This is a genomic window from Ensifer sp. R1-3 (assembly GCF_056739175.1).
Genome location: NZ_CP096515.1, coordinates 1,244,050 through 1,299,869 on the forward strand (window position 1 = coordinate 1,244,050; position 55,820 = coordinate 1,299,869).

A 55,820-nucleotide genomic window follows, 5' to 3' on the forward strand; every position below is an offset into this window, starting at 1 on the left:
CTATCCGAAGAGCCAGTTGATATCGTTCCAGGCCGCAAAAACCGTCAGCATGAGCACCATGGCAAAGCCTATGCGGAATGCGAGATCCTGTGCGGCAGGACCGACGGGCCTGCCGCGCAACGCTTCGACCGCATAGAACATCAGATGGCCGCCATCAAGCACCGGCACGGGCATTAGGTTGAGCAATCCAATGGAAACCGAAAGCACGGCCGCGAAATTCAGCACCTCGGCAATGCCGAGTTTCGCCATCTGACCGGACATCTGGGCGATACGGATCGGCCCGCCGACCTGATCGGCGCTCATCCGGCCGACAAAGAGATTCGAAAGATAGTCGAGCGTGCCCGTTACGATCCGCCAGCTCTGCAGTGCCCCTTGCCCCACCGCTTCGAGAGGTCCGTAGGTCTCGACCCGGAAATTGCCGGCCTCCTGGTTCGTTCCGATGCCGATCTTGCCCTCTTCCATCTTGTTGCCGAGCGGGTCGACGGATTCGGTACGTTGGGGCACCATCGGCAGGTCGATCGCAGCGCCCTCGCGCTCGATCCGAACGGTGATCGGCAGCTCGGGACGGACGCTAACATAGCGGCGCACGTCGTCGAAGGTGGCGATCGGCTTTCCGTCGATCGAAAGCAGCCGGTCTCCCGGCAGAACACCCGCCTTTTCCGCGGCACTGTCCGGCGCCACGAAAGCGACGACGGGATCGGCGACGGCACGGCCGTAAATGGAAAACAGGACTGCGAAGATCGCAATCGCCAGAAGAAAATTCGCGATGGGACCGGCCGCGACCGTCGCCGCGCGTTTCCATAGCTTTGCGCCCAGGAATGTACGGCCCCGTTCTTCCGGCGCGATCGTCTCCAGCCGCCGGTAGTCGGGCGTGCTCGCCGCATCCTCGTCGCCGAAGAACTTCACGTAGCCGCCAAGCGGGACCGCGCAGAATTTCCAGCGGGTGCCGTGGCGATCGGTCCAGCCGAAGAGCTCGGGTCCGAAGCCGACGGAAAAGGCCAGGATGCGGATGCCCGACCAGCGCCCCACCAGGTAGTGTCCCATCTCGTGAACGAAGACCAGCAACGTCAGGAGGAACAGGAAGGTGGGGATCGTGTACTGGAGATTGTCAAGCAGTAGGCTCATAGTCATTCCTAACGCGTCCGCTGCCACGTCCGCCAGTTCAAATTGCAAGGTCGGGGCCGTGCCGCCATGGTTCGCACCGCCGCATGATAGTCCCGCTTCGAGCCCGATATAAGGTCTAGGACCTGTGGACACTTATGGATAGGGATTTGACGGCCCATATTGCGAGGGACTTTCGTGGAAAATCCGGCGCCGCAGGCCGTCCGCCTGCAAGCCGGATTTTTCGCGACAAGGCACCGCAATATGGGCTGCCCGAAGGGTTTTGCACAAATCGCCCACTGCCGGCGGCTTTTCCCTTGCAAAGGGGGCAACCCTTTGCTGCGGAAAAATCCTTGGCATTGACCGATTTGTGCAAAATCAAACCCCTATCCATAAGTGTCCACAGGTCCTACACCGGCAGTCTTCAAAGACCCAGCAGAATCGCGCCGAAGGCGACTTCCCGGCCGCCCGCCAGCAGGAACTGCCCAAGCACCAGAGCCAGTGCGGCAATGCAGGCGAATATCAGCCCGTCCACCCGGTCCATGACGCCGCCGTGGCCCGGGACCAGTCTGCTCGAATCCTTGACGCCGAAGCGGCGCTTGACGAAGGACTCGAACAGATCGCCTATCTGGCTTGCGACGGACAGGACCAGCGCGATGACGGGGATGCGCAGGTCCTCGAGCGAAAAGTGAGCCATGAAAACGGCGACACCCGCAAGAACGCCGAAAGTCGCCCCGCCGATCGCGCCCGACCAGGTCTTGCCCGGCGAGATTGCCGGCGCCAGCTTCGGCCCGCCGATCGCCCGCCCCGTGAAGTAGGCGAAAATATCCGTTGCCCATACGACGGCGAACACGAACAGCATCGCCATCAGCCCGAGATAGTCCGCTCCGCGGATCGCCGCGAGGGAAATGCTCGTCAGGCCCGCATAGACGATCCCGCCCGGCAGCCACCAGCTGGTTCCCTTCATCAGTACCCAAAGCGCTACCGCGAGCACACAGAGGGCAAGTCCCGGCAGGCTGATATGCAGATAATCGAGGAGGACGAGACCGGCGATCACCACCTGCGCCAGCCAGCCGAGGGCATTGCCCTGAAAGTCCCGCTCGGGGAGCTTGGTGATGGTGGACCACTCGTAATAGACGAGCAGGCCGATCGCGACGGAGAGAAGCTGGAAGGCGAAGCCGCCGATCCAGGTTGCAGCAAGAACCACCGCAGCCAGAACCAACCCGGAGGCGATACGAAGTTTGAGTTCGGCCTGCATCAGGAGCCGACCGCCAGAGTCGGTTGGGTCAGTCCGCCGAATCGGCGCTCGCGGCAGGCATATTGTTCGATCGCCGCGAAGAATGTCTCGCGCGTGAAATCCGGCCAGAGGTCCGAAATGAACAGCAATTCGGAGTAGGCCCCCTGCCAAAGGAGAAAGTTGGAGAGACGCTCCTCGCCGCTCGTCCGGATGATGAGATCGGGATCGGGAATGCCCGCCGTATCGATCGTCGAGGATATCCGTTCCGCGGTAATCTCTTCCGGCCGCAGACGACCGGCAGCCACGTCCCCCGCCAGGCGGCGCATGGCTCTCGCCAGCTCGTCTCTGGCGCCGTAATTGAACGCGATGACCACCGTGATGCCGGTGTTTGCGATCGTCGTCTCCTCCGCTTCGATGAGCAGAGGCAGGATATCGCCGCTCAGGTTCGAACGGTCGCCGATCACCCGGATGCGGACGTTCTCACGGTGGAGATCGGCGAGATCCCGTCGGATGAAAGCCTTGAGCAGGCCCATGAGGTCGCTGACCTCGTTTTCCGGCCGGTTCCAGTTCTCCGACGAGAATGCGAACAGCGTCAGGTAACGGATGCCGATCTCCGCCGCCGTCCTTACCGCCCCGCGGACCGCCTCGACGCCCTTGCGGTGGCCCATGGTACGGGGCAGTCCACGCGCATTCGCCCAACGACCGTTGCCGTCCATGATGATGGCGACGTGAGCCGGTACGTTTGCGGGATTGAATTCTTGCATGGGTTGTCCGAACAAAGAGACTCACCTATCCGCAGGTCAGACCTGCATGATTTCCTTTTCCTTCTCCGCGAGCAAGCGGTCGATTTCGGAAATTACGTCATCGGTCATTTTTTGGACCCGCTCGGACTGAGCACGGCTCTCGTCCTGGCCGATCTCGCCGTCCTTTTCGGCTTTTTTCAGGTCGTCCATACCGTCACGGCGAACGTGGCGGACGGCAACCTTGCTTTTTTCGGCATAGTCGTGCGCGACCTTGACCAGCGATTTGCGGCGCTCCTCGTTCAGTTCCGGCAGCGGAATGCGCAGGTTCTGCCCGTCGACGATCGGGTTGAGCCCCAGATTGGACTCCCGGATCGCCCGCTCCACGGCACCGACCATGGACTTGTCCCACACCGAAACCGAAAGCATCCGCGACTCCGGGACCGTGATGTTTGCCACCTGGTTCAGCGGCATGCGCGAACCGTAGGCTTCGACGGTCACCGGATCGAGTACGTTCGCCGAAGCGCGACCGGTCCGCAGCGACGCGATGTCGTGCTTGAAAGCAGCGATCGCCCCGTCCATCCGACGCTTGAGTTCCTTCAGATCCACACCTTCACTCATGGTTCAAGACTCCCGTTCCTATCAGCGGCCCTTGCGGGCCCCAGCAGCTTGTCAATTATCGGTCACGATGGTGGCACGGCCGCCACCCGTCAATATCTCCGTGAAGCCGCCCTTCTCGTGGATGGAGAAGACGACGATCGGAATGGCATTCTCCCGCGCAAGCGCCACGGCGGCAACATCCATGACCGCGAGGCCCTTTTCGAGAATCTCGCTATGGGTCAGGCGGTCGAAACGGGTGGCCGAGGGGTCCTTCTTCGGATCCGCGGAATAGATCCCGTCGACCTGTGTTCCCTTGAAGATCGCCTCGGCGCCCATCTCCGCCGCACGAAGCGCCGCAGCCGAATCCGTCGTGAAGAACGGATTGCCCGTGCCGCCGGCGAAGATCACGACACGGCCGAGCGAAAGATGATAGAGCGTCGCGCGCTGCGAGAAACTCTCGCAGATTTCCGGCATGGCGATGGCCGACAGGACGACGGTGTCGATATCGAGCTTGCGCAGCGACGTCGCCAGCGCAAGCGCGTTGATGACCGTCGCCAGCATTCCCATGTGGTCGCCGGTTACGCGGTCGCCGCCCTTGGACGCGACAGCGACACCGCGGAAGATGTTGCCGCCGCCGACGACGACGCCGACTTCGACACCCATCGCTCTCGCTTCCGCGATATCGGAGGCAATTCGGTCGGCTACGGCAACATCGATGCCGAACCCTTGGCTTCCCATAAGCGCTTCACCGGAGGCCTTGAGAAGAACGCGCTTGTAGATTGGCTTGGCCGACATTGTCACTCCTGAAATAGATCGGCGCGCGTGTGCAGGCATCTGGCGCACACCGGCGTAAAGGCAAAATCCGCTGCGTGGTATCAACCGCTCCGGCGGGTCCTACGCATCGACTGGAGCCGGATACACGAAGGGCACCGCGTTGTCACGCGATGCCCCCACGTTTTCCCATTCGGGGTGAAGAAATCAACCCTTCGCGGCGGCTGCCACTTCAGCCGCGAAGTCGCTCTCTTCCTTTTCGACGCCTTCGCCGAGCAGGAGACGAGCAATGCCGGCGACTTCGATCGGCGCGCCGACGGACTTTTCCGCTTCCTTGATCGCGGCTTCCACCGTCTGGTCAGGGTTCATGACGAAAGCCTGCGACAGAAGGGCGACTTCCTCGAAGAACTTGCGCATGCGGCCATCGACCATCTTCTCGATGATGTTGTCCGGCTTGCCGGAAGCGCGCGACTGCTCGATGAAAACGTTGCGCTCGCGCTCGGCGACCGCCGGGTCGATTTCGCTCGAACGGACGGCGAGCGGGTTGGTCGCGGCGACGTGCATGGCAACCTGCCGGCCGATCGCGTTCAGAGCTTCCTTGTCGCCGGTCGACTTCAACGCGACGAGCACGCCGAGCTTGCCGATACCTTCGCCTGCGGCATTGTGTACATAGGTCGCGACGACGCCGTCCTCGACCTCGAGCAGTGCCGAGCGGCGCAGCGTCATGTTCTCGCCGATCGTGGCAATGGCGTCCTTAATCGTGTCTTCAACGGACTTGCCTGTCGCCGGATAGGTCGCCTTGGAAACGGCTGCAACGCTGCCGTCGGTGCCAAGCGCGACGTTGGCGACGCCGCGGACGAGCTCCTGGAAGGCATCGTTGCGGGCAACGAAGTCGGTTTCCGAATTGATTTCGACGACGACGGCCTTGGTGCCGGAGCTGGCAATGCCGATGAGGCCTTCGGCAGCAGTGCGGCCGGACTTCTTGTCAGCCTTGGCGATGCCCTTGGCGCGCAGCCAGTCGATGGCGGCTTCCATGTCGCCATTGGTCTCGGCAAGCGCCTTCTTGCAGTCCATCATGCCTGCGCCGGTCTTTTCGCGCAGCTCCTTCACCATTGCGGCGGTAACAGTCATCTTTGTGCCTCTTGTCTGTTTGCTGGCGCGCCGACCGGGATTGGCGCAGTGCCAGAAGGGTTTGGCAGGAAATGGCCTTTCTGTGTGACATCGTGATGAAGCCACTTTAGCGATGTTCGCGGGCCCACCGCGCGCGATCGGCCGGGCCATTTCCGGCTGATAAAGAACAAGGCCGTTCAGATTCTACATCACAAACGGCCTCGTCCCGATATTTCATGCGTACGGCAGCGCTTCGTCTGCCGGTCGGGCCGATCAGGCTTCGGACGCTTCCTCGAGAGCCGGCTCGACCGGAACCTCTTCGGATGCGCCGAGATCGCGGCCAGAGGCGCCCTGCTGACGGGCAATACCGTCAATGGCGGCGCGGGCGATGAGATCGCAGTAAAGGGCGATAGCGCGCGATGCGTCGTCGTTGCCCGGGATCGCGTAATCGATCTGGTCCGGATCGCAATTGGAGTCGATGACGGCAACCACCGGAATGCCAAGACGCTTGGCTTCGTCGATGGCGATCGATTCCTTGTTGGTGTCGATGATGAACATCAGATCCGGGGTACCGCCCATATCGCGGATGCCGCCGAGTGCGCGGTTGAGCTTCTCGCGCTCGCGCTCGAGGTTCAGGCGCTCCTTCTTCGTGAAGCCGGAAGCTTCCGAAGTCAAGATCTCATCGAGCTTGCGCAGGCGCTGGATCGAGTTGGAGATCGTCTTCCAGTTCGTCATCATGCCGCCGAGCCAGCGGGCATTGACGTAGTACTGGGCGGAACGCTTCGCTGCGTCCGCGATGATCTCGGAAGCCTGGCGCTTGGTGCCGACGAAAAGCACGCGGCCGCCGCTGGCGACGGTGTCGCTGACGACCTGAAGGGCGCGCGACAGCATCGGAACGGTCTGGGCGAGATCGATGATGTGAACGTTGTTACGGTCGCCGAAGATGTACGGCTTCATCTTCGGGTTCCAGCGGTGTGTCTGGTGGCCGAAGTGCACGCCCGCCTCGAGAAGCTGGCGCATAGTGAAATCAGGCAATGCCATGCCTTTGTCTCCTTTTCCGGTTGAACCTCCGCAAGGCGTCGAGCGCACCGCAATGCGCCCACCGGCGGAACGATCCGGATTTCTCCCGGAAAATCCCATGCCTTACGTGTGGAATGGCCAGCCCCTTAGCGGCAACCGCCCGAGAAATCAAGCCTTGATGTCGTTTTGGAGTCGTTTGCCGGCGCTTACTTGCACTCTTCGGTGTTGAAGACCTCGAGCTTGGCGAGTTTTCCGCTCAGGACGAAGTCTCCGTAGTCCATGGTGAGATCCCGCGTCACGCCGTTCTCGTAGAGCTTGAACGCCATGCGATAGACGGGCAGCGCGTCGCCGTTCGCTTCGTCGTTGAAATAGGTGATCGTCACCGGCCAATAGTTCTCGCCAGCAAGCTTTCCGGCCTTGCCGACATCCGCGTCGTCAGGAGCGGGCTTGCGCGGCTTGCCCACGAAGGTCGAGGTGATCAGCGTCTTGTCGCCCGAATCGGAACCATCGAAGATACGCGCCTCGAAAAAGCTCTCTCCTTTTTTCGCACGTTCGATCACTTCGAGCATGTGCTCGGTCGGAAACCGGCTGGCCGCAAGCGCCACCTGGCGCTTGTCCGGAGCGGTCAGCTCGACCTTGACGCCCGATTTATCGTCATGCGCGCTTCCGCGCACCTCCTTGTCCAGCTTCTCGTCGGTGAAGGAGCGGGTGAGGAAACGAAAATTGCCGTTCTTCATGTCCTCATAGGTGGTGGTCTGCTGATCGGTGAGGCGAACCTCCTCGCCCGTATCGACCTGGGTGACGAAGCGGAAGCTGACGGTATAGCCTTCGCAGGAGGAGCCGTTGAACTCATAGACCATGCGGCCATACATGCCGGAGATGCCGGACCGCTCGGAGGCGTCCTTCAGCTCCAGATCGTAGACGGCGCGATGGGGAACGAGGGCACTCGCCTGTGCAGCGCCCGCCGTCATGACCACGACACAGACGCTTCCCAGAGTGACCAGACCGAAGCCTTTACGAAACATCCGTTTCCTCCTGTTGGACTCGCCGCCAATGCGATAAACAAGCTTTCGGCAGAAACAAGGCAGATCGGTTCTGGTCCACGCCTGTCACGATCTGCTTTGCATGCCGGATTTTAGCACAAAAGACAACAACGGAGCCTTTCCATGTCCGCAGAGATCGAAACCCGCCTCACCGAACTCGGCATCGTCCTTCCGCAGGCAGTTGCGCCTGTCGCGAACTACGTGCCTTACGTCGTCTCCGGGTCGATGCTCTACATTTCCGGACAGCTGCCGATGGAAAACGGCAAGGTCGCCGTCACCGGCCATGTCGGCAAGGATGTCGATGTCGCCGGCGCGCAAAGAGCCGCCGAACTCTGCGCGATCAACATCCTGGCACAGGCCAAGGCGGCTCTTGGCGATCTCGGCCGTATCCGCCGCCTCGTCAAGATCAACGGCTTCGTCGCTTCCACGCCGGACTTCGTCGAACAGCACCTGGTGATCAACGGTGCCTCCAACCTGCTTGCCAATGCGCTGGGCGAGGCCGGCAAGCACGCTCGTGCGGCTGTCGGCATGGCTTCCCTTCCCTTCAACGCGGCTGTCGAGATCGACGCCGTGATCGAAATCGCGTGATCAGGGACGTCCAATGAAGGATCTTTCCTGGCTCAAGGCCCAGCCGATCGCCCATCGCGGCTTCCATGACATGAATCGCGAAGTCTGGGAGAACACGCTCTCGGCCTTCGCCCGCGCGGCCGAAGCCGGTTTCGCGATCGAATGCGATCTTCAATTTGCGGCCGACAGCGTTCCGGTCGTTTTCCACGACCACGACCTGCAGCGTCTCTGCGGGATCAGAGGCGACGTGCGGGCGAAAACGTCCGCCGAGCTCGGGCTGTTGTCCATCGGCGGCACCAGGGACAAGGTGCCGACGCTCAAGCAGATGCTGCGCCTCGTCGCCGGCCGGGTCCCGCTCATCATTGAACTCAAGGGGCGGAAGGGCGACGACGAGGGCTTTGCCGCGGCCGTGCTCGAGACGCTGGAAGGTTATGACGGCCACGTTGCGCTGATGAGCTTCGACCATTGGCTGCTCAGGGACCTGAAGGAGCTGGACGCGCCCTACCCCCTCGGCCTGACTGCCGAAGGCTCCAATCCGGAGACCTTCTTCGTGCACGAGGAGGCGATGCATCTCGGGCTCGACTTCATTTCGTACCATTACGGCCACCTTCCAAATCCTTTCACGGAAAAGGAGCGCGCGCTCGGCCGCACGCTCATCACCTGGACGGTGCGGGACAGACAGGCTCAGGAGCACACATTCGCCAATGCCGACCAAATGACCTTCGAGGGTTTCGATCCGCGGGAGATCATGATTTCGTAGGCGCATGACAGACGCGATCACCATCCGCATAGAGCATTCGTTCACGTCGATACCGCCGGCGAGCTGGGACAGGCTTGCCGGCGCCTCGAAGGGGCATGCCGGCACGCCCTACAACCCCTTCGTCTCCCATGCCTACCTTTCCGCACTGGAAGAATCCGGATCGGCAACGGCGGAAACGGGATGGCTCGGGCAGCATCTCCTGATGGAGGACGCGGACGGTTCCCTGCGGGGAGCGCTTGTCTGCTACGTCAAGAGCCACAGCCAGGGGGAGTATGTTTTCGACCATGGATGGGCGGATGCCTTCGAGCGTGCCGGCGGCCGCTACTACCCGAAGCTGCAATGTTCCGTGCCCTTCACGCCGGCAACAGGGCCGCGGCTGCTCGCGGCCGAGGGAAGCGACCGACAAACGGTCGGCAATGCGCTCGCGGCCGGTCTCAAGGAACTCACGCGCCGCCACGGTCTTTCCTCGGCCCACGTGACCTTCGTCCCGGTTGACGAGATGGCGGCCTTGGAGCGGGCGGGCTTCCTGCACCGTATGGACCAGCAGTTCCATTTCATCAATCAGGGCTATGGATCGCATGACGACTTTCTCGCCACGCTTGCCTCGCGAAAGCGCAAGGCACTGAAGAGAGAGCGCCGCGCAGCCGTCGAAAACGGCATAACCATCGACTGGCTGACCGGCAGCGACCTCACGGAAGAGATCTGGGACCAGTTCTTCGCCTTCTACATGGACACCGGCGGACGCAAATGGGGCCGCCCCTATCTGACCCGCGCCTTCTACTCACTCATCGGCGAGCGCATGGCCGACGACATATTGCTGGTCATGGCCAAGCGCGGCGGGCGCTACATCGCGGGTGCGATCAATTTCATCGGCGGCGATGCGCTGTATGGCCGGCACTGGGGCTGTATCGAGGACCACCCCTTCCTGCATTTCGAAGTCTGTTACCATCAGGCGATCGATTACGCGATCGCGAAGGGATTGAAACGCGTCGAGGCCGGCGCGCAGGGCGAGCACAAGCTCGCGCGGGGCTACATGCCGGTGACCACCCATTCCGCTCATTTCATCAGCCATCCGGGGCTTGCGCGCGCCGTAGCCGATTATCTGGAACGGGAGCGCCGGGATGTGGAAGAAACCGGCGAGTTTCTTGCGGAGCACGGGCCTTTCCGCAAAGGTGAGCGCCAGGACGACTGAGACACCGCGAACGCGTGCCAGGAAAAGGAAACGACATGAGTGCATATGACACAAACAATATCTTCGCCAAGATATTGCGCGGCGAGATACCCTCGCATCGCGTCTACGAGGACGAAGCCACGGTCGCCTTCATGGATGTGATGCCGCAGGCCGAGGGCCATGTCCTGGTGTTGCCGAAGGCCCCGTCACGCAACATTCTCGACGCCGACCCGGCCACCCTCACCAGCCTGATCGCAACTGTCCAGAAGATCGCCGTCGCCGCCAAGACCGCTTTCGACGCCGACGGCGTCACCATCATGCAATTCAACGAGGCACCGGCCGGACAGTCCGTCTTCCATCTCCACTTCCACGTCATCCCCCGCCGCGAGGGCGTTCCGTTGAAGCCGCATTCCGGCAAGATGGAAGACGGGGAGGTGCTGGCCGCAAACGCAGAGAAGATCCGCCGGGCGCTTTAAGGCCTGTTGAGATTGGGGATTCCCGCGGCGGCTTGTTTGATTTCCTCATCGCTGTGCTCGTCACAGGGATGAGGATGTTGGGGAGGCCCAGACATCGCTTCAGCCCCGTAGAGATCGGGCTGTTTGCTATGTGCTCACCTGAAATCGCGGAGACGATGTGCCGGCAGAGAAAGACTCAGGCAAAGATCCTCATCTAATAAGATAGCCTTGATTCAAACGTTTATGGCAATCTGTCATATCAATGCTTTAAGTCGTCAAAACCCCAGCCACCAAAGACCCGCGGCCAGGGCGGCGATTGCCGTTGCAATGCCGGCGGCGGGCTTCTGGCGGGCGGCGAAAAACACGATCGCGCCTATCACGACGGAGCCCAGCCGAAGCCACAGTGGCGACTGCGCAAGAACGCCGGTCGGGTAAAGAATAAGCTTTGCGATGACCGCTGCGACCAGTGCCGTCGCCACCGCCCTCACCCAGTTCAGCGCCTCCGAATCGTCGCGCAGACGATTGCCGGCGAGGACCCCTAGCCATCGCCAGATATCGGTCGCGAGCCAGCCGGCTATCCCGATGAACGCATAGGCCCACCATCCGTCCATCCAGGTCACGCGCTCGTCTCCCGCCGCGCGCGCCATAGGCGCTCGCCCGCCCAGGCCAGCGTTCCGCCGCCAAGGCCGGCGAGCAGGATGTCGAACTCGGGTGCGATCCAGTAGCAGAGCGGCCCCGCGACGAGCCCGATGGCGAGGGCCGCGTAGACGACCGGATGGCGCGCGGAATTCCAGATCGAGGCGAGGAAATAGACCGGCGTCAGAAAGAAGAGACATCCGGCGACGATCGGCGGGAAATCGGCGACGAGGCGATAGACGATCCCGACCAGCGCCATATTCGTGGCGACCAGCGTGATGCCGAAGCCGGCGAAGAAGGTCGCGCGGTGCTGGCGCGGAACCGAATGCACGCGCTCCATCGCGAAGACCCAGGCGGTGATGGCGATGAAATGCGAAAGCACGAGAAGCAGCCATGTCGGCGTCTTCGGCGTGCGCAGCTCGGGAACGAGTGCGGCGACCATCGGCATCAAGCGCACCGACGAAAGCGTGACCGCCAGGAACGCCGTCGCAAGACTCGCGCCGCTGAGGATCGAACTCACGAGAATGACCTTTGCCGGCAGGGCCCAGACGATGCCGGTCATGAACACGACCTGCGCCGGCGGGATCCCGGCCTGAACCGTCAGCGAGCAGAAGCCCACGAAGGAAAGCATGAGGATTATGGCCGGAAGGCTGAATATCCCGCGCGCACCCGCCAGAAACCAGCCCAGAGGCGATCGCTCCTCTTCGATACGGTTTGTGGAATCCACCCGCTATGCTCCACGCTCACAAGAAAGTGCCGGGTAACTCACCCGGCACCGTCACGTCCAGTCGCGATCGCGTTATTTCTTGCGCGGCACCTTCGGAACCGTCCGCCCCCTGAGGGGAGCCGCGCCGGAGCTGCCGCCGCTCTTGTTCGAGGACTTGGCGGTCGTCTTCTTCGACTTGGCTTTCGCGCCCTCTTCGGCTGCGGCTACGCTTTCCTTTTCGGCAGCCTTCTTGGGTTTCGCGCCCTTGCCGGCCGGACGCGAGACTTCGGCCTTGGGCTTGATCGGAGCAGTTTCCGGCACGGCTTCGAGCATGAGCCCCTTCGTGCCATCTTCCTTGTTGCCGATCGTCACCTTGACGACACCGCCCTTCTTGAGCTTGCCGAAGAGGATCTCGTCCGCGAGGGGCTTCTTGATGTTTTCCTGGATGACGCGTGCCAGCGGCCGTGCACCCATCTTCTCATCATAGCCCCTCTCTGCAAGCCAGGCGATCGCATCAGGCGCAAGGTCGAAGGTGACATTGCGCTCCGCAAGCTGCGTTTCGAGCTGCATGACGAACTTCTGCACGACCTTGTGGATGACCGGGGTCGGCAGAGAGTTGAACGGAATGACGGAGTCCAGACGGTTGCGGAACTCCGGCGTGAAGAGGCGATTCAGCGCCTCCACGTCCTCGCCGGTTCGCTTGGAGGAACCGAAGCCGATCGCCGCCCGAGCCATGTCGGACGCGCCGGCATTGGTCGTCATGATCAGGATGACATTCCGGAAATCGATCTTCTTGCCGTTATGGTCGGTCAGCGAACCGTGATCCATGACCTGCAAGAGGATGTTGAAGAGATCCGGATGCGCCTTTTCGATTTCGTCGAGAAGCAGCACGCAATGCGGATGCTGGTCGACGCCATCGGTCAGGAGTCCGCCCTGATCGAAACCGACATAGCCGGGAGGCGCGCCGATCAGTCGGGAGACCGTGTGGCGTTCCATATATTCCGACATGTCGAAGCGCAGCAGCTCGACGCCGAGCGAGGTGGCGAGTTGCTTCGCCACTTCCGTCTTGCCGACGCCGGTCGGGCCGGAAAAGACGTAGCAGCCGATCGGCTTGTTGGGCTCGCGAAGGCCTGCGCGCGCCAGCTTGATCGACGAGGCGAGCGCCTCGATCGCCAGATCCTGGCCATAAACGACGGAACGCAGTTCCTGCTCGAGATTGGCGAGCACGGCTTCGTCGTCCTTGGACACGGTCTTCGGCGGGATGCGTGCCATCGTTGCGACGGTCGCTTCGATCTCCCTTTCGGTGATCAGCTTGCGGCGTTTGCTGACGGGCAAAAGCATCTGAGCGGCACCGGACTCGTCGATGACGTCGATCGCCTTGTCCGGCAGCTTCCGGTCATTGATATAGCGTGCCGAAAGCTCCACCGCCGCCTTGATGGCATCGTTGGTGTATTTCAGCTGGTGGTAGTCCTCGAAATACGGCTTGAGGCCCTTCATGATCTCGATCGTGTCCGCGATCGTCGGCTCGTTGACGTCGATCTTCTGGAAGCGGCGAACGAGAGCCCGGTCCTTTTCGAAGAACTGGCGGTACTCCTTATAGGTGGTCGAGCCGATGCAGCGGATCGCGCCGGAAGAAAGCGCGGGCTTCAAGAGGTTCGACGCGTCCATGGCGCCGCCCGACGTGGCCCCGGCACCGATGACCGTGTGGATCTCGTCGATGAACAGCACTGCACCGGGATAGTCTTCGAGTTCCTTGACCACCTGCTTCAGGCGTTCCTCGAAGTCGCCGCGATAGCGGGTCCCGGCCAGCAGGGTTCCCATGTCGAGCGCGAAGATCGTGGCGTCCTGCAACGCCTCGGGCACCTTCTTCTCGATGATGCGCTTGGCAAGGCCCTCGGCGATTGCCGTCTTGCCGACGCCAGGATCGCCCACGTAAAGCGGGTTGTTCTTGGATCTGCGGCAAAGCACCTGAATGGTCCGGTTGACTTCGGCGTGACGCCCGATCAGAGGATCGATCTTGCCGGACTTGGCCTTTTCGTTGAGGTTCACGCAATAGGCCGTGAGCGCATCCTGCTGCTTCTTCGGGCCGGCCTCCTCGCTCTCGCGCGAAGCCTTCTGTTCGGAGTCCTGGTCTTCCGCACCGCGCACCGGCCGCGCCTCGGAGCTCCCCGGCCGCTTGCCTATGCCGTGCGAAATGAAATTGACTGCATCATACCGTGTCATCTCCTGCTCCTGCAGGAAATAGGCAGCATGGCTCTCGCGCTCGGCGAAGATCGCCACGAGCACGTTGGCGCCCGTCACCTCCTCGCGGCCCGAAGACTGCACATGGATGACGGCTCGCTGGATCACGCGCTGAAAGCCGGCCGTCGGCTTGGAGTCCTCGTCGTAACCGGTGACGAGGTTCGACAATTCGTTGTCGACGTAATCGGTCACGGTCTTGCGAAGCGTGTCGAGATTGACGTTGCACGCGCCCATCACAGCCGCCGCATCGGCATCATCGATCAATGCCAGCAGCAGGTGCTCGAGCGTCGCATATTCGTGATGGCGCTCGTTGGCAAAAGTCAGTGCCTGATGCAGCGCCTTTTCGAGGCTGGGCGAAAATGTTGGCACGTTAGTTCCTCATTTCTTTTCCATGACGCATTGCAACGGATGTTGATGCTGCCTGGCGAAATCCATCACCTGCGTCACCTTGGTTTCGGCGACCTCGTAGGTGAAGACGCCGCATTCTCCAACGCCGTGGTTGTGGACATGTAGCATTATGACGGTCGCCTCTTCGCGGTTCTTCTGAAAGAAGCGTTCGAGGATGTGAATGACGAATTCCATCGGTGTGTAATCGTCATTCAAAAGCAGAACGCGGTACAAACTCGGCTTCTTGGTCTTCGGCTTGGTGCGCGTGATGACGGACGTGCCACGACTGGGGCCGCCTCCGTCTCCTTCGCTTCCCTGCTGCATCCGGACCGGCATGGCGATCATTCTTGTTCATTCCTTTACAGCCGCGGATCCATTCGCATTCGGCCACGACATGCTTGCCTTTATCTAATGGTTCGTTCTTGGATTTTAAGACCGAACCCACGCACTGCAAACATATTCGCACGGCGAAACACAAGATTGATCAAATTTCTTCGGCGGCGGTGGCAACTTTCACGGGTTGCGGCGGGATCAATGAGCCGCGGCGCACGAACAGACGAAGGCCGGCCGCGGCATCCGCGACCGGCCTGTTCTGCAATAGCGATGAGGCTGATGGTCAGGCGGCGGCGGCTGTTTTGACCGCAGCGGCCGCCTTGGCAACCGGTGCCTCGTACGGCTTGTAGGCGTCCTTGGCGAGGTCGGCATACATCTCACCGATCTTCGTCGCCTCGGTGAAGAAGCCTTCGTAGCTTGCCTTCAGATAATTCGTCTGAAGCTCGAACGCTGCTTCGAGGCTTTTGACGCTGGTAAGCTTTTCGAGATGAGCAACGCTATCCTCGAAGGACTTCTTCGAATAATCGGCCGCTTCGGTCGCAATAGCCTGGAAGCCTTTGGTCATGGCGGAGTAGCTCTTCACGGCCACGTCGAGGGCTTCCTTGCTCTTCTTGTTCGCATCGTCGAAGTTAAACATCGGGTGTCTCCTTGTGACGGCTCGGCTAGGAACTCGGTTTAGTCTATGTGCACTGCACAAAAAGTCAAGTTCAGTGTGCAATGCAATAAAACACAGTTCTTGCAACGACTTGATGAAGACCGGACGCCTCCGGACAAATTCTTCGAAAAGTATGATTTAACAGCAGAAAACCCGGCCTGATTGCTCAGAACCGGGTCTTGCAACGCGCGATTACCACCGATCCCGGTGGGATCGAGGGCTCTCAGAGATCGATGTCGAGGATCGCCATCGAGAAATTATAGGAGAGCTCGCCGTCCTCTTCGTCCCGGAAGACGACACCGAGAAATTCGTCGCCGAGATAGACTTCAGCGGATTCGTCCTTCTTCGGGCGAGCCTTGACGACCATGGACTGGTTGAACGTGCGCTTAAGATAGGCCTCAAGCTTGCGGATTTCTTCGGGCTTCAAAACTCTTCTCCGTAGCCGATTGATTTGCCGCGCTTGTTGCACGGGCCATTGCCAGGTGTAAACCCATCAGAGCGCCAAGCGTTCGCCGAGAGGCGAAGAAATGCTCGCAACGCCTTGAATTGCTGCACTGATTTTTCGCGGCGTCGATGCCCGGCACAGCCGGGTTTCAGGCGCCTTGATCAGATATCGAACGACGCCAGGATCTGGTCCATTTGACGCGACGGCTCGGAACAGCCGGCCTCGCCGACAACCTTCGCCGGCACCCCGGCAACCGTCGATTTGGGAGGGACCGCCTTCAGCACGACGGAACCGGCGGCCACGCGCGAGCAGTGGCCGATGTGGATGTTGCCGAGAATCTTTGCGCCGGCGCCGATCAGCACGCCGTTGCCGATCTTCGGATGACGGTCGCTGCCTTCCTTGCCGGTGCCGCCAAGCGTCACGCCATGCAAGATAGATACGTTGTCGCCGATGACCGCGGTTTCGCCGACGACGAGCCCCGTTGCATGATCGAGGAAGATGCCGCGCCCGATGCGGGCGGCCGGGTTGATGTCGGTTTGGAAAACACTGGAGGAGCGGCTCTGGAGATAGAGCGCAAAGTCTTTCCGGCCGCGGTTCCACAGCCAGTGAGCCAGACGGTGCGTCTGTATGGCATGGAAGCCCTTGAAATAAAGCACGGGCTCCATGAAGCGCGTGCAGGCCGGGTCGCGGTCGTAGACCGCCTGTATATCGACGCGCAGGACGGCGCCCCATTCGGGCCAGTCCTCGAGCATTTCGGCGAAGGTCTGGTGCAGGAGGCTCGCCTGTAGGTCGGGATGGTCCAGCCTCTCGCAGATCCGGTAGATGACGCAATCTTCCAGGGAATGCTGATTGACCACCGTCGAATAGAGAAAGGCCGCCAGCATCGGGTCGCGCTCGGCCGCCAGACGCGCCTCCTCACGCAGGCTATCCCAGATCGGATCGATCGCTTCGAGCGATTCCGTATGACGAAGTTCTGTCTTGGCGACCATGGTCGCTCTCCTTCCTGGGCGGTCCCTCAGCGGGGTCGTCTTTGGCTTGCCTGTTTAGGACGGGTCGTTGTTCCGGCATATATAGGCCAATTCCCGGTCGACATAAATGGCCTGACCGGAATTCACCTCTCGTTACAGCGCCGCGCGTCTTATCAGACGCGCAAAGGCCGCTGTGGCACTTTGATCTGCTGCAGGTTTTTGTCCTTTAATCGGATAGGATTAAAGGACACATGCAGTAGTGGCACGGACGGGAGCAACTCGAGGAAAAGTGCGCAGGGTTTTCCGTCCGGACTGGCCTCACCCAACCCCGGCAAGGAACTCCAGAACCGCCTTCTTGAACACCCGGTCGCCGACCGCCAGCATGTGGTCGCGCCCGGGAATGTCGAGTGCCACGGCATGCTGCATCAGCGCGGCGAGCTCCTCAGCCGATCCGGCGATGTCATCCTTTGTCCCGACGCCGATCAGCACCGGCACGTCTATGCGGCCTACCTCGTCTGCGGTAAGCAGGTCCCGCGATGTCGATATGCATGCGGCCAGCGCCTGACGATCGCTTTTCGTCTGGTCTGCGAAGGCGCGGAACGTCCGGCCGCGCTCGTGCGTAACGTCCTCCAAAGAAGGTGCAAGCAGCGCGTCGGCGATCGGATCCCACTCCCCCACCCCCGTGATCATGCCTATCCCGAGACCGCCGAATACCAGCGAACGGACGCGATCCGGGTGCTGCAAGGCCAGGAATGCCGAGATCCGCGCGCCCATCGAATAACCCATGACATGCGCTTCGCCGATGCCGAGATGCACCAGAAGTGCCGCCGCATCCCCCGCCATCTGCGGCGGGTGATAGAGCGAGGGATCATGGGGCTTGCTGCTTTGCCCGTGCCCGCGATTGTCGAGCGCGATGACGCGGTATCCGGCGTCGCCGAGCGTCTTCAGCCATCCGGGAAAAACCCAATTGACATTGGCGCTCGATGCAAAGCCGTGAATGAGCAGGATCGGGTCGCCCGAGGGGTCACCTTCGTCGAAATAGGCGATTTCCAGTCCGTCGTGCGTGAAGCGGGAAAATGGCGGAGGGTTCAAGTCCATCTGGTTTTCCTGGTATTGTCCTGTCGGCGCGGACGTTAGTTGGTAAAGCAACGCCCGGAAACCCCAACCGCTCCAAAAACCATAGGGCGCGGCATGTTTGCCGCTACACATTTTCGCCAAAGCTCACTATGGTGCCGGCAAAATCGACACCCCAATCGACACCTAAGACTTGCATATATCGGAGTACGACATGGCCGGCCACAGCATCCCCCATTTTCAGAACGACGGCGGGCACCGGGTCATCGAGATCGGCGTCAAGGAATTCATGTGCACGGGTGCTTCCGTCCCGTTCGACCACCCTCACATCTTCGTCGACATGGGCGACGAGAACGAGAAAGTCTGTTCCTATTGCTCGACCCTCTACCGCTACAATCCTTCCCTGAAGGCGACGGAAACGATCCCTCCGGGCTGCCTTTTCACGACTAAAGCCGCCTGATCCTGCGCAGGCGACGGCGCGATATCCATGCAAAAGGCTGATCCGGTCGCGATCGTCGGTGCCGGCATCGCCGGGCTGACGGCTGCGCTCTGCCTTGCACGGAAGGGGTTCCGGACGGATATCTTCGAGCAGGCCGATGCATTGGAGGAAGCCGGTGCCGGGCTTCAGCTTTCGCCGAATGCATCGCGCATCCTCATCGAACTCGGGTTGCTGCCCGCTCTCGAACGCGTCTGGAATGAACCGGAAGCGATCTCGCTTACCGACGGCCGCTCGCTGCGGCCGCTTGCCAGCGTGCCTGCCGGCGCACGCGCCCGCGAGCGCTGGGGGGCGCCGTATGGCGTCCTGCATCGCGCCAGCCTGCAAACGATCCTTCTGGATGCCGTCCGGGCCGAGCCGCTCTGCCGCCTTCATCTGGGGAGGCGAATCGCGGACGATCCGCGAACAGTCATCACCGAGGCGAGCAAGCGCTCACCGGCCGCGATCATCGGCGCGGACGGGATCTGGTCGCGGATTCGCTCCTCCGTTGCCGGCGCCGGCACCGTCCGTTTTTCGGGCAATGTCGCCTGGCGCTTCACGCTGCCACGCACCCGGGTGCCCGCCTGCCTGTCGCAAGATCGCGTCACCGCCTTCCTCGCGCCGAAGGCCCATCTCGTCGCCTATCCGATCCGGAAGATCGACGGCTTCAACTTCGTTGCGATCGTTGCCGGAAGGGCGTCGGGCGAAACCTGGGAGGGGCGCGAATCCGGCGATCGCCGGCGCGAGTTCGAGGCGGCCTTCAGGGATTGGCATCCCGACCTGCGCTCGTTGCTCGGTCACGCCGGCTCGGCGACCTACTGGCCGCTCTGCACGGTTGAAGACGGGGCTTGGCACAATGGACGCGACACCATCCTCATCGGCGATGCTGCCCACGCCCTGACGCCATTTGCAGCCCAGGGCGCGGCGATGGCCATCGAGGACGCCCGGGAACTCGCCCGCTGTATGGCCGATTCTCCCGACCTTCCCTCCGCCTTCGCACGCTATGAAGACGCACGCAGGGTGCGGATCGGCCGCGTTCGCAAGCGCGCCGCCTTCAACAGCTTCGCCTACCACGCAGCAGGTCCGGTGCGGATCGCGCGCAATCTCGTTCTTTCTTTCAGAAAACCCGAAGCGCTCGCAGCCGATTTCGACTGGCTTTACGGCTACGGCGCTTAGTTGGCGCAGGATGAGGGAAGCGTATTTCCGCCTCCCTATCGCTTCGGTCAGACCTCAGACGGCGTTTGCCGCGGCGAGGCCCGCCTCGATATCCCGGCGGATGTCCGGTACATCCTCGAGTCCGATCTGCAGCCGGATGACCGGCCCTTCGGACGGTGCCTTCGCCACCTTGCGATCGGAGAGGTTCACGTGAACGGCGAGGCTTTCGAAGCCGCCCCAGGAGTAGCCGAGCCCGAACAGCGAGAGCGCATCCAGGAAGGCATGCGCCTTTGCCTTGCCGTCTTCCGGTTCCGCCTTGAGCACGAAGGAGAATATCCCGCTCGCGCCGCCGAAGTCGCGCTTCCACAATTCGTGTCCGGGAAAGCTCGGCAGTGCCGGATGAAGCACGCGCGCCACCTCGTCTCGGCCCTCCAGCCATTCAGCGATCGCGAGCGCGCTTGCCTGATGACGCTCCAGGCGAACGCCCATCGTGCGCAGGCCGCGCAGGATCTGATAGCTGTCGTCCGGCGAAACGCAGACGCCGAGCGTAACCATCGCCTCGCTGAGTGCCGGCCAATGGGCCGCATTGGCGGAAACGGTTCCGAGAAGAACGTCCGAGTGACCGGAGGGGTACTTGGTCGCCGCATGGATCGAAACGTCGACGCCGTGGTCGAGGGGCCGGAAATAGACCGGCGTCGCCCAGGTATTGTCCATAGTCACGATACAGCCGTGCCGGTGCGCCGCGGCGGCGATTGCCGGAATATCCTGCATCTCGAACGTATTCGAGCCCGGGGCTTCCGTATGCACCAGCCGCGTGTTCGGCCTGATCAGGTTTTCGATGCCGGCGCCGATCGTCGGGTCATAATATTCGACCGTGACGCCGAGCCTGGAGAGCATCGTGTCGCAGAAGTGGCGGGTGGGGAAATAGACCGAATCGACAATGAGCACATGGTCGCCCGAGGAGAGATAGGCGAGGAACGGCACCGTGACCGCAGCGAGCCCGGAGGGAACGAGGATCGTGCCCGCTGCGCCCTCCAACTCGTTCACGGCCTCGCAGAGCGCGTCGGTCGTCGGTGTGCCGCGCGTCCCATAGGTATATTTCTGCGCCCGCGTCTCCATCGTCCTCGCATTCGGGAACAGCACGGTGGAGGCGTGAACCACCGGCGGATTGACGAAGCCATGGAAGTCGGAGGGGTTGTTGCCGGTGTGCGCGAGACGGGTATTGATCCCCTGCTCCGCTCGCCCGATCTTGTTGTCTGCCATTGAAACATCCGCTGTTGATTTTCGCTGCCGACTCATCGAACGGGCCACCGGCCGGGTCAAGGAAAAATTCAAGCCGGCCGCCCGTGAATCACGAAGATGCGCAACTGACGGTTTTTTATTCATGACGGGCAATTCTGTCGCGAGACCTGCCTAAACTTCTGGCGAGCTTCACGTTTTTCACATTGAAGATCATAAAATCGGCAACGTCTCTTGACCCTTCCAGATTTTGAGCATGAGATAGTTTGTACTCAGGCCAGGAGGGTGGCCGAGGCTGCACGCGCCAAGAGAGCGCAACCGTGCAGACGCGAAAAACGACAACCGAAAAGGTTAAAAAAAATGGCAAGAAGAATTCTGACAGCTCTCGTTGGCGCTGCTGTCGTGGGGATTGGCACACATGCGGCATCCGCCGCTACGCTTGACGACGTGAAGGCCAAGGGCTTCGTCCAGTGCGGCGTGAATACCGGCCTCGCCGGTTTCGCAGCCCCTGACGCCTCGGGCAATTGGAGCGGATTCGACGTCGACTATTGCAAGGCGATTGCGGCCGCGATCTTCGGCGACGGCAGCAAGGTCAAGTATACGCCGCTCTCCGCCAAGGAGCGCTTTCCGGCGCTGCAGTCCGGCGAAGTCGACGTGCTCGCACGCAACACGACCTGGTCGATCAACCGCGACACGGCGCTTGGCTTCAACTTCCGTCCGGTCAACTACTACGACGGCCAGGGCTTCATGGTTCGCAAGGAACTCGACGTGAAGTCCGCCCTCGAGCTTTCCGGCGCCGCCGTCTGCGTTCAGACCGGCACGACGACCGAGCTCAACCTCGCCGACTACTTCAAGGCGAACAATCTGCAGTACAACCCGGTCGTCTTCGAGAAACTCGAGGAAGTGAACGCTGCCTACGACGCCGGCCGTTGCGATGTCTATACGACCGACCAGTCCGGCCTCTATTCGCTGCGCCTCACCCTCTCGAAGCCCGATGACCACATCGTTCTGCCGGAGATCATCTCCAAGGAGCCGCTCGCACCGGCGGTCCGCCAGGGTGACGATCAGTGGTTCGACATCGTCAGCTGGGTCCATTACGCCCTGGTCCAGGCCGAAGAGTTCGGCGTAACCCAGGCCAATCTCGAAGAAATGAAGAAGTCGACGAACCCCGACGTTCAACGCTTCCTGGGCGTCGAGGCCGACAGCAAGATCGGCACGGACCTCGGCCTCACCAACGAATGGGCGGTCAATATCGTCAAGGCAGTCGGAAACTACGGCGAAGTGTTCGACCGCAACATCGGCGCAGGCAGCCCGCTGAAGATCGAGCGCGGCCTCAACGCTCTCTGGAACAAGGGCGGTCTCCAATACGCACCGCCGGTCCGCTGATCGGACGCTATGTCGGGGGGACGGCCGCGGCCGTTCCCCCGATCAACGATAAAAACCCGATAAGGGGAACATCCGAAAGGATGGACAAGGGGAAAGAGGCATTGCATGGCCATCGGCGTCACCAACGCGCCTGAACGAAGCAGGTCCTCAGGGTCGATCATCAACGATCCTCAGGTGCGCGGGATATTCTATCAGGCAATCACCATCATCATCCTCGCAGCGCTCATCTACTGGATCGTCGACAACACCGTCGACAACCTGAGACGCGCGAACATCGCATCCGGCTACGATTTCGTTAGAAGCCGCGCCGGCTTCGATGTCGGACAGTCGCTGATTTCATTCACCAGCGATTCCACCTATGGCCGCGCCTTGCTGGTCGGCTTCATCAATACGTTGCTCGTCGCAATTACCGGAATCATCACGGCGACGATCATCGGCTTTATCGTCGGCATCGGACGCCTTTCGCACAACTGGATCATCGCCAAGCTCTCGCTGGCCTATGTCGAAGTGTTCCGCAACATCCCGCCGCTGCTCGTTATATTCTTCTGGTACAGCGGGGTGCTGTCGATATTGCCGCAGGCACGAGATGCGCTTGCCCTGCCCTTTGATATCTTTCTGAGCAATCGCGGCGTCGCCTTTCCGAGGCCGATTGCCGAAGAGGGTGCAGAATACACGCTCCTCGCGTTTGTTATCGCCGTCGCCGCAAGTGTGTTCTTTGCCCGTTACGCGCGCCAGCGGCAGTTGGCGACCGGCGAGCGCCTTCCCGTCCTGTGGACCGTGCTCGGGCTGATCATCGGTCTGCCGCTGGTCACATTTCTCGTGACCGGTGCGCCGATCACCTTCGACATTCCCGTGGCGGGCAAGTTCAACCTTACGGGCGGTTCGGTCGTCGGACCGGAGTTCATGTCGCTGTTCCTCGCGCTTTCCTTCTACACGGCAGCCTTCATCGCCGAAATCGTCCGGGCCGGCATCCGCGGCGTTTCCAAAGGCCAGACGGAGGCGGCACATGCGCTCGGCATACGCCCGGCGTTGACGACGCGCCTCGTGGTCGTGCCGCAGGCGATGCGCATCATCATTCCGCCGCTGACCAGCCAGTATCTCAACCTCACCAAGAACTCCTCGCTGGCGGTTGCCATCGGTTATGCCGATCTCGTTGCCGTCGGCGGCACCATCCTCAACCAGACCGGACAGTCGATCGAGATCGTAAGCATCTGGCTCATCGTCTATCTCAGCCTGAGCCTCGCGACGTCGCTGTTCATGAACTGGTACAACGCCCGAATGGCGCTGGTGGAGAGGTGAGATCATGAGCACGAATCAGGCCTCTTTCGTTCGCGCTTCGATGATCGAAGCTTCGCCTGCCCCGTCGCTGGAAAGCGGTGTCGTCTCCTGGCTGCGGAAAAATCTGTTCGCCACGCCCAAGGACACCGCCCTGACGATCATCAGCTTGCTCATCCTGGCATGGCTGGTGCCGCCCGCAATCCAGTGGCTCTTCATCGATGCCGCCTGGAGCGGCGGCGGCCGCGGCGTCTGCGCCACGCTCTCGCAAGGCGGCTCGCAGCCGGAAGGCTGGAGCGGCGCCTGCTGGGCCTTCGTCAATGCGAAATTCGCCCAGTTTCTTTTTGGCCGCTATCCGCTCGACGAGCGCTGGCGTCCGGCGCTTGTCGGCATCCTCTTCGTGTTGCTCCTGGTGCCGATGCTGATACCGAGAATCCCGTACAAGGGATTGAACGCACTTCTGCTGCTGGTCGCCCTGCCTATCCTTTCGGCGATCCTCCTCCCAGGTGGCTGGTTCGGCCTCACCTATGTCGAAACGCCGCTCTGGGGCGGCCTGATGGTCACCCTGGTCCTGTCCTTTGTCGGAATCGCGGTTTCGCTGCCGCTCGGCATCCTGCTGGCGCTCGGGCGCCGGTCGAACATGCCGGTGATCAAGATGCTCTGCACCGTCTTCATCGAGGTCATCCGCGGCGTTCCATTGATCACGGTGCTTTTCATGGCCAGCGTCATGCTGCCGCTGTTCCTGCCGCAGGGCGTCACCTTCGACAAGTTCCTGCGCGCCCTGATCGGTGTGTCGCTCTTTGCCTCCGCCTACATGGCGGAAGTCGTGCGCGGCGGCCTGCAGGCAATTCCGAAGGGCCAGTATGAGGGCGCCGATTCGCTGGGGCTCAGCTTTTGGCAGAAAATGGGCTTCATCGTCCTGCCGCAGGCCCTGAAGCTGGTCATTCCCGGTATCGTCAACACATTCATAGGCCTGTTCAAGGACACATCGCTCGTGTCCATCATCGGCATGTTCGACCTGCTCGGCATCGTTCGCCTGAACTTCAGCGATACGAACTGGGCCACCGCCGTCACGCCACTGACCGGCCTTATCTTCGCGGGCTTCGTCTTTTGGCTTTTCTGCTTCGGCATGTCGCGCTATTCAGGCTTCATGGAACGCCTGCTCGACAGAAGCCAGCGGTAAAAAAGGGGAAAAAAGAAAATGGCAAATACCGCCACTGCACCGAAATTGGCCGTCTCGACGACGGATGTCGCGATCGAAATCACCAACATGAACAAATGGTACGGTGATTTCCATGTGCTGCGCGACATCAATCTCAGGGTCATGCGCGGCGAGCGCATCGTCGTCGCCGGCCCGTCGGGTTCCGGCAAGTCGACGATGATTCGCTGCATCAATCGGCTCGAGGAGCACCAGAAGGGCAAGATCGTCGTCGACGGCATCGAACTCACCAACGACCTGAAGAAGATCGATGAAGTGCGCCGGGAAGTCGGCATGGTCTTCCAGCACTTCAACCTCTTCCCGCATCTCACGATCCTGGAAAACTGCACGCTGGCGCCGATCTGGGTGCGCAAGATGCCGAAAAAGGAAGCCGAGCAAGTCGCGATGCACTTCCTGGAGCGCGTCAAGATTCCGGAGCAGGCGCTCAAATATCCGGGCCAGCTTTCGGGCGGTCAGCAGCAGCGCGTCGCCATCGCCCGCTCGCTTTGCATGCGGCCGAAAATCCTCCTCTTCGACGAGCCGACCTCTGCGCTAGACCCTGAGATGGTCAAGGAAGTGCTCGACACCATGGTCGGACTCGCCGAAGAAGGCATGACCATGATCTGCGTCACCCACGAAATGGGCTTCGCCCGCCAGGTCGCCAACCGCGTGATCTTCATGGACCAGGGCCAGATCGTCGAACAGAACTCGCCGGCCGAGTTCTTCGACAATCCTCAGCACGAGCGGACCAAGCTGTTCCTCAGCCAGATCCTGCACTGATCCGGAACAGTTCGAAACGACGGCGGCCCGCCTTCATGGCGGGCCGTTTCGTTTTGTGTTCCAAGCCAAAACCTCGCAGAAACCTTCCATTCTAAGGCCCGTTGAGATTCGGGCACCGCCGCGGCCTCGAATTCCTGCCGTCTGCTCGAAAGGAATGGGACAAGCTGGGCGCGACGATCCGGCAGCAGCTTGCAAAGAAGCTGCGTGAGCGTTTGGAGCGCCCCCGCATTCCGAGCGCCGCACTACACGGGATGCCCGACCACTACAAAATCAAACTGAGACAGCTTGGCTATCGTCTCGTCTACCGGGTCGATGACAGCGTTGTCACTGTGCTGGTCGTGGCAGTTGGAAAGCGAGAGCGGGGTGACGTCTACAACTTGATGCGAGCACGCGGGCGTTAGATCGCCGGACCGGGCATCATAGGCCACCTAAACGCTCCAGCCCGCACGCGGCGAGAGGGGGTGACTATGGCAGCCGAGGCGCCCGCCACGAGTCCCTTCGCCCCGCTTGCGGGGAGAAGGTGCCGGCAGGCGGATGAGGGGCGGCCGCAAATCGGCGTAAAATATCTTTAAGAGGACGCTATCGCCGTCGGCGCCATGGATCAGCCGACGAATGCACGTTCGATGACGAACTCTGCCGGCTTGTTGTTGGCGCCTTCCGTCAGGCCGGCGGCTTCGAGGATTTCCTTGGTATCCTTCAGCATCGCGGTGGAACCGCAGATCATTCCGCGGTCGATCTCGGGATCGAGCGGCGGCAGGCCGAGGTCTGCGAAGAACTTGCCGTTGGTCATCAGGTCGGTGATCCGGCCCTTGAAAGGATATTCTTCGCGCGTAACCGTGGCGTAGTGCCGAAGCTTGTCGCCGACGATCTCGTTCAGGAACTCGTGATTGCGGATTTCATCGACAAGATCGAAGCCATATTTCAGCTCCGCCACGTCGCGGCAGGTATGGGTAAGGATGACCTCCTCGAACTTCTCGAAGGTCTCCGGGTCGCGGATGAGGCTCGCAAAGGGCGCGATGCCCGTGCCCGTCGAGAACATATAGAGCCTGCGGCCGGGCACGAGCGCATCCAGCACCAGCGTGCCGGTCGGCTTCTTGCGCATCAATACCTGGTCGCCGGGCTTGATCCCCTGCAGATGCGACGTCAGCGGCCCATCGGGCACTTTGATGGAGAAGAATTCCAGTTCCTCGTCCCAGGCCGGGCTCGCGATCGAATAGGCACGATAAACGGGCTTGTCGCCGACCATCAGTCCGATCATCGCAAATTCGCCCGAGCGGAAGCGGAACTCCTGCGGGCGTGTCATGCGGAAGCGGAAGAGCCGGTCGGTGTAGTGTTCGACGCTCGTCACCGTTTCAGCGAAGACGCCTGCCGGAGCCTGTACCGCGAAATCTTCTTTTTTTGCCGGAGCATTCATCGTGACCACAGTCCTGTAAATGGTGACGCTGTTTATCAACTACAAGCGGATATTCCAACCCATGCCGAATTGAAAGGAAATCCCTTCCAAATATAGTCGCTTTCGAGGATTTCGGCTTGCTTCACACTGTCGCGGCCTGCACCTTTCAAGAGACGCGGCGCCAGCTGTAGGAATTGATGTTGGCGGACGGCTTTGCCGTCGGCTGGTAGTGGTTGGAAATGCCCGGCAGCCGGCCCTCCGAAAGCCGTTTGATCGCCGTGGCGTTGGTTACGGCGAAGCTGTCGACGCCGCAACGCAGCATAAGCGGGATCGGGTCGATCAGCACGTCGCCGACGGCGCGGATTTCGCCCTGGTAGCCGAGCCGCGAACGCAGCAGCGAAGCATGGCTGAAGGACCGGCCGTCGCTGAAAGCCGGAAATGCCACCGCCACCAGCGCGATCCTTTCGAGATACGGCTGAAGACGCATCACGTCGTCTGCGGGGTTGATCAGAACGCCAAGCTCCGAGGCATCGCTCTCCGCAACCGCCGCCAGGAAGCCGTCGATGTTCAGAATCGCCTTCTCGTTCGACCCGGCCTTGGTCTCGTCGGTTTCGATCACCCAGGGATCATCGTTCACGAAGCCGGTTTCTTTCCAGATTTTCGTCATCTTCTGCTGTCCTTGGATCACGCGGCTGCCTGGGCACCGCCGCCATAGAGCGCATCCTTGAAAGGCTGCGGCCCCACCCGGCGATAGGCTTCGAGGAAGGTCTCCGACTTGTCCCGGCGCAAGCCGAGATAGGTATCGACGATCGTCTCCACCGCGTCGGTCACTCTTTCCGGCTCGAAGCCGCGACCGATGATCTCGCCGATCGATGTATGTTCGTCGCCGGAGCCGCCGAGCGTGATCTGATAGAGCTCCGCGCCCTTCTTTTCGACGCCCAGAAGACCGATATGGCCGACGTGATGGTGCCCGCAGGCATTGATGCAGCCGGAGATCTTGATCTTGAGCTCGCCGATTTCGGCCTGCCGCTCGGGCGAGCCGAAACGGTTCGAAATCTCCTGCGCGACCGGAATCGAGCGTGCATTGGCAAGCGCACAGTAGTCGAGCCCCGGACAGGCAATGATGTCGGTGATCAGCCCCGCATTGGCGGTGGCGAGGCCGGCGGCGACCAGGGCGCGATAGACAGGCTCGAGGTCGGCAAGCGCCACATGCGGCAGGATCAGGTTCTGCTCATGGCTGACGCGGATCTCGTCGAAGGCATATTCCTCGGCGATATCGGCGACCGCATCCATCTGTTCATGGCTGGCGTCGCCCGGAATGCCGCCGATCGGCTTCAGAGAGATCGTCACCATGCCGTAGTCGGGATGCTTGTGCGGCTGGACGTTCTGGTGCACCCAGCGGGCAAATTCCGGATCGGCCTTCTTCCAGCGGGCGAGACTGCCCCAGCCCTCCGGCCGGTTCGGCAGTGTCGCGGGCGCAAAATAGGCAGCGATCGCCTGGATATCAGCGTCCGGCAGCTTCAGTTCCGTGTCCTTCAGATTGGCGAATTCGAGCTCCACCTGACGGGCCAGTTCCTCGGCACCGGTTTCATGAACCAGGATCTTGATGCGCGCCTTGTACTTGTTGTCGCGGCGACCATGGAGGTTGTAAACGCGCATGATCGCGGTCGTGTAGGAGAGCAGATCCTCTTCCGGCAGGAAGTCGCGGATCTTCTTGGCAATCAGCGGCGTGCGGCCCTGCCCGCCGCCGACATAGACGGCAAAGCCAAGCTTGCCGTTCTCGTCCTTCTTCAGGTGCAGGCCGATGTCATGCACCTGAATGGCGGCGCGGTCGCGCTCGGCGCCGGTCACGGCGATCTTGAACTTGCGCGGCAGGAACGAGAACTCCGGATGGACGCTCGACCATTGCCTGAGGATTTCGGCATAGGGGCGCGGGTCGGCGACTTCGTCAGCCGCGGCACCGGCGAAATGGTCCGCCGTCACGTTGCGAATGCAGTTGCCGGAGGTCTGCAGCGCGTGCATCTCCACGCTTGCCAGTTCCTGAAGGATATCAGGCGTGTCGGAAAGGCGCGGCCAGTTGTACTGGATGTTCTGGCGGGTCGTGAAATGTCCGTAGCCGCGGTCATATTTGCGGGCGATATGGGCGAGCATCCGCATCTGCCGGCTCGAGAGCGTACCATAGGGAATGGCGACGCGGAGCATATAGGCATGGAGCTGCAGATAGACGCCGTTCATCAGGCGCAGCGGCTTGAACGCATCCTCCGCGAGTTCACCGGACAGTCGCCGCTGGACCTGGTCGCGGAACTGCTCGACGCGTGCGGAAACGAAGGCGTGGTCGAATTCGTCGTAACGATACATGGCTTCTCAGGTCCTCAGGCAGCAACATTCTTCGGGCCCGCAAGCCCGCGGTATCCAGGAGCGTAGGGGATCGACGGCCCTTCGGCACGGATCCGCTCACGCATGCGCAACGGCCGCAGCGTACCGTCTACTTCCTCGACGTCGATAACGTTGACGTCCACCACTTTATTCTCGTCGAACGAGCGCTTTCCGGTCGCCTCCAGGGCCGCGACGGCCTCCGCATGGCGAGCGACGAAGGCATCCTGCAACGACTCCACCCAATTGCCGGAAGCGTCGAGCCAGACGGAGATGCCATCCGCCAGACGGTTTGCCGTCAGAACCTTTTCCACCATCGCGTCGTCCTCAATTCCAGATCTGTTCGGTGCGTTTCGCTGAAACTTTGCCGGCACCGCTATACTTGGTGCGGCCGGCCGCCAGCGGCTCGGACCGCTCGAAATTCGCGCCCGCAACCGCTTCGCCGATGATCACCATGACCGGCCCGTCCAGTTCCGTGCGGGCCTCGAGGTCCGGCAGATCGCGGAGCGTTCCGTGCAGGAGACGGCGCTCGGCACGGCTCGCATTCTCGATCACCGCGACGGTCGTGTCCTGCGGCAGACCGGCCTGCATGAGCCGCGAGGCGACGGAGGCCGCAACGGTGCGGCCCATATAGACGGCAATCGTCGCGCCGGAAACCGCCAGTCGCGCCCAATCGGGAAGAACGCTGCCTGTCAGATCGTGCCCCGTCGTGAAAACCAGCGACGATGCCACGCCGCGCAGCGTCAGCGGCAGTTCGAAATCGGCGGCCGCGGCAAAGGCGGATGTGATCCCCGGCACCACCTCGTAGCTGATGCCGGCTTCACGCAGTGCCGCCATTTCCTCGCCTGCCCGGCCGTAGACCAGAGGGTCGCCGGACTTCAGCCGCACGACGCGCTTGCCTTCGCCGGCAAGCTTCATCAGCAACTGATTGATCTCGTCCTGCGACTTGGTATGGCAGCCCTTGCGCTTGCCGACCGAAAGCCGCTCGGCGTCGCGGCGGCCCATGTCGACGATCGCTTGCGGCACCAGCGCATCATAAACGATGGCGTCCGCTTCCATCATCACGCGCTGCGCCCGGAGCGTCAGCAGGTCTTCGGCGCCCGGTCCGGCGCCGACCAGCCACACATGGCCGGCCACGCCCCCCGCGACATCCAGAAGCTTCGAGGCCTCGCGGCGCGCGGATGCAAGATCGCCGAGCGCTACTTGATCCGCCACAGGGCCCGAGAAGAAGCGGCGCCAGAAGACACGCCGCGCGACGCCGCGCGGCACGAGGCGGTCGACGGCGTCGCGATAGCTCGCAGCCAAAGAGGCAACGATACCCAAGGACGGCGACAACAATTGATCGATCTGCGCGCGGATCATCTGCGCCAGAACCGGCCCTGCCCCTTCGGTGCCGATCGCAACTGCAACGGGCGCCCGGTTGACGAGTGCCGGCGTGAGGAAATCGCAATAATCCGGCTGATCCACGGCATTTGCGGGGATTTTCCGCTCGCGCGCCGCAGTCGCGACAACGCGGTCAAGCGCCGCATTGCCGGTTGCGGCAAAGACGAGGACGGAGCCTTCGACCTGATGAGCCCCAAAGGGTTCGCGCACGGTCTCGATATTGTTGGCATCCAGAAAAGCCTCGAATGCCGGTTCCGGGCGATCCGCATAGGCGACGATGCGCGCCTCGGTATTCAGCAGCAACCGCACCTTGGCGAAGGCCTCGTCCCCATTGCCGAACACCGCCACGCTTTTCTGCGCGACGCGAAAGAATGCCGGAAAGACGGACAATTTCTGCGACATAACGAGGGGACGGCTCCTTTTGCAGGCTGCGGCGAATATCGCCTATAGGCCGCAACATTTGAAGGAACAGAAATTTCAATGCTTTTCCGGCCACGTATTGTTTTGCTCGACAGCCAATCTTTTTGAGCAAATATCTCCGGGACCCTGATCCGCCCGTTGGTTCGGCCATTGCGCCGGTCGGCCGACCTCCGTTAAATGCCGGCTCAAAGCAGGAGACCGAGATATGAAAAAAACCCAACTGGCAGAGCGCCTGCTGACCGTCATCGAAGAGGACATACTGCCGCTCACCGAAAAGGGCGTAGCCGACGGCAACAAGGTGTTCGGCGCCGCTATCCTGCGCAAGTCCGATCTGTCGCTGGTGCTGGCCGAAACCAATAACGAGACCGAGAACCCGCTGTGGCATGGCGAGGTGCACACGCTCAAGCGCTTCTACGAGATGGCCGAGACGCCGGACACGCGCGAGCTGATCTTCCTGTCGACGCATGAGCCCTGCTCCATGTGTCTCTCGGCGATCACCTGGGCAGGTTTCGATAACTTCTACTATTTCTTCAGCCACGAGGATTCGCGCGACAGCTTCGCTATCCCGCATGACCTGAAAATCCTGAAGGAGGTCTTTCGCCTCGAGCCGGGCGGCTACGCCCGGCAAAATGCATTCTGGAAATCGGCATCCATCGCGGCACTGATGCAGGAGGCCGATCCGGAAACGCGGCAGCGGCTCAGCGGCCAGGACGCCCGCATCCGGGCACGCTACGATCGTCTGTCCGATACCTATCAGGCGAGCAAAGACACCAACGCCATACCGCTGAATTGAGCCATGGAAGCTTCCCGCGACATTCAACGCCTGCTCGACATCATGGCCGCGCTCCGCGATCCGGAGACGGGCTGCCCCTGGGATATCGTGCAGACCTTCGAGACGATCCGGCCCTACACGATCGAAGAGGCCTATGAGGTCGCCGACGCGATCGAGCGTCATGATATGGACGACCTGTGCGACGAACTCGGCGACCTTTTGCTGCAGGTGGTCTTTCACGCACGCATGGCCGAGGAGGCCGGCGCGTTTTCCTTCGGTGACGTCGTCGAAGCCATCACGCGCAAGATGATCCGCCGCCATCCGCATGTCTTCGCCCGCTCCGACGCCGACACCGCCGAGGCGGTGAAGCTGCAATGGGAAGAGATCAAGCAGGCCGAGAAGGCCGACCGGCGGCAACGGCGCCTGCAGCGCGGCGTGTCGCAAGAGGAGCATGCTGGCCATCTCGGCTCGATCCAACGCAGCTTCCCGGCGCTGGTCGAGGCGCTGAAGCTGCAGGAACGGGCGGCAAAGGTCGGCTTCGACTGGTCCGAGCCTGAGCCGATCCTCGACAAGGTCGAGGAGGAAATCGGCGAGCTGCGGCAGGCACTTAAAGACGGTGACCTCGGGAAGGTCGCGGACGAGCTCGGCGACCTGATCTTCGTGCTCGTCAATATCGGCCGCCATGTCGGCACCGATCCGGAAATGGCGCTGCGCGGCACCAATACCAAGTTCCGGCGCCGCTTCGGCCACATCGAGAAGGAACTGGAAGCCGGAGGCGAAACGCTCGATGCGGCGTCGCTGGAGCGCATGGAAGAACTCTGGCAGGCGGCGAAGGCTATCGAAAGGCAGCTGACGTAGGCTCGTGCGTTACCCGCTGCGTCTATGCTATTCCTCATCCCTGCCCGTCAAGGAATCCAGCCGGGCGAAATCCTTGGGCTGAAAAGACTCAGCCGCGCCGCAGACGGGGCGCTGCTGGATCCCTGTGACGAGCACAGGGATGAGGGTGGAGCGGGTAAGGTCCCTCGGCGCGTTTCATAAGCCGTGAAGATATTGAGAGATGTCTTCCCATTCGGGGTTCAGTTCCTCTATCAAATTGAGCTTCCACTTCCTCGGCCATTTCTTCATCGTCTTCTCCCGCATGATGGCGGAAGTCAGCAGGTCGAACTCCTCGAACCACACCAACATCTTCACGCCGTATCTGGACGTGAATCCAGGCGTCAGATCGTTCTGATGCTCGAGGAGGCGGCGAGGCAGGTCACGGGTCACGCCCGTATACAGTGTTCCGTTTCGCTTCGATGCCAGAATGTAGACGTAACCTTTCATTGCGTAACAGGTTGAACATTCCCTCGCGTATACGCAAGCGAAAGTTGCAGCGGCCGTGCATACCACAATCCCTCATTCCTGTGCCTGTCACAGGAATCCAGCCAGGCCAAGTCATTGGGCTGGAAAGACTCTTCCGCACCGCAGACGCGGCGCTGCTGGATCCCTGTGACGAGCACAGGGATGAGGGTGGAGCGGGTGCGGTCCTTCGGAATACTTCTCGTAGGCCGTGGGATATTAATGAGATGGCGCGCATGTCCTTCGGGCGAAGGTTACCGTAACGCCCGTGCATCCCGCCTCCCTCATTCCTGTGCTCGTCACAGGAATCCAGCCAGACCAAGTCCTTGGGCTGAAAAGACTCTCCCGCGCCGCAGACGCGGCGCTGCTGGATCCCTGTGACGAGCACAGGGATGAGGGGAGAGATGGTCCCGGTCCCTCGGAATAGTTCTTATAGGTGCGCGGATATCAAAGAGATGGCGCGCAGTCCCCAAACGAGGTTTGCGGCAGCGCCCGTCCCCACCTCCCTCATTCCTGTGCTCGTCACAGGAATCCAGCCAGACCAAGTCATTGGGCTGAAAAGACTCACCCGCGCCGCAGACGCGGCGCTGCTGGATCCCTGTGACGAGCACAGGGATGAGGGGAGAGATGGTCCCGGTCCCTCGGAATAGTTCTTATAGGTGCGCGGATATCAAAGAGATGGCGCGCAGTCCCCAAACGAGGTTGCGGCAGCGCCCGTGCATCCCCGCCTCCCTCATTCCTGTGCCTGTCACAGGAATCCAGCCAGACCAAGTCCTTGGGCTGAAAAGACTCACCCGCGCCGCAGACGCGGCGCTGCTCTCATCCCTGTGACGAGCACAGGGATGAGGGGAGAGAGGGTCCGGTCCCTCGGAATAGTTCTCATAGGTGCGCGGATATCGAGGAGATGGCGCGCAGTCCCCAAACGAGGTTGCGGCAGCGCCCGTGCATCCCCGCCTCCCTCATTCCTGTGCCTGTCACAGGAATCCAGCCAGGCCAAGTCATTGGGCTGGAAAGACTCTCCCGCGCCGCAGACGCGGCGCTGCTGGATCCCTGTGACGAGCACAAGGATGAGGGTGGCGAGGGTGCGGTCCACTCTTATAACCTGTGCGGAAAGTCAGAAAATGGCGCAACACTCCTGGCTGCTACCAATCCTCTTCGACGGCCTTCGGGCCGTTGCCCAGCCGCCTCTCGAGCTCCGTGGCCTCTCCCTCCGTCAGACGCAGGTCCAGGCTCACGCGTCCATCCTCGAGGTCTTCGCGGCCATCGACGATCGCATGCTGGTAGACCCAAGGCAGCAACTGGAGCTGATCGAGACCCAGAACGACGGTGCACTCGGTCATGACGCCGGAAAGACGCCGGCCTATTTCAGTGAGGAGATCGTCGACACCTTCGCCGGTCATGGCCGAAACGGCGACCGTGTTGTCGGCGCTCGCGGCCTTCTTCACCAGCGCTTCGCGCACTTCCGGCTCGACCTTGTCGATCTTGTTCCAGACCTCGACAATGCGCTCGGCACCCTCCTTCTCGTCGATGCCGAGATCGGCCAGGATACGCAGCACGTCGCTTGCCTGGGCCTGATTGTCCGGATCGGACAGGTCGCGCACATGGAGGACCAGGTCGGCCTCGAGTACCTCTTCCAGCGTCGCCCGGAAGGCGGCGACCAGATGCGTCGGCAGATCGGAAATGAAGCCGACGGTGTCGGAGAGGATGACCATACGCCCATGCGGCAGTTTCAGCCGCCTCAGCGTCGGATCCAGCGTCGCGAAGAGCATGTCTTCGGCGAGCACGCCGGCCCCGGTCATCCGGTTGAAGAGCGTCGATTTGCCCGCGTTCGTATAGCCTACGAGCGCGACGATCGGATGCGGCACCTTCTTGCGCTTCGACCGGTGAAGCTGGCGCGTGCGCCGCACCTGCTCCAACTCGCGCTCCAGCTTGACGATCCTGTCCTGCAGCAGCCGGCGGTCGGCCTCGATCTGCGTTTCGCCGGGCCCGCCCATGAAACCCGCGCCGCCACGCTGCCGTTCGAGGTGCGTCCAGCTGCGAACCAGGCGGCCCTTCTGATAATTGAGATGTGCGAGATCGACCTGCAGCGTGCCCTCCCTGGTGGAGGCACGCCGGCCAAAGATTTCCAGAATGAGGCCGGTGCGGTCGATGACCTTGGCGTTCCATTCCTTTTCGAGATTGCGCTGCTGGACAGGCGTCAGCGGGTGATCGACGATCACGAGCCCCGCATCCTTCTCGCTCAGGACGTGACCTATCTCCTCGATCTTGCCGGTGCCGAGCAGCGTGCCCGGTTTTGGCTGGGCGACGGAAACGATCATGCCGTGAACGACGTCCAGGTCGATGGCGAGCGCCAGGCCCGTCGCCTCCTCCAGCCGGCTTTCGTCCGAACGCGTAGCGGGCTGCGCAACGATGTCGGCAGAAGCCTTCCCGGTCTTTTTCAGGATCGGAACGACGACGACGGCACGCGAATCATCGCGGAGCCTCTCGAGCTCCGGAATGATCGACGACGATTTTGAATCACGCTTGGTAATGTTCCTCACATCCCGTCAGGAGGCAGCTTCCTCATTCTCGAACATCTGCAACGGCTGGCCCGGCATGATCGTCGAGATGGCGTGCTTGTAGACGAGCTGAGAATGACCGTCGCGGCGCAACAGCACACAGAAATTGTCAAACGATGTTACGACACCCGTCAGCTTGACGCCGTTGATGAGGAATATGGTCAAAGAAATCTTTTGCTTGCGGACCGTGTTGAGAAAGAGATCCTGCAAGTTTTGAGAACGTTCCGCCATCGCGCCGCTTCTTTCTTATTTGCCGGCGTTCTGGCGCCGGTGCATTTTGTTAATTTTTAAGGTGTCACGTACGATCCCGGCACCTCCGCAGGGTTTGGTATCAAATCACCGTCTTTTCCGCAATGTCGAAAAAGGCCTCGCGAATATTCTGTGCTATGCTTCCTGGATGACCGTTGCCGATCGTCTTTCCGTCGACGGAAACGACGGGAAAGCAGATGCTGGTAGCAGCGGTGATGAAGACCTCCCGCGCTGCGAGCATTTCTTCCACGGAGAAGGCCGTTTCCTCGATCGCAAGGCCCAGCGGCTTGGCCACGTCCATCAGGGTGGTGCGGGTCACGCCGCGCAGAATGCCACTTTCCGCCGGGCGGGTGCGTAACGTCCCTTCGCGGTCCACGATCCATACATTCGTCGCCGCCCCCTCTTTGACCATGCCGTCCACGTCGACGAAGATCGCCTCCTGCGCGCCCGCTTCCTTCGCCTGCTGACGGGCAAGCACATTCGGGAGAAGGCCGACGCTCTTGATATCGACGCGATCCCACCGGTTCTCCGGCACCGTTATCGCCGATATGCCCTCGGCATTCTTCCGGGCGATCGCCCCGGGATCCGTGCGCTTGGCGGTGACGACGATCGACGGCGGCGTGTCCGCATCAGGGAAAACATGATCCCGCCGCGCGACGCCGCGGGTCACCTGCAGATAGAAGAGCCCGTTGCGGACCCTGTTTCGGCGCAGCACCTCCCGGATGACATGGATCAGCGCCGCACGGCTCATCGGCCAGCCTATCCTGAGCTCGCCCAGGGACCGCCCGAGGCGATCGAGGTGACGGGTCAGGTCGATGATGAAGCCGTGCCGCACCTCGCAGACCTCGTAGACGCCGTCGGCAAACTGGTAACCCCGGTCCTCGACGTGAATGGCGGCTTCGGCGTGCCGGACGTAAGTGCCGTTGACATAGGCGATTCTCGGCATGGCTGAGGCCCTCAGAAATATTGAATGCTGACGCGGAAGAGCTGTTCGACATCGCGGACGGTCTCGGCGGCCGCGAGGAGGACCACGCGGTCCTTCGCCTTGATCCGCGTGTTGCCGTCTGGGCACACATAGGCCTTGTCGCGATAGAGCGCGCCGATGCGGATACCCTCCGGCAATTCGAGCTCGCGCAGCGCCTTGCCGACCAGCGGAGAGGTTTCGAGCGCCTCTGCCTCGATCACCTCCGCCATGCCGTTCTGCACCGCGTAGACCGACCGGATGCGGCCCTTTCGCACGTGCTGCAGCACACGCGAGATGGTGACGGCGCGTGGATTGATATAGGCGTCGACGCCGGCGGCGCCGGCGAAGTCCTGATAGGCCGGTTCGTTGATCAGCACGAGGGTCGACTTCGCTCCAAGCCTCCTGGCAAGCATGCTCCCGAGGATGTTGATCTGGTCGTTATTCGTCAGCGCGACGACGAGATCCGCCTCCTGGACATCCGCTTGCGCCAGGATCCGCTGATCCATGGCCGAGCCGTGGAGGACCACCGTGCTGTTGAGCTTGTCGGCGACGAGCACGGCGCGATCCCGGTCGTTTTCGACGAGTTTCACCCGCATGCGCGGCTGCTGTTCCTCGATCGTTCGCGCGACGAAATAGCCGATATTGCCGGCGCCGAGGATGATGATCCGCCGCGCCTCCTGTTCTTCATGGCCGAAGAGCGCCAGCGTGCGGCGGGCATGGTCGCGGTCGCAGACCACATAGGCGAGATCGCCGGTCTTCAACTGGTCGGAGGAATGCGGAACGATCAGCTTACCGTCCCGGAAGATACCGGTCACGGTCGCGTGCAGATCGGGAAAGAGCTCGCTCAATTGCTGCAGCGGCGTGTCGACGACGGGGCAGTCTTCCATACATTCGATCGCAACCATCGCGATCCGATCGTCCGCGAAGCGCACCACGTCGGTGGCGCCGGGAAAGGATATGCGGCGAAGTACGAGCCGCCCTACCTCGATTTCCGGAGAGATCGTCACGTCGATCGGGACGTTCTCGCGCGAAAAGAGGTCGGAATATTCGGGCGCAAGATAGCTCTGCGCGCGGATGCGGGCGACCTTGGTCGGTACGTTGTAAATCGCATGGGCTACTTCGCAGGCGACGATGTTGACCTCATCGTACAGCGTTACCGCGATGAGCATGTCGGCCTGGTCGGCGCCCGCCTTCGCCAGTACATCCGGATGTGCCCCGTGGCCGACGTAACCACGCACGTCCAGCGTCTCGGTTATGTAGGCAATCAGCGCGGCCGACGTGTCGATCACCGAAACGTCGTTATTCTCGCGCGACAGCCGCTCGGCGATGCCGTAACCGACCTGCCCTGCCCCGCATATGATCACCTTCATTGCTATTCCTTACGTATGGGACGGATCTGCCGATGGCTCGTTATGGGTTTCTGATCACACGCCCAACGATTTCAGCTTGCGATGAAGGGCGGAGCGCTCCATTCCGACGAATTCGGCGGTGCGCGAGATATTGCCGCCGAAGCGATTGATCTGGGCGATCAGATAATCGCGTTCGAACATCTCGCGAGCCTCCCGCAGCGGCAGGGTCATGATGTGCTGATCGCCCTGCGCCGAGATCTTCGGCAAGGTGTCCCCAACCTCGTTCGGCAGCATGTCGGCGGTGATCGGCGTATCGGGACCGTCGCTGCGCGCAAGGATCATCAGGCGCTCGATGTTGTTGCGCAGCTGGCGGATATTACCGGGCCAATCGTGCGCCTGCAGCACGGCCAGCGCATCCTCGCCGATCTTGCGCGGACGGATGCCGGCCTGTTCGCTTACCTGTCGCATGAACATGTCGACCAGGAAAGGAATGTCCTCGCGCCGCTCCGCAAGAGCGGGAACGCGCACCGGAATGACGGCGAGCCGGTGATACAGGTCCTCGCGGAACAGGCCTTCGGTGATCATGTTCTCGAGATTGTAGGCGGTCGAGGAGATGATGCGGACATCGACCTTGACGCGCTTGGAGCCGCCGACCCGCTCGAACTGCTGGTCGACGAGGACGCGCAGGATCTTGTTCTGCGTTTCGCGCGGCATTTCGCCGACCTCGTCCAGATAGAGGATGCCCCCGTGGGCCTCCTCGAGTGCACCCGTTCGACGCGGCTGCCCCGTCGTTCCTTCGGTACCGAAAAGCGCGATCTCCATTCTGTCGGGCGTGATCGCAGCCGCATTGAGAGCCACGAAGGGACCGTTGGCACGCGCGGACTTGCGATGGATCATCCGCGCGACGAGTTCTTTGCCGGAGCCGGACGGTCCCTGGATCATGATACGGCTGTTGGTGGGCGCCACTTTCTCGATCATCTGGCGCAGTTGCGACACGGCAACGGAGGTTCCGATCAGTTCCACCGGATCGCCCGACTTCCGTCTCAGCTCTGAGTTTTCGCGCTTGAGCTTGGAATTCTCGAGCGCCCGCTCGGCGATCAGGATCAGCCGGTCGGCCTTGAACGGCTTCTCGATGAAATCATAGGCTCCGCGCTTGATCGCGGAAACGGCGGTTTCGATGTTGCCGTGACCTGAGATCATCACGACCGGCAAATCGGGGTGCCGGTTCTTGATCTCGTCGAGCAGTGCCAGGCCGTCGAGCTTGCTTCCCTGCATCCAGATGTCCAGGAAGATCAGGCGCGGCACACGGTCGTTGATCGCCGCGAGAGCGCTCTCGCTGTCGAAAGCGGTCCGCGTTTCATGGCCCTCGTCCGAAAGGATTCCCGAGACGATCTCGCGAATATCCTCCTCGTCATCCACAACCAGAATATCAGCCGCCATTGGTATTACCCTTATCCTTCAAATTATCTTCGCCCCCGGTCTCGCCGGCGGGCGGCAGAACCACCCGGATCATCGCCCCGGCGCCACCGTCGAAGTCCGGCGGTGCGTCGTGCAGTTCCAGTTGCCCGCCGTGGTCCTCTATGATCTTCTTGACGATAGCGAGGCCGAGACCGGTGCCCTTATCCCGCATCGTCATGTACGGCTCCAGAATTCGGTGCCGGTTCTCGGTCGGAAGCCCCTTGCCGTTGTCGATGACGTCGACCACGAAACGGCCGGTGGTATCATCGCGACGGGATCGGATGACGACTGTGGGCGCGCCTCGTGACGTTCCCGCGGGCACGGCTTCGATCGCCTCCACCGCGTTCTTGACGAGATTGCCGAATGCCTGACCCAGCATGCGGCCGTCGAACTGCCCCTCGAGCGGTTCGTCGCCGAAATCGCGGACGAAGTTGATGTGGCTGTTGCCCATCTCGCGCAGGAATACGGCGTCCTTCAGGATCGCCCGCAGGTCCGACTTCTCCTTCGTCGGCTTCGGCATCCGCGCAAAGGCGGAGAATTCGTCGACCATCCGGCCGATGTCCTCGACCTGGCGCACGATCGTTTCGGTGCACTGGTCGAAGACCGCACGGTCCTCCTGATCGATCTGCTTGCCATAGCGGCGTTTCAGCCTCTCGGCCGAGAGCTGGATCGGCGTCAGCGGGTTCTTGATCTCGTGTGCGATGCGGCGAGCGACGTCCGCCCATGCGGTGGAGCGCTGCGCGATTACCAGATCCGTGATGTCGTCGACGGTGATGACATAGGAGCCATGCGATTCGTCGCCCTCCTCCCGCGTCACCTGAACATTCATCGTGCGCTCGGTGCCGCCGCGCATGATATTGATCTGCTTGCGGTAATCGTTGCGGTAGCGGCTCTCGGCCTCGACCAGAACCGCTTCGATTTCCGGGGCCACGTCGCTGAGATTCGCTCCGATGAGCTCCGGCGCCGCCTTCTTGAGCATCCCTTCCGAAGACGGATTGAAGATGGTGATGCGGCGATCCCTGCCGACGCCGATGACTGCCGCCGTCACGCCGGAGAGCACTGCCTCGATGAAGCGGCGGCGTTGGTCGACCTCGTCCTTCGCCACCAGGATCTGATCCTGCTGGGTCCGAATTTCGCTCACCATCTTGTTGAACGTGCGCGACAGGTTGCCGACGTCGCCGTCGACGGCGCGCACGGGAACGACGACGTCGAGATTGCCGGAAGCGACGCTGTCGGCGGCGCCGATCAGCTGCCGGATCGGCCGGACGATGCGGTCGGCGACCGCAATGGCCGTCCAGATCGCCGCCAGCAGCACGATCAGGGCAAAACCGATGTAAAGGACGCCGAAGGCGATCTGCAGGGAGGTCCGCCCGGCCTCGAGCGTCTTGTATTCCGCAGTGTTCTCTTCCATCAGCCGCATCGATCGCATGACTTCCGGATCGACGTTTCGGACGGTGTAAAGATAGGTGCCCGGAATGTTTTCGAGCGGAATGACGGCTCCCACCAGATTGGTCACGCCCGGGGGGATAAGCGTCGGCTGACCGGCAATGGTGCTTTTCAGTGCGTCCTGCGGGATCGCCGGCAGCGGACGATCGGTCGAAATATTGGCCTGGAGTATGGCGCTGCCGTCAGCGCGCACGAGGAATGCGCCGAGCATGCCGCGCCCCCTCGCCTGCCGTGTCATCAGCTCGACGAAGCCGGTACGGTCGAGGCTATAGAGCTGGCGATTGCGCTCCAGGTCGTTGGCCATCGACACCGTCTGACCCTGAAGGTAGCTGGCATTCTCGAGGACGTAGGCCTGCGCGACGTTCAGGGAGGAACGGACGATCGCCTGCGTACGCAGCGAGAACCAGCGGTCGAGGCCGACATCGAGGGTGATGCTGGCGAAGATCGCGACGAGGATCGCCGGCGTGATCGCGACGATCGAGAAGAGCGCGACGATGCGCACATGCAGGCGCGCTGCGGCTCTTCCCTTGCTGCGCGCCCTGAGCAGTCTGAAGATCTCGCGAGCGATGAGATAGATCAGGCCCACGACGAAGAGGCCGTTGATGCCGGCACAGGCGATCACGATGTTTCTCTCGGGCCGGATCGGGGTCAGACCGAGGAGAACGAGCAGCGACAAGGTGGCGCAGATCAGGGCACCGGTGGCGAGCATAAGCCCCGGCAAGGCAAAGGAGGCTCGCCGATCCTGGGCAGCAGTGACTCCGTCCTCCGTGCCCAATGGCAAGGCCATTCCATCCACCATGAAAAGTGCTACCCCCAACCGGCGTACCGACGACACCGGCATACGCCTGCGTTTCGGACCGAGACATTGAACCTTAAAGCGCCGCGTCGCCTTTCGGATACGCAAAGCTCCCCGCCCGCACCCGTCTGATCGACCGGCTGCGACCGAGCGCCGGCGAATCGACGCTTATGCGAGGTTCAAGCAACGCATTGTGGCGAAAATGCAACGGTGTTGCATCTCAGTCAAGCGCTACGCGAGCTGCGGTACACCGAGACCCCGAGTTCGCGGATCTTCTTGCGCAGCGTATTGCGGTTGAGACCCAGGAGGTCGGCCGCCTTGATCTGGTTGCCGCGGGTCGCCGTCAGAGCCGCGAGAATCAGAGGATATTCCATTTCCGCAAGGACGCGGTCGTAAAGGCCGGAGGGCGGTAAGGCATCGCCAAAGCTCGCGAAATACTGCCGCATGTTTTCCTCGACCGCCTGCGATATCGACAGCGAGCCCGAGCGCGCCGCGGCCTTCTCGATCGGGCTGTCCGGGATCTCCGAACGCAGTTCGTTCTCGATGATTTCGCGGGTAATGACATCCTGTGGATAAAGTGCCGTCAGACGGCGAACGAGGTTCTCGAGCTCGCGCACATTGCCCGGCCAGGGATGCGCCTTCATCAATTCGAGCGCCTCCTGATCGAAGCGCTTGACGTCGAGCCCTTCCTTTTCGGCCTGCTGGACGAAATGGCGGACAAGGTCCGGGATGTCTTCGGCGCGGTCTCTCAGGGGCGGCAGACGCAGGGGCACGACATTCAGGCGATAGTAGAGGTCTTCGCGGAAAAGGCCCTGATTGATCGATTGTTTCAGGTCCTTGTTGGTGGCAGCGACGATGCGGACATCCGAGCGGATCGGCGTGCGTCCGCCGACGGTCGTATACTCGCCCTGCTGCAGCACGCGCAGGAGACGCGTCTGCGCATCCATCGGCATGTCGCCGATTTCGTCGAGGAAGAGCGTCCCCCCTTCGGCCTGCTCGAAGCGCCCGGTGGAGCGCGTCTGGGCGCCGGTGAAAGCCCCCTTTTCATGACCGAACAGTTCCGACTCGATGAGGTCGCGCGGGATCGCCGCCATGTTGATGGCGACGAAGGGGCCATTTCTCCGCTTGCCATAGTCGTGCAGTGCACGGGCAACGAGTTCCTTACCGGTGCCGGACTCGCCGGTGATCATCAGCGTGAGGTCGGTCTGCATCAGCCGCGCAAGCACGCGGTAGATTTCCTGCATGGCGGCGGAACGGCCGACCAGCGGCATCCCGTCCTGCGAATCGTCCTCGAGTTTGGAGGGCCGCCGCTTCGGTTCGGCGAGCGCCCGGCCGATGATGCCGATCAGCTCCGTCAGATCGAACGGCTTCGGCAGATAATCGTAAGCGCCCTTCTCCGAAGCCTTGATGGCCGTCATGAAGGTATTTTGAGCGCTCATCACGAGAACCGGCAGATCCGGCCGTGCCTTCTTGATCCGTGGCAGGAGATCGAAGGCGTTTTCATCCGGCATCACGACATCGGTCACGACCAGGTCGCCGTCGCCGGCGGATATCCAGCGCCAGAGGGTTGCGGCATTGGAGGTGATGCGCACATCGTATCCGGCACGGCTGAGCGCCTGGTTCAGCACGGTGCGAATGGCTGCGTCGTCATCCGCGACGAGGATCGTTGCGCCCGTCATCCATTGGTTCCTTTTGTCATCGGAGTTTCGTCATCGGCCGCCAGCCCCTTGGATGCCGGCATGAGAACGCGGAAAGTCGTGCGGCTATGCTGGCTGTCGCATTCGACGATGCCGCCGTGGCCGCCGATGATCTTGGCCACAAGCGCCAGGCCGAGACCGGACCCGTTCGTCTTGGTGGTGATGAACGGGTCGAAAAGATGCGGCAGCAGATCGGGAGGGACGCCCGGACCGTTGTCATGCACGCAGAATTCCAGAGGCAGCGAGATCTTTTCGCGCGTTCCGGCGACCGAGAGGCGAATGCCCGGCCGATAGGCCGTCGTCAGCAGAATCTCGCCGTCCGCCCTGTCGCCGATCGCCTCGGCCGCATTCTTGATCAGATTCAGGAAGACCTGAACCAACTGGTCGCGGTTCGCGAAAACCGGGGGAAGCGACGGATCGTAATGTTCCGATATCCTGATTCTCCGGGCAAAGCCGGCCTTGGCGATCGCCTTGACGTGGTCGAGCACCGCATGGATGTTGAGCGGCAGGCGGTCGACCGGGCGCTCGTCGGAGAAGACCTCCATCCGGTCTACGAGCGAGACGATGCGGTCCGTTTCGTCGCAGATCAGTCTCGTCAGGGCGCGATCCTCGTCATTGACGGAGGTTTCCAGGAGCTGCGCGGCGCCGCGAATGCCCGAAAGAGGATTCTTGATCTCGTGGGCGAGCATGGAAGCAAGGCCGGTAACGGACCGCGCTGCGGCACGGTGGGTGAGCTGGCGGTCGATCTTGTCCGCCATCGACCGTTCCTGAAAGACGACCACCACCGATCCGGGTTGCGACAGTACCGGGGCCACATAGAGATCGACGAGCTTGTCGGCTCCGAGGCGCGGAGAGCTGAGGTCCACCCGGTACTCGTTGACCGCCGCCCGACGCTCGCGAACCTGCTCGATCAGCGTCAGGAGCGGGCTGCCGAACGGAATGAAAGCGCTGATATCGTGGCGCGCAAGATGGTTGGCGCTGGCCCCGAAGAAGGATTCGGCCTCCCAGTTCGCAAAGGCGACGAAGCCGTTCTCATCCACCAGGATGACCGGATTCTGGATCGCGTTCAGCACGGCCATGGAAAGATCGTTGGCACCTTCCACCGGTGCCGTTGCCTTCTCGGTCATGCCGCAATCTCCTCCCTCGCCGCCGCCCCGCCGGAGCGAACAATGGCGGCTACCACGCTGTCGCGTACGAAACCCTTATCGGTCGATGTCAGAATCGCGGCTTTCTCCGAAGCGGGAAGCTCGGGCGCGAAACGATCGAGATACCAGCCCGCATGTTTGCGGGCGGTCCGCAGCCCGACCTCCACGCCGTAGAATTCGAGCATCATCTCGTAATGCTCCGCAAATATGCGGGCGACGCCCGACGCATCCGGGTGAGCAGCAGCGCCGGCGAGAACGCCAGCATGCCACGGCCGCCCCTGGCACGATCGACCGACCATGACGGCGTCCGCACCCGACCGGCGCAGGATCTCGTGCGCATCCGCAACCGAATCCACATCGCCATTGGCAATCAGCGGGATGGAGACCACCTCGCGGACGGCCCGGATCGCATCCCAATCGGCTTTGCCGTTGTAGAATTGCATGCGTGTTCGTCCGTGAATGGTGATCGCCTTCACGCCTGCCTCCTCGGCCCTTCGGGCAATCAGCGGCGCATTGATCGAATTCTCATCCCAGCCGAGGCGCATCTTGAGCGTTACCGGGACCGTGGCTGCTTTGACCGTCGCTTCGATCAGCGAAAGCGCATGATCCGGATCGCGCATCAGCGCAGATCCGGAATAGCCGCCGGTGACCTTCTTCGCGGGACAGCCCATGTTGATGTCGATGATATCGGCGCCATTGGCCTCGACGATCCTCGCCGCCTCGGCCATCCAGTGCGCTTCACGCCCGGCGAGTTGCACGATGTGCGGATCGATGCCGGAATTCTTCAGCCGCGCCCAGGATTCGGCGGCGTTACCGACCAGTTCGCGGCTCGCCACCATCTCGGTCACGACGAACCCCGCGCCGAAACGCCAGGCAAGCATGCGAAAGGGAAGATCCGTCACGCCGGACATCGGCGCGAGCGCTACGCGATTGCGGATTTCGACATTCCCGATCAGAAGCGAGGGTGAAAAAGCCGTCGAGGGCAAATGCATATCTTTCAGGCACATGAAAATCTTGCACTATTTTTAGACATTGTTCTTCTGCTTGCCAAGCCCTTTCGACGCGCGGGACAAAATTCCTCGCATGGCTGGCCATGGCAGGACCTTCGCGGTACATCACGGCGAATATTGGCGAATGCGGGACCACATACAGAAGATGCAAGGCGAAGAACAGTTCTCCTGCGGCGTCGTGATCGTTGCGGCCGGCCGCGGCGAGCGCGCCGGCCAGTCGGCCGAGGGACCGAAGCAATACCGCACGATCGGTGATCGGCCCGTTATCGCCCATACGCTTGACATTTTCGCGACATGGCCCGGAGCGGGACCCGTCGTCGTCGTGATCCACCCCGATGACGAAGAGCTGTTCGCGGCGGCCCGCAAGCGGATGGCCGGGACCTTCGAGCTGACGGTGGTTCACGGCGGAGCGACGCGCCAGCTTTCGGTGCTCGCCGGGCTGGAAGCGGTCGCCGCTACCGGCGTGGAATACGTGATGATCCACGACGCGGTGCGCCCCTTTTTCGATCACACACTGCTCGATCGCTGCGGTGCGGCGCTTCGTGACGGCGCCCAGGCCCTCCTGCCGGCAATTGCGGTCGCCGACACGCTGAAGCGTACGAAGGCGGCCGGCCTCGTCGCCGAGACCGTTCCGCGAACCGATCTCTACGCCGCGCAGACGCCGCAGTGCTTCCGCCTCGAGCCGATCCTCTCCGCTCACCGGCGAGCGGCGGCAAGCGGCAGGTCCGACTTTACGGACGACGCCTCTATCGCCGAATGGGCCGGCATCCCCGTCCTTCTGGTGGAAGGAGCCGTGGACAATTTCAAGTTGACACTCCGGAGGGACCTGTCGATGGCAGACGAGAAACTGACCCGCATGGCCATTCCCGATGTGCGCACCGGCAACGGCTATGACGTGCATCAACTCGTGGACGGCGACGGTGTCACCCTCTGTGGTGTCTTCATCCCCCACGACCGCAAACTCTCCGGCCATTCCGACGCGGACGTAGCCCTGCACGCCTTGACCGACGCCCTGCTCGCCACTTGCGGTGCCGGCGACATCGGCGACCACTTCCCGCCATCCGACCCGCAGTGGAAGGGCGCGCCTTCGCGCATCTTTCTCGAACACGCTGCGCGGATCGTCCGCGAGCGCGGCGGCACTATTACCAATGCCGACATATCGCTGATTGCCGAGGCGCCCAAGGTCGGGCCGCATCGTCAGCAGATGCGCGAGAACCTTGCAGCGATACTCGGTATTTCGCTCGACCGCTGTTCGATCAAGGCGACGACCAACGAGAAACTCGGCTTTGTCGGGCGGAACGAAGGAATTGCGGCGATCGCCACCGCGACCGTCGTCTATACATCACGGAGCAAGCCCGATGTGGACGACCGATACTGAAGAGAAAGCGCGGGCCATAATCCAGGATTTCACCTCCCGCGGACTTAAACTGGCGACCGCGGAGTCCTGCACCGGCGGCCTGATCGCCGGCGCCTTGACGGAAATCGCAGGCTCGTCCTCCGTCGTCGACCGCGGCTTCGTCACCTATTCCAACGAAGCGAAGGTCGAGATGCTCGGCGTGAACCCCGCAACGCTTGCCGCACATGGCGCCGTCTCGCGTGAGACGGCAATGGAGATGGCCCGCGGCGCGGTTTTGCACTCAGCCGCCGATATGGCCGTGGCCGTCACGGGCATAGCCGGGCCGGGCGGCGGCTCCGCCGAGAAGCCCGTCGGCCTGGTCCATCTCGCCGCTGCCGCTCGCGACGGCGCGATGATTTACCGGGAAATGCGCTACGGCGACATCGGCCGGGCTGCGGTGCGGCTTGCCACCGTGCACACGGCGCTCGATCTGGTCGCAGAGCTGGCTCACGACCCGTAGATCACATCCGCCCGCTTTTCGAATGCCTCGGAGAACATGCGGAAGGCGCGATCGAACATCGAGCCCATGAGCGCGCCCAGAAGGCGGCTCTTGAATTCATAGTCTATGCAGAAGTGTACGATCGACTGGCTTTCGTCCACGGGCTCGAAACGCCAGACATTGTCGAGGTACTTGAACGGACCCTCGATATAGTTGACGTCGATGATCCGCTCTTCCCGTTTGAGAAGCACCTGGGTTGTGAATGTTTCCCGGATCGCCTTGTAGCCGACCGTCATGTCGGCAAGCAGCAGCACCTTGCCGTCGCGCTCCTTGCGCGAGCGTACGCTCAGCGCTTCGCAAAGGGGCAGGAACTCCGGATAACGCTCGACATCGGCAACGAGAGCGAACATCTGCTCGGCCGAGTGCTTGACGACGTGGTTGGTTTCGAAATGCGGCATGAATTTGAGTTAAGGCCCCAGCGCCGGAAGATCAAGGAGGCGGCGCATTTGTGCCCGGCTTGTTGCGGCAGACTGCTCATGCGAACGATATTCGACCTTGATGCTATATGTTCGCATGGCGCCCTATGCTGGCAAAGGAATTCGCCTTTCGTAACTCACCGCGTTTCCTCTATTCTGCGCGAGCTTCCTTTCGCACGAGATATTATGGACGAAGAGCAACAACTCGAAATTCTGTCGCCGGTCACCGATCTTGGCTTTGTCCGAATCCTCTTGGCCGACCTGCATGACGAGCTGCCTTCAAAGGTTGCTCGGTTCCGCCAATTGGCGGACCTCTCGACGTCCCTCGGCGCAAACGGCACGATGTTCACCGGAGGCGAGACGACATATCTTGCTTGGACAGAAGCCAGATCGAGCTTCGTTCATGGAAACTACATCGCGACCGTGATGTTATGCCAAGGGCTTGCAGAACATCTTTTGGCATCATACCTGGAACTCGGAATTGACGGGGAACAACTGCCGCCAAGGGTCAAATTTCCTATTACCCTCGAACGATGCTTGAGCCGGGGGATCATCGTCGACGCCGACGTCAAAGATCTTCAACGTCTCATGAAATTGCGCAACCCACTGTCGCATTATAGGAATATTGATGATCCCTCGAACTTGACGCACCGAGCCCTCGAAAATCAATCGCCAGCCGCCGACCACGTTAGGGGTGACGCAAGCTTTGCCTTGTCGGTAGCGGTCCGATTGCTTTCGCTGCCGGCATTCAGGGTCGATAAATGAGCGCCTCATGCGCGTCCTGCTCAAGTGATTGGTGCGCCGCACTTGTTGAATTTGGCAGCATGTCGCGAATGCCCCTCATCCGCCTGCCGGCACCTTCTCCCCATTATGATGGGGAGAAGGGACTCGCCGAGCCGTCCCGATCCTCATCGGGTAAACGAGTGCGGGGTGTTGCCACGGGGTCCCTTCGCCCCGCCTGCGGGGAGAAGGTGGCCGGCAGGCCGGATGAGGGGCGGAAGCAGGCGGACTACTCCGCCGCAGCCAGCTTCCTTTCGCGCGCCGCCTTCAGCCTTGCGAAGTCGTCGCCGGCATGGTGGGACGAGCGGGTCAGCGGGCTTGAGGAAACCATCAGGAAGCCCTTGGTGTAGGCGACCGTCTCGTAGGACTTGAATTCTTCCGGAGTGACGAATTTCTCGACCTTGTGATGCTTGCGGCTCGGCTGCAGATATTGGCCGATCGTCAGGAAATCGACATCGGCGGTACGCAGGTCGTCCATCAGCTGCAGCACTTCGTTGCGCTCCTCGCCGAGGCCGACCATGATGCCCGACTTGGTGAACATGGTGGGGTCGAGTTCCTTCACGCGCTGCAGTAGCCGGATCGAATGGAAATAGCGCGCGCCCGGCCGGACCGTCAGGTAGTTGGACGGAACCGTTTCGAGATTGTGGTTGAAAACGTCCGGCTTGGCGGCCACGACACGCTCCAGCGCGCCGGGCTTGCGGAGGAAATCGGGCGTCAGGATTTCGATCGTGGTTTCCGGCGAGGCTTCCCGGATCGCGAAGATGACCTTCTCGAAATGCTCGGCGCCGCCGTCGTCGAGGTCGTCGCGGTCGACTGAGGTGATGACGACATGGCTCAGGCCCATCTGCTTCACCGCCTTGGCGACATTTGCGGGCTCGTCCAGATCGAGGGCATTGGGCTTGCCGGTCGCGACGTTGCAGAAGGCACAGGCACGCGTGCAGATCTCGCCCATGATCATGAACGTCGCGTGCTTCTTGTCCCAGCACTCGCCGATGTTCGGGCATCCGGCTTCCTCGCAGACCGTCACGAGCTTGTGGCTCTTCACGATCGAGCGGGTCTCCTGGTATCCCTTCGAGGTCGGTGCCTTCACACGGATCCAGTCCGGCTTGCGCAGGACCTCGGTGTCGGGCCGGTGGGCCTTTTCCGGGTGGCGAACACGCTGCGCCCGATCCGAGACGGCGTCGAAAACCGTTACCATGTGTCTTCCTTCATAGTGACGGGCAAGCGGCAGCAAGGCCGCCCGCACCTTGTCGCCTTATATAAACAGCCGGACATGAAAAGTCAGGCCACCATTTGCATGGCAGCCTGACGGCAAACGAATGGTGAATGGCCCTACCCTCGAACGGCGCGGCCCGCCGCGATCAACAGGCATGCGCCGATGAATCCGATGATGAGATAGGCGATCCAGCCGGTGTAGGCCATGCCCAGGGCCGCGAGAATGAAATTCAATACCACGGCGCCGATAATGCCAAGGATGATGTTCGCGAACAGCCCCATCTGGCTGTTCATGAATTTTTCCGCCAACCAGCCGGCAAGCCCGCCGATGATGATCGCCGCCAGGATACCTACGCCATTCAAGCTCATGAGAACCTCCCCGCATTGTAGATGCCATGCAATCAATGCGTGAAAAAGCCGAAAGTTCCGGACGGCCGCGCGTCATCAGGCGTTCAATACTCTGCCGTAGGCATCGAGCACGCTTTCCTTCATCATCTCCGAAAGGGTCGGGTGCGGGAACACCGTGTGCATCAGTTCCTCTTCGGTCGTCTCCAGGTTCATGGCGACGACGAAGCCCTGGATGAGTTCCGTCACTTCGGCCCCTACCATGTGCGCGCCGATCAGTTCGCCGGTCTTCTTGTCGAAGATGGTCTTGATCAGGCCCTGGTCTTCGCCGAGCGCGATCGCCTTGCCGTTTGCGCCGAAGCTGTATCGGCCGACGCGGATGTCGCGGCCGAGTTCCTTGGCCTTCGCTTCCGTGAGGCCCACGGAGGCGACCTGCGGGTCGCAATAGGTGCAGCCCGGGATCTTGCCCTTGTCGAGCGCGTGCACGCCGGGAACCCCGGCAATCTTCTCGACGCAGATGACGCCCTCATGCTCGGCCTTGTGCGCCAGCATCGGCGGGCCGGCGACGTCGCCGATCGCATAGATGCCCGCGACATTGGTCTTTCCGTAGCCATCGGTGACGATGCAGCCGCGGTCGGTCTTCACGCCGAGAGCCTCGAGGCCGAGGTTCTCGATGTTGCCCTGAACGCCGACGGCGGAGATCAGACGGTCCGCCTTGATCGGCGTGACCTTGCCGTCCTTCGTCTCCACATGCGCCGTGACGTCGTTCGCGCCCTTCTCGACCTTCGTCACCTTGGCATCGGTGATGATCTTCAGGCCGCGCTTTTCGAGCTGCTTACGGGCGAAGGCGGAAATTTCCGCATCCTCGACCGGCATGATCTGCGGCAGCAGTTCGACGACGGTCACGTCGACGCCCATCGAGCGGTAGAAGCTCGCGAATTCGATGCCGATCGCGCCGGAGCCCATGACGAGCAGCGACTTCGGGAATTCCTCCGGCTTCATCGCCTCGAAATAGGTCCAGATCAGCTTGCCGTCCGGCTCGATGCCGGGGAGCGCGCGCGGGCGCGCGCCGGTTGCGACGATGATGTGTTTGGCCGTATAGGTACCCTCTCCCTTGACGCCCTTCGGAACCGGGTTCTGCGGCTGGACGGCTGGCTTGGACGGCGCGCCGACGACGATCTCGCCGGGTTTGGTGAGCTTCGCCTCACCCCAGATCACGTCCACCTTGTTCTTCTTCATCAGGAAGGCGACGCCGCCGTTCAGCCGCGCGGAGACGCCGCGCGAGCGGGCAACGACATCCTTGACGTTGGCGGTGATCTTGCCTTCGAGGGTCAGGCCGTAGTTCTTGGCATGGTTGGCATGGTCGAGAATTTCGGCGGAGCGCAGCAGCGCCTTGGTCGGAATGCAGCCCCAGTTGAGGCAGATCCCGCCCAGATGCTCCCGCTCGACGATCGCCGTCTTCAAACCCAGCTGCGCCGAACGAATGGCGGTCACGTATCCGCCCGGACCCGAACCGACAACGATAACGTCGTAATTCTCAGCCATGTTTTTCCTACCTTTGGTCAAGCGGCGTTGCGGGTGAAAAGCACCCAGTCGTGTTTTCTGCTGTCTTCGAAAAGCGGCACGGCCTCGGCGCGCGCCACCTCCTCGAAGCCGTTCAGCCTGTAAAGCGCCTGCGCTGTTTCATTGTGGCTTTCGGTGATCAGGCTCACCGGCGCCTGTCCAGCGCGGGAAAACTCGTTCTCGAGCAGAGCGCGGCCTATGCCTTTACCGCGGTAATGGCGGTAAACGCCGAGGCTATCGATGAACCAGTGACCGACCACCTGCTTCTGCAGGAAAAGCAAGGGCGCAAGCACGGGATGTTTCGGCTGGATCTCGAGGATCGATGCATCGATGCCGTAGGAAACCGACACGCCGACGATCTCGTCTCCGATTTCGGCCACCACCGCATCGCGCCACGTACCGGGCCCGGCATCCCGACGCAGCACGTTGCGGCCATGCTCGAAGGCGGTTTCCGCGGATTTGCTCAGAACGCCGCCGTACCAGAGCCAGGAGGCAAAGCCGTGTGAGGCGATGTCGATCAGGATCGCAAGTTCCGCTGCCTCGCTTCGCTTAGCAGGCCTGAGGGTCGCGCCAGCCGTCATCGTCAAAGCCCGAGCATCATCCGCACGACAGGCTCCAATCCTCTGCCGACTGCCCGGGTGTTCTCCGCGTCGAGGTGGACACCGTCGATCGGCGTCGTCCTGGCCACCGATCCGCCGTCGAAGAAGCCGCAGTCGAGCTCGTCGGCGAGATCGCGATAAAGCGGCGCCAGCATTGCGGATTGCTCGACCCCGCCCGCGAACATGGCGGCAAAAGCGCTGTTGGCCGTCTCGCAGAGCGGCGGCGGCGAGACGATGAGAATCTCGGGCTCCTCCTCCGTTTCCGTCGGCCAGTCGTGCCTGCGCACCAGATTGACGAGGCGCTCGATGCCCTTCACCGCGCCGAAAGCGGTGCCGTGAATGATCGGTTTCATGTCGTTCGAGCCGAGCATGAACACGATGAGATCGAGTGGCGCGTGGGTGTGCAGGACCGTCGGGAGGACACGCGCGCCGTTCCGGTCGCAATCGGCGAGATGGTCGTCATAGGCGGTCGTCCGCCCGTTCAGCCCTTCGGCGATGACATGCGCGTCCGAACCGAGCGCCTTCTGCAGCACGCTCGGCCAACGGTCCTCCAGCGCATGCCGGCCGGAACCGGTTGCATCGTATCCCCAGGTCAGACTGTCACCGTAGCAAAGGACTGTCTTCATCTGCCTACTCGCTTTTCATGGGGAAAGGACCGGCTGGGAAGCCGGTCCGGATCGCATCAGACGAGCATACCCATCGGGTTTTCGATGTAGCGCTTGAAGGCGGCGAGCAGTTCGGCGCCGAGCGCGCCATCGACGCAGCGATGGTCGGTCGAAAGCGTGACGGTCATCACATTGGCGATGACCATTTCCTTGTTCCTGACGACGACACGGTCCTCGCCGGCGCCGACCGCGAGGATCGTCGCGTGCGGCGGATTGACGACGGCGGCGAAGTCCTTGACGCCCATCATGCCCATATTGGAGACGGCCGTGGTGCCGCCCTGATATTCTTCCGGCTTCAGCTTGCGCTCCTTCGCGCGCTTGCCGAGATCCTTCATCTCGTTGGAGATCGCCGAGAGGCTCTTCAACTCCGCCTGGCGGACGATGGGCGTGATCAGGCCGCCGGGGATGGAGACGGCCACGCCGACGTCCGCGTGCTTGTGCTTGACCATGTTCTGATCGGTCCAGGACACATTCGCATCCGGAACGTCGCGCAGCGCCAGAGCAAGCGCCTTGATCACCATGTCGTTCACGGAAAGCTTGTAGACCGGCTTACCATCCTTTTCAGGTGCTGCGGCATTCAGCTGGGCGCGCAGCGCCATAAGCGCGTCGAGCTCGCAATCGACCGAAACATAGAAATGCGGGATCGTCTGCTTCGATTCGACGAGGCGCTTGGCGATCGTCTTGCGCATGCCGTCATGCGGCACGAGTTCGTAGGAGCCTGGCTCGAAGAGCTTGAGGACGGCGTCCTCCGACATGCCCTTACCGAGCGTCGCCGAGGCCGGAGCTGCTGCCGGCGCGGCGGCGGGTTTGGCGGCGCCACCGGAAACGGCTGTCTCGACGTCCTTCTTGACGACGCGGCCATGCGGTCCGGAACCGGCGATCGCCGAAAGGTCGATGCCTGCCTCCTTCGCGAGGCGGCGTGCCAGCGGCGACGAAAAGATGCGCTTGCCTTCGCCATCGGCGGGCGCAGGAGAAACCGGAGCAGCAGCTTGCGGTGCCGGCGCTGCGGCGGGTGCCGGCGCTGCGGCGGGTGCCGGAGCCGCGGCCGGTGCCGTTTCGGCCGTTTCCTTCGGCCTCGGTGCCGGGGCTGCTCCCGCTGCACCGTTGCCGCCCTTGGCGGCAGTCGCGACGTCTTCGCCCTCGGCGGCGAGAACCGCGATCAGCGCATTGACCTTGACGCCTTCAGTGCCGGCGGGAACGACGATCTTGGCGACCGTGCCCTCATCGACGGCTTCCACTTCCATGGTCGCCTTGTCGGTCTCGATCTCGGCGATCACATCGCCGGACTTGACCTTGTCGCCTTCCTTGACCAGCCACTTGGCCAGATTGCCTTCTTCCATGGTCGGAGAGAGGGCCGGCATGGTGATGTTGATTGGCATCGAACGACCCCCTTATTTGTAGCAGACGGCTTTCACCGCATCGACGACTTCCGCGACATTCGGCAGAGCAAGCTTTTCAAGGTTGGCCGCGTAAGGCATCGGCACGTCCTTGCCGGCGATCGTCAGGATCGGCGCATCGAGATAGTCGAAGGCCTGCTGCATGACGCGGGTGGCGATCTCGGTGCCGACGGAGGACTGAGGATATCCTTCCTCGACGGTGACGAGGCGGCCGGTCTTCTTGACGGACTCGATGACGGTCGGCAGGTCCATCGGCCGGATCGTGCGAAGGTCGATGATCTCGACGTCGATACCCTGCGCCTCGAGTTCCGCCGCGGCCTTGATCGCATAGGTCATGCCGATGCCGAAGGAGACGAGCGTCGCGTCCTTGCCGGTACGATGGATGCGTGCCTTGCCGATCGGCAGCACGAAATCGTCGAGCTTCGGCACTTCGAAGGACTGGCCGTAAAGGATCTCGTTTTCGAGGAAGATCACCGGGTTCGGATCGCGGATGGCGGCCTTGAGCAGCCCCTTCGCGTCCGCCGCCGTATAGGGCATGACGACCTTCAGGCCCGGAATGTGGCTGTACCAGGCGGCATAGCACTGGGAGTGCTGCGCGGCGACGCGGGCTGCAGCACCGCTCGGACCGCGGAAGACGATCGGCGCGCCCATCTGGCCGCCGGACATATAGAGCGTCTTAGCGGCCGAGTTGATGATCTGGTCGATCGCCTGCATGGCGAAGTTGAACGTCATGAACTCGACGATCGGGCGCAGACCCGTCATCGCCGCGCCGACGCCGACGCCGGCAAAGCCATGTTCCGTGATCGGCGTGTCGACCACGCGGCGCGCACCGAATTCCTGCAACAGGCCCTGCGTGACCTTGTAGGCGCCCTGGTATTCGGCGACCTCTTCGCCCATGACGAAGACGTCCTCATTGGCGCGCATCTCTTCGGCCATCGCGTCGCGAAGCGCTTCGCGGACGGTCATCGTCGCCATTTCGGTTCCGGCCGGAATTGCCGGGTCGGAAGGAACGTCCGCCTTGGGCTGCGCCGCGACGGGCGCCGCGGAAGCAGCCGGCGCTTCAGCC

The 55,820-nt window shown here is 62.0% G+C and carries 56 protein-coding genes (1 of these 56 running past the window's edge); 16 read left to right on the forward strand and 40 right to left on the reverse strand.

Features of this window, described 5'->3' with window-relative positions; all coding sequences use genetic code 11:
* The 8 genes from rseP to M1D43_RS05990 all read right to left on the reverse strand — a co-directional run bounded on the left by rseP (position 1) and on the right by M1D43_RS05990 (position 7,604).
* Entirely contained in the window at positions 1–1,125 is a 1,125-nt protein-coding gene (rseP, locus tag M1D43_RS05955; RefSeq protein WP_003534980.1) for an RIP metalloprotease RseP, read from the reverse strand.
* Between the two features lie 400 nt (positions 1,126–1,525).
* Positions 1,526–2,359: a phosphatidate cytidylyltransferase gene (locus tag M1D43_RS05960; protein WP_153312967.1), complete on the reverse strand. Its 834-nt coding sequence runs from the start codon at positions 2,357–2,359 to the stop codon at positions 1,526–1,528.
* Complete coding sequence (locus M1D43_RS05965; protein WP_153312968.1) at positions 2,359–3,102, reverse strand: isoprenyl transferase; 744 nt, start codon at positions 3,100–3,102, stop codon at positions 2,359–2,361. The genes M1D43_RS05960 and M1D43_RS05965 overlap by 1 nt, the downstream gene beginning before the upstream one ends.
* Before the next feature lie 36 nt (positions 3,103–3,138).
* Entirely contained in the window at positions 3,139–3,699 is a 561-nt protein-coding gene (gene frr, locus M1D43_RS05970; protein ID WP_003534987.1) for a ribosome recycling factor, read from the reverse strand.
* A gap of 51 nt (positions 3,700–3,750) precedes the next feature.
* On the reverse strand, positions 3,751–4,473 hold the full coding sequence (gene pyrH, locus M1D43_RS05975; protein ID WP_003534989.1) for a UMP kinase: 723 nt from the start codon (positions 4,471–4,473) through the stop codon (positions 3,751–3,753).
* 183 nt (positions 4,474–4,656) lie between these two features.
* Positions 4,657–5,580 carry a translation elongation factor Ts gene (tsf, locus tag M1D43_RS05980; RefSeq protein WP_003534991.1) on the reverse strand — a complete coding sequence of 308 codons (924 nt, stop codon included), beginning with the start codon at positions 5,578–5,580 and terminating at the stop codon, positions 4,657–4,659.
* 252 nt (positions 5,581–5,832) lie between these two features.
* Positions 5,833–6,600, reverse strand: coding sequence for a 30S ribosomal protein S2 (rpsB, locus tag M1D43_RS05985; RefSeq protein ID WP_153312969.1), 768 nt, complete (start codon positions 6,598–6,600; stop codon positions 5,833–5,835).
* A gap of 185 nt (positions 6,601–6,785) precedes the next feature.
* The gene (locus M1D43_RS05990; protein WP_153312970.1) at positions 6,786–7,604 is read right to left on the reverse strand and encodes a cell envelope integrity EipB family protein; all 819 of its coding nucleotides are present in this window, start codon (positions 7,602–7,604) and stop codon (positions 6,786–6,788) included.
* A gap of 141 nt (positions 7,605–7,745) precedes the next feature.
* Here M1D43_RS05990 and M1D43_RS05995 point away from each other — a divergent pair, with 141 nt between their 5' ends.
* The 4 genes from M1D43_RS05995 to M1D43_RS06010 are packed head-to-tail and all read left to right on the forward strand — an operon-like array spanning position 7,746 to position 10,596.
* Complete coding sequence (locus M1D43_RS05995; protein WP_127710803.1) at positions 7,746–8,210, forward strand: RidA family protein; 465 nt, start codon at positions 7,746–7,748, stop codon at positions 8,208–8,210.
* Between the two features lie 13 nt (positions 8,211–8,223).
* Positions 8,224–8,949 (forward strand): glycerophosphodiester phosphodiesterase, encoded by a 726-nt coding sequence (locus tag M1D43_RS06000; RefSeq protein WP_003534999.1) that lies wholly within the window; start codon positions 8,224–8,226, stop codon positions 8,947–8,949.
* 4 nt (positions 8,950–8,953) lie between these two features.
* Positions 8,954–10,141 (forward strand): GNAT family N-acetyltransferase, encoded by a 1,188-nt coding sequence (locus tag M1D43_RS06005; protein ID WP_153312971.1) that lies wholly within the window; start codon positions 8,954–8,956, stop codon positions 10,139–10,141.
* Between the two features lie 35 nt (positions 10,142–10,176).
* Complete coding sequence (locus M1D43_RS06010) at positions 10,177–10,596, forward strand: HIT family protein (protein ID WP_028012037.1); 420 nt, start codon at positions 10,177–10,179, stop codon at positions 10,594–10,596.
* A 254-nt stretch (positions 10,597–10,850) separates the two neighbouring features.
* On the opposite strand, the gene M1D43_RS06015 is transcribed toward M1D43_RS06010, so the two are convergent.
* The 8 genes from M1D43_RS06015 to M1D43_RS06050 form a co-directional block, all read right to left on the reverse strand.
* The gene (locus M1D43_RS06015) at positions 10,851–11,222 is read right to left on the reverse strand and encodes an AzlD domain-containing protein (protein WP_192923376.1); all 372 of its coding nucleotides are present in this window, start codon (positions 11,220–11,222) and stop codon (positions 10,851–10,853) included.
* Entirely contained in the window at positions 11,192–11,938 is a 747-nt protein-coding gene (locus M1D43_RS06020; protein ID WP_318853558.1) for an AzlC family ABC transporter permease, read from the reverse strand. The genes M1D43_RS06015 and M1D43_RS06020 overlap by 31 nt, the downstream gene beginning before the upstream one ends.
* Positions 11,939–12,010: 72 nt before the next feature.
* The gene (gene clpA / locus M1D43_RS06025; RefSeq protein ID WP_003535010.1) at positions 12,011–14,527 is read right to left on the reverse strand and encodes an ATP-dependent Clp protease ATP-binding subunit ClpA; all 2,517 of its coding nucleotides are present in this window, start codon (positions 14,525–14,527) and stop codon (positions 12,011–12,013) included.
* A gap of 9 nt (positions 14,528–14,536) precedes the next feature.
* Positions 14,537–14,890, reverse strand: coding sequence for an ATP-dependent Clp protease adapter ClpS (gene clpS / locus M1D43_RS06030; RefSeq protein WP_003535011.1), 354 nt, complete (start codon positions 14,888–14,890; stop codon positions 14,537–14,539).
* 271 nt (positions 14,891–15,161) lie between these two features.
* Positions 15,162–15,515 carry a phasin PhaP2 gene (gene phaP2 / locus M1D43_RS06035; protein WP_153312972.1) on the reverse strand — a complete coding sequence of 118 codons (354 nt, stop codon included), beginning with the start codon at positions 15,513–15,515 and terminating at the stop codon, positions 15,162–15,164.
* Positions 15,516–15,756: 241 nt separating this feature from the next.
* Complete coding sequence (locus M1D43_RS06040; RefSeq protein WP_003535016.1) at positions 15,757–15,960, reverse strand: DUF3126 family protein; 204 nt, start codon at positions 15,958–15,960, stop codon at positions 15,757–15,759.
* A gap of 179 nt (positions 15,961–16,139) precedes the next feature.
* A complete protein-coding gene (cysE, locus tag M1D43_RS06045; protein WP_003535018.1) occupies positions 16,140–16,967 on the reverse strand; it encodes a serine O-acetyltransferase in 828 nt (275 codons plus the stop codon).
* 297 nt (positions 16,968–17,264) lie between these two features.
* The gene (locus tag M1D43_RS06050; protein ID WP_015241159.1) at positions 17,265–18,044 is read right to left on the reverse strand and encodes an alpha/beta fold hydrolase; all 780 of its coding nucleotides are present in this window, start codon (positions 18,042–18,044) and stop codon (positions 17,265–17,267) included.
* Between the two features lie 190 nt (positions 18,045–18,234).
* On the opposite strand from M1D43_RS06050, the gene M1D43_RS06055 reads away from it, so the two are divergent.
* The gene (locus M1D43_RS06055) at positions 18,235–18,480 is read left to right on the forward strand and encodes a zinc-finger domain-containing protein (protein ID WP_003535025.1); all 246 of its coding nucleotides are present in this window, start codon (positions 18,235–18,237) and stop codon (positions 18,478–18,480) included.
* A 27-nt stretch (positions 18,481–18,507) separates the two neighbouring features.
* Positions 18,508–19,671, forward strand: coding sequence for an FAD-dependent monooxygenase (locus tag M1D43_RS06060; protein ID WP_153312974.1), 1,164 nt, complete (start codon positions 18,508–18,510; stop codon positions 19,669–19,671).
* Positions 19,672–19,725: 54 nt separating this feature from the next.
* Here the strand turns inward: M1D43_RS06060 and M1D43_RS06065 are convergent, their stop codons facing one another.
* Positions 19,726–20,913, reverse strand: coding sequence for a cystathionine beta-lyase (locus tag M1D43_RS06065; protein WP_003535029.1), 1,188 nt, complete (start codon positions 20,911–20,913; stop codon positions 19,726–19,728).
* Between the two features lie 336 nt (positions 20,914–21,249).
* Between M1D43_RS06065 and M1D43_RS06070 the strand changes: the two genes are divergently transcribed.
* The 5 genes from M1D43_RS06070 to M1D43_RS06090 all read left to right on the forward strand — a co-directional run bounded on the left by M1D43_RS06070 (position 21,250) and on the right by M1D43_RS06090 (position 25,929).
* Complete coding sequence (locus M1D43_RS06070) at positions 21,250–22,275, forward strand: amino acid ABC transporter substrate-binding protein (protein ID WP_003535031.1); 1,026 nt, start codon at positions 21,250–21,252, stop codon at positions 22,273–22,275.
* Positions 22,276–22,380: 105 nt separating this feature from the next.
* Positions 22,381–23,574 carry an amino acid ABC transporter permease gene (locus M1D43_RS06075; protein ID WP_003535033.1) on the forward strand — a complete coding sequence of 398 codons (1,194 nt, stop codon included), beginning with the start codon at positions 22,381–22,383 and terminating at the stop codon, positions 23,572–23,574.
* 4 nt (positions 23,575–23,578) lie between these two features.
* Complete coding sequence (locus M1D43_RS06080) at positions 23,579–24,733, forward strand: amino acid ABC transporter permease (protein ID WP_003535035.1); 1,155 nt, start codon at positions 23,579–23,581, stop codon at positions 24,731–24,733.
* A gap of 18 nt (positions 24,734–24,751) precedes the next feature.
* The gene (locus M1D43_RS06085; RefSeq protein ID WP_003535037.1) at positions 24,752–25,528 is read left to right on the forward strand and encodes an amino acid ABC transporter ATP-binding protein; all 777 of its coding nucleotides are present in this window, start codon (positions 24,752–24,754) and stop codon (positions 25,526–25,528) included.
* Between the two features lie 101 nt (positions 25,529–25,629).
* Entirely contained in the window at positions 25,630–25,929 is a 300-nt protein-coding gene (locus tag M1D43_RS06090) for a type II toxin-antitoxin system RelE family toxin (protein WP_153312975.1), read from the forward strand.
* A 200-nt stretch (positions 25,930–26,129) separates the two neighbouring features.
* On the opposite strand, the gene M1D43_RS06095 is transcribed toward M1D43_RS06090, so the two are convergent.
* The 5 genes from M1D43_RS06095 to cysG all read right to left on the reverse strand — a co-directional run bounded on the left by M1D43_RS06095 (position 26,130) and on the right by cysG (position 31,079).
* Positions 26,130–26,942 (reverse strand): ferredoxin--NADP reductase, encoded by an 813-nt coding sequence (locus M1D43_RS06095; protein WP_003537440.1) that lies wholly within the window; start codon positions 26,940–26,942, stop codon positions 26,130–26,132.
* Positions 26,943–27,087: 145 nt separating this feature from the next.
* Positions 27,088–27,588, reverse strand: coding sequence for a DUF934 domain-containing protein (locus tag M1D43_RS06100; RefSeq protein ID WP_010969243.1), 501 nt, complete (start codon positions 27,586–27,588; stop codon positions 27,088–27,090).
* Between the two features lie 17 nt (positions 27,589–27,605).
* Complete coding sequence (locus tag M1D43_RS06105) at positions 27,606–29,279, reverse strand: nitrite/sulfite reductase (RefSeq protein WP_003537444.1); 1,674 nt, start codon at positions 29,277–29,279, stop codon at positions 27,606–27,608.
* A gap of 14 nt (positions 29,280–29,293) precedes the next feature.
* Positions 29,294–29,611: a DUF2849 domain-containing protein gene (locus tag M1D43_RS06110; protein WP_153313596.1), complete on the reverse strand. Its 318-nt coding sequence runs from the start codon at positions 29,609–29,611 to the stop codon at positions 29,294–29,296.
* Between the two features lie 10 nt (positions 29,612–29,621).
* Positions 29,622–31,079, reverse strand: a complete 1,458-nt coding sequence (gene cysG, locus M1D43_RS06115) for a siroheme synthase CysG (protein WP_153313597.1) — start codon at positions 31,077–31,079, stop codon at positions 29,622–29,624.
* Positions 31,080–31,302: 223 nt separating this feature from the next.
* Here cysG and M1D43_RS06120 point away from each other — a divergent pair, with 223 nt between their 5' ends.
* Together M1D43_RS06120 and mazG are read left to right on the forward strand one after the other, a co-directional pair.
* Positions 31,303–31,890, forward strand: coding sequence for a deaminase (locus M1D43_RS06120; RefSeq protein ID WP_153313598.1), 588 nt, complete (start codon positions 31,303–31,305; stop codon positions 31,888–31,890).
* A 3-nt stretch (positions 31,891–31,893) separates the two neighbouring features.
* A complete protein-coding gene (gene mazG / locus M1D43_RS06125) occupies positions 31,894–32,727 on the forward strand; it encodes a nucleoside triphosphate pyrophosphohydrolase (RefSeq protein WP_153313599.1) in 834 nt (277 codons plus the stop codon).
* Between the two features lie 174 nt (positions 32,728–32,901).
* On the opposite strand, the gene M1D43_RS06130 is transcribed toward mazG, so the two are convergent.
* From M1D43_RS06130 to dusB, 10 genes are all read right to left on the reverse strand, one after another.
* Positions 32,902–33,192 carry a GIY-YIG nuclease family protein gene (locus M1D43_RS06130; RefSeq protein WP_153313600.1) on the reverse strand — a complete coding sequence of 97 codons (291 nt, stop codon included), beginning with the start codon at positions 33,190–33,192 and terminating at the stop codon, positions 32,902–32,904.
* Between the two features lie 1,157 nt (positions 33,193–34,349).
* On the reverse strand, positions 34,350–35,747 hold the full coding sequence (hflX, locus tag M1D43_RS06135) for a GTPase HflX (protein ID WP_003535430.1): 1,398 nt from the start codon (positions 35,745–35,747) through the stop codon (positions 34,350–34,352).
* A 6-nt stretch (positions 35,748–35,753) separates the two neighbouring features.
* Positions 35,754–35,996: an RNA chaperone Hfq gene (hfq, locus tag M1D43_RS06140; protein WP_003535434.1), complete on the reverse strand. Its 243-nt coding sequence runs from the start codon at positions 35,994–35,996 to the stop codon at positions 35,754–35,756.
* A gap of 100 nt (positions 35,997–36,096) precedes the next feature.
* Entirely contained in the window at positions 36,097–36,960 is an 864-nt protein-coding gene (locus M1D43_RS06145) for a D-amino-acid transaminase (protein ID WP_003535436.1), read from the reverse strand.
* Positions 36,961–36,971: 11 nt separating this feature from the next.
* Positions 36,972–38,348, reverse strand: coding sequence for a Trk system potassium transporter TrkA (gene trkA, locus M1D43_RS06150; protein ID WP_153314838.1), 1,377 nt, complete (start codon positions 38,346–38,348; stop codon positions 36,972–36,974).
* A 54-nt stretch (positions 38,349–38,402) separates the two neighbouring features.
* Entirely contained in the window at positions 38,403–39,767 is a 1,365-nt protein-coding gene (gene ntrX / locus M1D43_RS06155; RefSeq protein ID WP_003535439.1) for a two-component system response regulator NtrX, read from the reverse strand.
* Positions 39,757–42,072: a two-component system sensor histidine kinase NtrY gene (ntrY, locus tag M1D43_RS06160; protein ID WP_013844315.1), complete on the reverse strand. Its 2,316-nt coding sequence runs from the start codon at positions 42,070–42,072 to the stop codon at positions 39,757–39,759. The genes ntrX and ntrY overlap by 11 nt, the downstream gene beginning before the upstream one ends.
* 179 nt (positions 42,073–42,251) lie before the next feature.
* Positions 42,252–43,706, reverse strand: coding sequence for a nitrogen regulation protein NR(I) (gene ntrC / locus M1D43_RS06165; RefSeq protein ID WP_028011136.1), 1,455 nt, complete (start codon positions 43,704–43,706; stop codon positions 42,252–42,254).
* On the reverse strand, positions 43,703–44,851 hold the full coding sequence (locus M1D43_RS06170) for a two-component system sensor histidine kinase NtrB (protein WP_153314840.1): 1,149 nt from the start codon (positions 44,849–44,851) through the stop codon (positions 43,703–43,705). Before M1D43_RS06170 ends, ntrC begins: the two co-directional genes overlap by 4 nt.
* The gene (dusB, locus tag M1D43_RS06175) at positions 44,848–45,876 is read right to left on the reverse strand and encodes a tRNA dihydrouridine synthase DusB (protein ID WP_027990019.1); all 1,029 of its coding nucleotides are present in this window, start codon (positions 45,874–45,876) and stop codon (positions 44,848–44,850) included. The genes M1D43_RS06170 and dusB overlap by 4 nt, the downstream gene beginning before the upstream one ends.
* Positions 45,877–46,024: 148 nt before the next feature.
* Here dusB and M1D43_RS06180 point away from each other — a divergent pair, with 148 nt between their 5' ends.
* A complete protein-coding gene (locus M1D43_RS06180; protein ID WP_498814196.1) occupies positions 46,025–47,257 on the forward strand; it encodes a bifunctional 2-C-methyl-D-erythritol 4-phosphate cytidylyltransferase/2-C-methyl-D-erythritol 2,4-cyclodiphosphate synthase in 1,233 nt (410 codons plus the stop codon).
* On the forward strand, positions 47,238–47,735 hold the full coding sequence (locus M1D43_RS06185; RefSeq protein ID WP_153314844.1) for a CinA family protein: 498 nt from the start codon (positions 47,238–47,240) through the stop codon (positions 47,733–47,735). The genes M1D43_RS06180 and M1D43_RS06185 overlap by 20 nt, the downstream gene beginning before the upstream one ends.
* Here the strand turns inward: M1D43_RS06185 and M1D43_RS06190 are convergent.
* Positions 47,723–48,172 (reverse strand): type II toxin-antitoxin system RatA family toxin, encoded by a 450-nt coding sequence (locus M1D43_RS06190; RefSeq protein ID WP_015241148.1) that lies wholly within the window; start codon positions 48,170–48,172, stop codon positions 47,723–47,725. The genes M1D43_RS06185 and M1D43_RS06190 overlap by 13 nt on opposite strands.
* 204 nt (positions 48,173–48,376) lie before the next feature.
* Here M1D43_RS06190 and M1D43_RS06195 point away from each other — a divergent pair, with 204 nt between their 5' ends.
* Entirely contained in the window at positions 48,377–48,955 is a 579-nt protein-coding gene (locus tag M1D43_RS06195; protein ID WP_003535456.1) for a hypothetical protein, read from the forward strand.
* A gap of 244 nt (positions 48,956–49,199) precedes the next feature.
* On the opposite strand, the gene lipA is transcribed toward M1D43_RS06195, so the two are convergent.
* The 7 genes from lipA to M1D43_RS06230 all read right to left on the reverse strand — a co-directional run.
* On the reverse strand, positions 49,200–50,168 hold the full coding sequence (lipA, locus tag M1D43_RS06200) for a lipoyl synthase (protein WP_003535457.1): 969 nt from the start codon (positions 50,166–50,168) through the stop codon (positions 49,200–49,202).
* A 134-nt stretch (positions 50,169–50,302) separates the two neighbouring features.
* A complete protein-coding gene (locus M1D43_RS06205) occupies positions 50,303–50,554 on the reverse strand; it encodes a GlsB/YeaQ/YmgE family stress response membrane protein (protein ID WP_003535458.1) in 252 nt (83 codons plus the stop codon).
* Positions 50,555–50,629: 75 nt separating this feature from the next.
* Positions 50,630–52,075: a dihydrolipoyl dehydrogenase gene (lpdA, locus tag M1D43_RS06210; protein ID WP_010969230.1), complete on the reverse strand. Its 1,446-nt coding sequence runs from the start codon at positions 52,073–52,075 to the stop codon at positions 50,630–50,632.
* A 17-nt stretch (positions 52,076–52,092) separates the two neighbouring features.
* Positions 52,093–52,674 (reverse strand): GNAT family N-acetyltransferase, encoded by a 582-nt coding sequence (locus tag M1D43_RS06215; protein WP_014526695.1) that lies wholly within the window; start codon positions 52,672–52,674, stop codon positions 52,093–52,095.
* A gap of 2 nt (positions 52,675–52,676) precedes the next feature.
* On the reverse strand, positions 52,677–53,318 hold the full coding sequence (locus M1D43_RS06220; protein ID WP_014529674.1) for an SGNH/GDSL hydrolase family protein: 642 nt from the start codon (positions 53,316–53,318) through the stop codon (positions 52,677–52,679).
* A 56-nt stretch (positions 53,319–53,374) separates the two neighbouring features.
* Complete coding sequence (locus tag M1D43_RS06225) at positions 53,375–54,736, reverse strand: pyruvate dehydrogenase complex dihydrolipoamide acetyltransferase (RefSeq protein WP_153314846.1); 1,362 nt, start codon at positions 54,734–54,736, stop codon at positions 53,375–53,377.
* Between the two features lie 12 nt (positions 54,737–54,748).
* A protein-coding gene (locus tag M1D43_RS06230) for a pyruvate dehydrogenase complex E1 component subunit beta (protein WP_010969227.1) crosses the window boundary here: on the reverse strand, positions 54,749–55,820 show its 3' portion. 311 nt of this gene lie beyond the right edge of the window; the window shows 1,072 of its 1,383 coding nt (coding positions 312–1,383); its start codon lies beyond the right edge, outside the window; its stop codon occupies positions 54,749–54,751.

What these genes read in the sequence shown, in the direction of transcription:
- M1D43_RS06180 (WP_498814196.1), top strand. Translation starts at nt 46,025, where the DNA reads ATGCAAGGCGAAGAACAGTTCTCCTGCGGCGTCGTGATCGTTGCGGCC.
- dusB (WP_027990019.1), bottom strand. Translation starts at nt 45,876, where the DNA reads ATGTGCCTGAAAGATATGCATTTGCCCTCGACGGCTTTTTCACCCTCG.
- M1D43_RS06220 (WP_014529674.1), bottom strand. Translation starts at nt 53,318, where the DNA reads ATGAAGACAGTCCTTTGCTACGGTGACAGTCTGACCTGGGGATACGAT.
- pyrH (WP_003534989.1), bottom strand. Translation starts at nt 4,473, where the DNA reads ATGTCGGCCAAGCCAATCTACAAGCGCGTTCTTCTCAAGGCCTCCGGT.
- lpdA (WP_010969230.1), bottom strand. Translation starts at nt 52,075, where the DNA reads ATGGCTGAGAATTACGACGTTATCGTTGTCGGTTCGGGTCCGGGCGGA.
- M1D43_RS06225 (WP_153314846.1), bottom strand. Translation starts at nt 54,736, where the DNA reads ATGCCAATCAACATCACCATGCCGGCCCTCTCTCCGACCATGGAAGAA.
- M1D43_RS06070 (WP_003535031.1), top strand. Translation starts at nt 21,250, where the DNA reads ATGGCAAGAAGAATTCTGACAGCTCTCGTTGGCGCTGCTGTCGTGGGG.
- ntrC (WP_028011136.1), bottom strand. Translation starts at nt 43,706, where the DNA reads ATGACGGGCGCAACGATCCTCGTCGCGGATGACGACGCAGCCATTCGC.
- M1D43_RS06050 (WP_015241159.1), bottom strand. Translation starts at nt 18,044, where the DNA reads ATGGACTTGAACCCTCCGCCATTTTCCCGCTTCACGCACGACGGACTG.
- M1D43_RS06095 (WP_003537440.1), bottom strand. Translation starts at nt 26,942, where the DNA reads ATGAATGCTCCGGCAAAAAAAGAAGATTTCGCGGTACAGGCTCCGGCA.
- M1D43_RS06060 (WP_153312974.1), top strand. Translation starts at nt 18,508, where the DNA reads ATGCAAAAGGCTGATCCGGTCGCGATCGTCGGTGCCGGCATCGCCGGG.
- cysG (WP_153313597.1), bottom strand. Translation starts at nt 31,079, where the DNA reads ATGTCGCAGAAATTGTCCGTCTTTCCGGCATTCTTTCGCGTCGCGCAG.
- lipA (WP_003535457.1), bottom strand. Translation starts at nt 50,168, where the DNA reads ATGGTAACGGTTTTCGACGCCGTCTCGGATCGGGCGCAGCGTGTTCGC.
- M1D43_RS06015 (WP_192923376.1), bottom strand. Translation starts at nt 11,222, where the DNA reads ATGGCGCGCGCGGCGGGAGACGAGCGCGTGACCTGGATGGACGGATGG.
- M1D43_RS06085 (WP_003535037.1), top strand. Translation starts at nt 24,752, where the DNA reads ATGGCAAATACCGCCACTGCACCGAAATTGGCCGTCTCGACGACGGAT.
- M1D43_RS06005 (WP_153312971.1), top strand. Translation starts at nt 8,954, where the DNA reads ATGACAGACGCGATCACCATCCGCATAGAGCATTCGTTCACGTCGATA.
- M1D43_RS06130 (WP_153313600.1), bottom strand. Translation starts at nt 33,192, where the DNA reads ATGAAAGGTTACGTCTACATTCTGGCATCGAAGCGAAACGGAACACTG.
- M1D43_RS06075 (WP_003535033.1), top strand. Translation starts at nt 22,381, where the DNA reads ATGGCCATCGGCGTCACCAACGCGCCTGAACGAAGCAGGTCCTCAGGG.
- M1D43_RS06120 (WP_153313598.1), top strand. Translation starts at nt 31,303, where the DNA reads ATGAAAAAAACCCAACTGGCAGAGCGCCTGCTGACCGTCATCGAAGAG.
- M1D43_RS06195 (WP_003535456.1), top strand. Translation starts at nt 48,377, where the DNA reads ATGGACGAAGAGCAACAACTCGAAATTCTGTCGCCGGTCACCGATCTT.
- ntrX (WP_003535439.1), bottom strand. Translation starts at nt 39,767, where the DNA reads ATGGCGGCTGATATTCTGGTTGTGGATGACGAGGAGGATATTCGCGAG.
- M1D43_RS06080 (WP_003535035.1), top strand. Translation starts at nt 23,579, where the DNA reads ATGAGCACGAATCAGGCCTCTTTCGTTCGCGCTTCGATGATCGAAGCT.
- M1D43_RS06190 (WP_015241148.1), bottom strand. Translation starts at nt 48,172, where the DNA reads ATGCCGCATTTCGAAACCAACCACGTCGTCAAGCACTCGGCCGAGCAG.
- M1D43_RS06145 (WP_003535436.1), bottom strand. Translation starts at nt 36,960, where the DNA reads ATGCCGAGAATCGCCTATGTCAACGGCACTTACGTCCGGCACGCCGAA.
- M1D43_RS06185 (WP_153314844.1), top strand. Translation starts at nt 47,238, where the DNA reads ATGTGGACGACCGATACTGAAGAGAAAGCGCGGGCCATAATCCAGGAT.
- M1D43_RS06170 (WP_153314840.1), bottom strand. Translation starts at nt 44,851, where the DNA reads ATGACCGAGAAGGCAACGGCACCGGTGGAAGGTGCCAACGATCTTTCC.
- M1D43_RS05960 (WP_153312967.1), bottom strand. Translation starts at nt 2,359, where the DNA reads ATGCAGGCCGAACTCAAACTTCGTATCGCCTCCGGGTTGGTTCTGGCT.
- M1D43_RS06110 (WP_153313596.1), bottom strand. Translation starts at nt 29,611, where the DNA reads ATGGTGGAAAAGGTTCTGACGGCAAACCGTCTGGCGGATGGCATCTCC.
- tsf (WP_003534991.1), bottom strand. Translation starts at nt 5,580, where the DNA reads ATGACTGTTACCGCCGCAATGGTGAAGGAGCTGCGCGAAAAGACCGGC.
- M1D43_RS05995 (WP_127710803.1), top strand. Translation starts at nt 7,746, where the DNA reads ATGTCCGCAGAGATCGAAACCCGCCTCACCGAACTCGGCATCGTCCTT.
- rseP (WP_003534980.1), bottom strand. Translation starts at nt 1,125, where the DNA reads ATGAGCCTACTGCTTGACAATCTCCAGTACACGATCCCCACCTTCCTG.
- M1D43_RS06055 (WP_003535025.1), top strand. Translation starts at nt 18,235, where the DNA reads ATGGCCGGCCACAGCATCCCCCATTTTCAGAACGACGGCGGGCACCGG.
- M1D43_RS06065 (WP_003535029.1), bottom strand. Translation starts at nt 20,913, where the DNA reads ATGGCAGACAACAAGATCGGGCGAGCGGAGCAGGGGATCAATACCCGT.
- cysE (WP_003535018.1), bottom strand. Translation starts at nt 16,967, where the DNA reads ATGGTCGCCAAGACAGAACTTCGTCATACGGAATCGCTCGAAGCGATC.
- ntrY (WP_013844315.1), bottom strand. Translation starts at nt 42,072, where the DNA reads ATGCCGGTGTCGTCGGTACGCCGGTTGGGGGTAGCACTTTTCATGGTG.
- rpsB (WP_153312969.1), bottom strand. Translation starts at nt 6,600, where the DNA reads ATGGCATTGCCTGATTTCACTATGCGCCAGCTTCTCGAGGCGGGCGTG.
- M1D43_RS06105 (WP_003537444.1), bottom strand. Translation starts at nt 29,279, where the DNA reads ATGTATCGTTACGACGAATTCGACCACGCCTTCGTTTCCGCACGCGTC.
- hfq (WP_003535434.1), bottom strand. Translation starts at nt 35,996, where the DNA reads ATGGCGGAACGTTCTCAAAACTTGCAGGATCTCTTTCTCAACACGGTC.
- M1D43_RS06100 (WP_010969243.1), bottom strand. Translation starts at nt 27,588, where the DNA reads ATGACGAAAATCTGGAAAGAAACCGGCTTCGTGAACGATGATCCCTGG.
- trkA (WP_153314838.1), bottom strand. Translation starts at nt 38,348, where the DNA reads ATGAAGGTGATCATATGCGGGGCAGGGCAGGTCGGTTACGGCATCGCC.
- M1D43_RS06010 (WP_028012037.1), top strand. Translation starts at nt 10,177, where the DNA reads ATGAGTGCATATGACACAAACAATATCTTCGCCAAGATATTGCGCGGC.
- frr (WP_003534987.1), bottom strand. Translation starts at nt 3,699, where the DNA reads ATGAGTGAAGGTGTGGATCTGAAGGAACTCAAGCGTCGGATGGACGGG.
- M1D43_RS06000 (WP_003534999.1), top strand. Translation starts at nt 8,224, where the DNA reads ATGAAGGATCTTTCCTGGCTCAAGGCCCAGCCGATCGCCCATCGCGGC.
- phaP2 (WP_153312972.1), bottom strand. Translation starts at nt 15,515, where the DNA reads ATGTTTAACTTCGACGATGCGAACAAGAAGAGCAAGGAAGCCCTCGAC.
- M1D43_RS05965 (WP_153312968.1), bottom strand. Translation starts at nt 3,102, where the DNA reads ATGCAAGAATTCAATCCCGCAAACGTACCGGCTCACGTCGCCATCATC.
- M1D43_RS06205 (WP_003535458.1), bottom strand. Translation starts at nt 50,554, where the DNA reads ATGAGCTTGAATGGCGTAGGTATCCTGGCGGCGATCATCATCGGCGGG.
- clpS (WP_003535011.1), bottom strand. Translation starts at nt 14,890, where the DNA reads ATGATCGCCATGCCGGTCCGGATGCAGCAGGGAAGCGAAGGAGACGGA.
- mazG (WP_153313599.1), top strand. Translation starts at nt 31,894, where the DNA reads ATGGAAGCTTCCCGCGACATTCAACGCCTGCTCGACATCATGGCCGCG.
- M1D43_RS05990 (WP_153312970.1), bottom strand. Translation starts at nt 7,604, where the DNA reads ATGTTTCGTAAAGGCTTCGGTCTGGTCACTCTGGGAAGCGTCTGTGTC.
- M1D43_RS06215 (WP_014526695.1), bottom strand. Translation starts at nt 52,674, where the DNA reads ATGACGGCTGGCGCGACCCTCAGGCCTGCTAAGCGAAGCGAGGCAGCG.